This window comes from Salmonella sp. SA15303 (assembly GCF_029962125.1).
GTDB classification, from domain to species: Bacteria; Pseudomonadota; Gammaproteobacteria; order Enterobacterales; family Enterobacteriaceae; genus Salmonella; species Salmonella enterica.
Genome location: NZ_CP123924.1, coordinates 4,717,636 through 4,774,230, shown reverse-complemented (window position 1 = coordinate 4,774,230; position 56,595 = coordinate 4,717,636). Strand labels below are relative to the sequence as shown.

Below are 56,595 nucleotides of genomic sequence, written 5' to 3'. Positions count from 1 at the left end.
GCCAGTTTCTCTTCTTTTACAAGGATATGCAGTGCTGCTGCCATTTTTGCCATTATTGTGTTCTCACGTCGCAAAGATTGGCCGTCACTTTATCACTCCTTAGGCCGTCAGACATATACTCTTCGCCATTACAGGACAGATGTCCCGCCTGATTTAATGAACCGGGAGATAAGCGGCATTTTTAGCAGGCGTATTTCGGATGTGCGGGACGGCGGTCCTGTCCTTTCTGACAAGGGGCGAGATACCATGAACATAATGAAAAACGCAGAATTTCCAGACGACTGGCTTTTAGGGCTACGCCAGGTCGTACGCGACCCAGTGCTCTATGAATTACTCAAATACTGCCCGTTGGAAATCATGCAGTACAGGGCGTTTATGCGATGTCGCTTGAGTATGTTCTGCTGACGGCGATCGCGCTAATGGGTTCTTTCAGTTGGATCAAGAGCGCACAGCGTAATGGCTATACGCCGCTTGCCGCCAGAGCCTGCTGATTGACCTTTTCCTGGCTGCCTGAAAAGGCAGCCAGGTCTTCTCTGGGCCTCGCTTTCTGCTACAATCCCTCCCCCGTTCGAAGATTGAGCACTATTCCCATGCGTTTAAATCCCGGCCAACAACACGCTGTCGAATTCGTCACCGGACCCTGCCTGGTGCTGGCAGGAGCGGGTTCTGGTAAAACTCGCGTAATTACCAATAAAATCGCCCACCTGATCCGCGGATGCGGCTATCAGGCCCGGCATATTGCGGCGGTGACGTTTACCAACAAGGCAGCGCGCGAAATGAAAGAACGCGTCGGGCAGACGCTCGGCCGTAAGGAAGCGCGCGGTTTGATGATCTCCACCTTTCATACGCTAGGGCTGGATATTATTAAGCGCGAGTACGCTGCGCTGGGGATGAAATCGAACTTTTCATTGTTTGACGATACCGACCAGGTCGCCTTGCTCAAAGAGCTGACCGAAGGCCTGATCGAAGACGACAAGGTTCTGTTGCAACAGCTGATCTCCACGATCTCCAACTGGAAAAACGATCTCAAAACGCCTGCACAGGCAGCGGCGGGGGCGAAAGGTGAACGCGATCGTATTTTTGCCCACTGCTACGGGCTTTACGACGCCCATATGAAGGCATGCAACGTTCTCGATTTTGATGATTTGATTTTGCTGCCGACGCTGCTGCTGCAACGCAATGACGAGGTGCGCGAGCGCTGGCAGAATAAAATTCGTTATCTGCTGGTGGATGAATATCAGGATACTAACACCAGCCAGTATGAGTTGGTTAAGCTGCTGGTCGGGCAACGCGCGCGCTTTACGGTCGTGGGCGATGACGATCAGTCTATCTACTCCTGGCGCGGGGCGCGTCCGCAAAACCTGGTGTTACTGAGCCAGGATTTTCCGGCGCTGCAGGTGATTAAACTGGAGCAAAACTATCGTTCTTCGGGCCGCATCCTGAAAGCGGCGAATATTCTCATCGCCAACAATCCGCACGTCTTTGAAAAGCGCCTCTTTTCCGAGCTCGGTTACGGCGCGGAACTCAAAGTGTTAAGCGCAAACAATGAAGAGCATGAAGCTGAGCGCGTTACCGGCGAACTGATTGCCCATCACTTTGTGAACAAGACCCAGTACAAGGATTACGCCATTCTGTATCGCGGGAATCATCAGTCGCGGGTATTTGAAAAATTCCTCATGCAGAACCGCATTCCGTACAAAATTTCCGGCGGCACCTCATTCTTCTCCCGTCCGGAGATTAAAGACCTGCTGGCCTACCTGCGGGTGTTGACCAACCCGGATGATGACAGCGCTTTCCTGCGCATCGTGAATACGCCAAAACGCGAAATCGGTCCGGCCACGCTGCAAAAGCTGGGTGAATGGGCAATGACGCGTAATAAAAGCCTGTTTACCGCCAGCTTTGATATGGGACTTAGCCAAAAGCTGACCGGACGTGGTTACGATTCATTGACGCGTTTTACCCACTGGCTGGGGGAAATCCAGCGTCTGGCCGAACGCGAGCCTGTCGCCGCCGTGCGCGATCTCATCCACGGTATTGACTATGAATCCTGGTTGTACGAAACCTCGCCGAGCCCCAAAGCGGCGGAAATGCGTATGAAAAACGTTAACCAGCTCTTTAGCTGGATGACTGAGATGCTGGAAGGCAACGAACTCGATGAGCCGATGACGCTGACCCAGGTGGTTACACGCTTTACACTGCGCGATATGATGGAGCGTGGCGAGAGCGAAGAAGAGCTGGATCAGGTACAGTTGATGACGCTTCATGCATCGAAAGGACTGGAATTCCCGTATGTCTATATGGTGGGAATGGAAGAAGGATTTTTGCCGCATCAAAGCAGCATTGACGAAGATAATATTGAGGAAGAGCGTCGGCTGGCCTATGTTGGGATCACTCGCGCGCAGAAAGAGCTCACCTTTACATTATGTAAAGAGCGCCGTCAGTATGGGGAACTGGTGCGCCCGGAACCCAGCCGCTTCCTGTTAGAACTCCCGCAGGATGATTTAATCTGGGAGCAGGAGCGCAAAGTGGTAAGCGCTGAGGAGCGAATGCAAAAAGGGCAAAGTCACCTGGCTAATCTGAAAGCCATGATGGCGGCAAAGCGAGCGAAATCGTAGGCCGGATAAGCGAAGCGTCATCCGGCAATCAAACTACGGTTAGCGAACGTCCAGCGGCCAGTGTACATAGCTTTGCCACTGGCTTTCCTGATCAATCAACTCTTTACCCAGCGGGTGATGCGCCAGCCAGTCGCCAGGCAAGGTTAACGTCAGATTTTCATTTAGCGCCTGTAGCGTAATTTCTGGTACCAGATCGTCACGACGGCGACCAGCAAAAAGAATCGCCAGGCGCAGCAAACGGCATAGCTGTTCCGCAACACGGGGCGGTACCGCGTTTTGCTGATGAAGCGAAGAGAGATCGACCGGATTGGTCTGATTCAGTAAGAGGGTGGCGAGCAATTTTTTCTGCGCGGGCGTATAGCCAGGCAGATCCAAATGGCGTACTAAATAGGCGGCATGATAGGGCGCCTGTTTAAAATCAACGCTCAGACCGATCTCATGCAACTGGCAAGCGCTAAGCAACAGTTCACGACTGATAGGCTCAATATGCCAGGCATTTTCTACCTGTTTGAGGAAGTTATCTGCCAGCTTCGCTACGCGATTTGCCTGATCGGTATCGACGATAAACCGACGCTGAATGTTTCGCAGCGTGCGGCTGCGGATATCCTGATCTACCGCCAGATGCAACATCCCATACACCAGCCCTTCGCGTAACGCGCCGCCTGCCAGCGTCATGCTCTGGATGTTCAGCTCGGTAAATATTGCGATCAGAATAGCCAGCCCGCTTGGGAAAACCAGCGCGCGCTCCAGCGTCAGGCCTTCGATTTCCAGCTCTTCCAGACGCCCGCACTGTATCGCGCGTTGTTTTAGCTGCTGCAGTTTGGCGAGCGTAATGCGCTCGTCCATCCCCTGCGCCATCATGATTTCCTGCAATGCCTGTACGGTGCCGGAGGCACCCACGCAGACCTTCCAGCCATGAAAACGCAGTTCATCGGCGACCGGACGCAGTACATCGCGCGCGGCTTTCTCCGCGTCATCAAAATTTTCTTGCGCCAGATTACGATCGCTAAAATAGCGTTCAAGCCACGTTACGCAGCCCATCGACAGGCTAAACAGCGACGTGGTTTGCGCGCCAGTGCCGGTAACCAGTTCAGTGCTGGCGCCGCCGATATCCACCACCAGTCGCTGATCTGCGCCGCCGGTGGTATGAGCGACTCCCTGATAAATCAGCCGCGCCTCTTCTTCGCCGCTGATAACCTGCACCGGACAACCAAGGATAGTCTGCGCTTTCGCGATAAATTCCCCCGCATTAACGGCGAGACGCAATGTTGCGGTGGCAACCACGCGGATTTGCGGCTGCGGGATATCCTGCAAACGTTCAGCAAACAGACGCAGGCATTGCCAGCCGCGTTCCATCGCTTCGGCCGAAAGGTGGTTGTCGTTGTTCAGACCCGCGGCCAGACGCACCTTGCGTTTTATTCGGGTCAGCGTCTGGATGCTTCCCGCCGCCTCGCGCACGACCAGCATATGAAAACTATTGGAACCGAGATCAATGGCGGCATACAACGAGGTGGAATTCATACACTTCATCCTTCAACCTGTATCCGTGTTGGCTGCGTACTCTTCCTAAGCTCATCGGGATTTGTTTTCTTGCCGCCTTGATACAGGCTAAATGATTTTGTGTATGGCATAACTTTTCTTAACCTGAACGACGACGATTACGCGGAGCGCCAGCGCGGCGCGGACCATTGCCAGGACGCGAACGCGTCAGACGCAACGGCTTGGGCAGATCGTTCATGAGCGCTTCCGGATTGTATTTGCTGACCGGAATCGAGTGGCCGATATAGCTCTCAATGGCGGGCAGATTCAGCGCATACTCTTCGCAAGCCAGGCTGATGGAATGTCCGCTGGCGCCAGCGCGACCGGTACGACCGATACGGTGAACATAGTCTTCACAATCGTCTGGCAGATCGTAGTTAAAGACGTGCGTTACGGCGGGGATATGCAACCCGCGCGCCGCGACATCGGTCGCCACAAGAATATCCAGATCGCCGCGGGTGAACTCATCCAGAATCCGCAGGCGCTTTTTCTGCGCGACGTCGCCGGTCAGCAGACCAACACGATGGCCATCTGCCGCCAGATGTCCCCAGATATCTTCGCAACGATGCTTGGTGTTGGCGAAAATAATGGCGCGATCCGGCCACTCTTCTTCGATCAGCGTTTGCAGTAAACGCATTTTCTCTTCATTAGAGGGGTAGAAAAGCTCTTCTTTAATGCGGTGGCCGGTCTTTTGCTCCGGTTCCACTTCAACATATTCGGCGTTGTTCATCTGTTCAAACGCCAGCTCGCGAACCCGATAAGACAGGGTGGCGGAGAACAACATGTTCAGACGCTGCGCAGCCGGCGGCATACGACGGAACAGCCAGCGGATATCTTTAATAAAGCCCAAATCGTACATGCGATCGGCTTCATCGAGTACGACGACCTGAATGGCGCCGAGGTTAATGTGATTTTGTTTGGCGTAGTCGATCAGTCGGCCCGTCGTACCAATAAGAATATCAACGCCGCTTTCCAGCACTTTAAGCTGCTTGTCGTAACCATCGCCGCCGTAAGCCAGGCCTAATTTTAAGCCTGTCGCTTGCGCCAACGGCTCCGCGTCTGCGTGAATTTGTACGGCTAATTCACGCGTCGGCGCCATGATCAGCGCGCGCGGCTGGTTCACCTTGCGATCGTCGATCGCGGGATGAGAAAGTAAATAATGAAACGTTGACGTCAGAAACGCCATCGTTTTCCCGGTACCGGTTTGCGCCTGCCCTGCAACGTCACGACCCGCCAGCGTTAGCGGAAGGGCCAGTGCCTGAATGGGCGTACAATTATAAAACCCTTTTTTTTCAAGGGCTTCAACCACCTGTGGGTGCAGGGCGAAGTCGGAAAACTTCTGTTCTGTTAAATGTGTTTTGCTCATAGTGTGGTAGAATATCAGCTTACTATTGCTTTACGAAAGCGTATCCGGTGAAATAAAGCCAACCTTTGTTGGCGAAGTTAACATCAGCACCTCGTTGGTTAATGCTACACCAACACGCCAGGCTTATTCCTGTGGAGTTATATATGAGCGATAAAATTATTCACCTGACTGACGACAGTTTTGACACGGATGTACTCAAAGCGGACGGGGCTATCCTCGTTGATTTCTGGGCAGAGTGGTGCGGGCCGTGTAAAATGATCGCTCCGATTCTGGATGAAATCGCTGACGAATATCAGGGCAAATTGACCGTTGCCAAACTGAACATTGACCAGAACCCAGGTACTGCGCCTAAATATGGCATCCGCGGTATTCCGACTCTGCTGCTGTTTAAAAACGGCGAAGTGGCGGCAACCAAAGTAGGCGCACTGTCTAAAGGTCAGTTGAAAGAGTTTCTCGACGCCAATCTGGCGTAATACCTTTTATACGTCGAATGACAAAGGCGCTGTATGGTCAGGCGTCTGTCATTCGACGAATGATTAAGGTATCAGGCAGTTTCGTGGCGTCTGTTGTCCTTACGTTATTCTTAAATTGTCAGGATCTCTGGACGCCCGGTCTGAGTCGTGCTAAGTTAGTATTGACTTCGAATTAAACATACCTTATTAAGTTTGAATCTGGTTTTATCCGTCACTTCCCGTTTTTTCTCGCACGAGAAGTGGAAAGATTCCTGGCTCTTCGCTCATTCCGTCTTGTCGTTTCAGTTCTGCGTACTTTCCTGTGACCAGACAGCGAACAGACATGAGTTGATAGCCGTAAACAGGCATGGATGACCCTGCCATACCATTCACAACATTAAGTTCGAGATTTACCCCAAGTTTAAGAACTCACACCATTATGAATCTTACCGAATTAAAGAATACGCCGGTTTCTGAGCTGATCACTCTCGGCGAAAGTATGGGGCTGGAAAACCTGGCCCGTATGCGCAAGCAGGACATTATTTTTGCCATCCTGAAGCAGCACGCAAAGAGTGGCGAAGATATCTTTGGCGACGGTGTGCTGGAGATATTGCAGGATGGATTTGGTTTCCTCCGTTCTGCAGACAGCTCCTACCTCGCCGGTCCTGATGATATCTACGTTTCCCCCAGCCAAATCCGCCGTTTCAACCTCCGCACTGGTGATACCATTTCTGGTAAGATTCGCCCGCCGAAAGAAGGTGAACGCTATTTTGCGCTGTTGAAAGTTAACGAAGTTAACTACGACAAACCGGAAAACGCCCGTAACAAAATCCTCTTTGAGAACTTAACCCCGCTGCACGCAAACTCTCGTCTGCGTATGGAGCGTGGTAACGGTTCTACCGAAGACTTAACGGCGCGCGTTCTGGATCTGGCTTCGCCGATCGGTCGCGGCCAGCGCGGTCTGATTGTCGCGCCGCCGAAAGCGGGTAAAACCATGCTGCTGCAGAACATCGCGCAGAGCATCGCGTATAACCACCCGGACTGCGTGCTGATGGTGCTGCTGATTGACGAACGTCCGGAAGAAGTGACCGAGATGCAGCGTCTGGTGAAAGGCGAAGTGGTTGCTTCTACCTTTGACGAACCGGCATCCCGCCACGTTCAGGTTGCCGAAATGGTTATCGAGAAGGCGAAGCGTCTGGTTGAACACAAGAAAGACGTTATCATCCTGCTCGACTCCATCACCCGTCTGGCGCGCGCCTACAACACCGTGGTGCCGGCTTCCGGTAAAGTATTGACCGGTGGTGTGGACGCTAACGCCCTGCATCGTCCGAAGCGTTTCTTCGGCGCGGCGCGTAACGTGGAAGAGGGCGGTAGCCTGACTATCATCGCGACGGCGCTAATCGATACCGGTTCCAAGATGGACGAAGTTATCTACGAAGAGTTTAAAGGCACCGGTAACATGGAGCTGCATCTCTCGCGTAAGATCGCTGAAAAACGTGTCTTCCCGGCTATCGACTACAACCGTTCCGGTACCCGTAAAGAAGAGCTGCTCACCACTCAGGAAGAGCTGCAGAAAATGTGGATCCTGCGTAAAATCATCCATCCGATGGGTGAAATTGACGCGATGGAATTCCTCATTAACAAACTGGCGATGACCAAAACTAATGACGACTTTTTCGAGATGATGAAGCGCTCATAACCTGGTCTTTACCTGAAAACGCCACGTTTTTACGTGGCGTTTTTGTTTTGCGATTCATCCTGGCGTCATGTCATATAAACTGGTCATCGGGATATGCGCTACAGAGTAACACCATGCACAATACACATTGTTTGCGGTAAAAAGTGTAATGTTCTAACAGGTCTCTTCTAGGAGCTGGCGTAACGCATTATACTTTAAGGAAATGATATATGCTGAGAGCACATACACTGTGAAGTTACTCACCGCTTTATCTGAGCTAATCAGTATTTTTTTATTCACGACCATTTTTATTTTTCTTGCGCGAAAAGTAGCCATAAAAATTGGTTTAGTGGATAAACCAAACTTTCGTAAACGACATCAGGGCGTTATCCCATTAGTCGGCGGGATTTCTGTGTTTGCAGGAATCTGCTTTATGTTTGGCCTCTCGGATTACTACATACCGCACTTATCGCTATATCTTATTTGCGCTGGTGTATTGGTTTTTGTTGGTGCGATGGATGACCGTTTTGATATCAGTGTAAAAATTCGTGCTGTGGTTCAGGCTGTTATTGCGGTTGTAATGATGGTTATCGCAAAACTTCACTTAGGTAGCCTTGGTTACATCTTTGGGCCTTGGGAGTTAGTGCTTGGCCCCTTTGGCTATTTCCTTACTCTGTTTGCGGTATGGGCGGCGATCAACGCTTTCAATATGGTGGACGGTATTGACGGCCTGCTGGGTGGGTTATCCAGCGTCTCATTTGCGGCGATGGGGCTGATTTTATGGTTTGATGGTCAGACTAGTCTGGCAATGTGGTGCTTTGCCATGATCGCCGCGATTCTGCCTTACATTATGCTTAATCTCGGTATTTTGGGGCGGCGTTACAAAGTCTTTATGGGCGATGCCGGTAGTACACTGATTGGCTTTACCGTCATCTGGCTCTTACTGGAAACGACGCAGGGGAAAACTCACTCTATCAGCCCGGTTACCGCGCTATGGATTATCGCTATTCCATTGATGGATATGGTGGCGATTATGTATCGCCGTCTGCGTAAAGGGATGAGCCCCTTTTCCCCTGATCGCCAACATATTCATCATTTGGTTATGCGAGCAGGGTTTACTTCCCGCCAGGCATTTGTTCTTATTACGCTCGCAGCGGCGATTCTGGCGGGAGTAGGCGTAACGGCAGAATACTCTCATTTTGTTCCTGAATGGGTTATGTTGGTGCTCTTTTTGCTAGCATTCTTCCTCTATGGCTACTGCATTAAGCGGGCCTGGAAGGTGGCGAGATTTATTAAGCGTGTGAAGCGTCGCCTGCGCAGGCAACGTGAGAACCGGCCAAACTTAACCAAGTAAATGAGGATACGATGACACAACCATTACCGGGGGCACGCGCGGTGAGCGCTGAAAATGAACTGGATATTCGCGGGTTGTTTCGTACTTTATGGGCTGGCAAATTCTGGATTATCGGCATTGGCCTGCTATTTGCCCTTATCGCGTTAGCCTATACCTTTTTTGCTCGTCAGGAGTGGAGTGCGACGGCGATCACCGATCGCCCAACCGTAAATATGTTGGGCGGTTATTACTCCCAGCAGCAGTTTCTGCGCAACCTGGATATTAAGACCGATCCTGCTTCTTCTGATAAGCCCTCGGTGATGGATGAAGCGTATAAAGAGTTCATCATGCAACTTGCCTCCTGGGATACGCGTCGCGATTTCTGGTTACAGACGGACTATTACAAGCAGCGAATGGTCGGGAATAGCAAAGCTGATGCGGCGATGCTTGATGAACTGATCAATAACATACAGTTTACGCCCGGCGATTTTACACGCGCCATCAACGACAATGTGAAGCTGATTGCTGAAACTGCGCCGGACGCCAATAATCTGCTGCGTCAGTATGTCGCATTCGCCAGCCAGCGGGCGGCGAGCCATCTGAATGATGAATTAAAAGGTGCCTGGGCTGCGCGTACCGTGCAGATGAAAGCCCAGGTCAAACGGCAGGAGGAGGTTGCGAAAGCGATCTATTCGCGTCGTGTAAACAGTATTGAGCAGGCGCTCAAAATTGCGGAACAACATAATATTTCTCGTAGCGCGACGGATGTCCCGGCGGATGAATTACCGGACTCAGAGCTTTTTTTACTCGGTCGCCCTATGTTGCAGGCGCGTCTTGAAAATCTGCAAGCGGTTGGCCCTGCGTTCGATTTGGACTACTTTCAAAATCGGGCAATGTTGAATACGCTTAATGTGGGGCCGACCCTGGACCCTCGTTTTCAGACCTATCGTTATTTGCGTACGCCGGAAGAACCGGTAAAACGTGATAGCCCACGCCGAGCCTTCCTGATGATCATGTGGGGTATCGTTGGGGCGCTAATCGGTGCGGGCGTTGCCTTAACCCGTCGCCGCACGATTTAGCAACACCTCTGCAGTAGGGGGCTGGGCCCCTACTGTCTATTCGAAGAGAATCGATGTGAAAGTACTGACTGTATTTGGTACACGACCGGAGGCCATTAAGATGGCGCCTCTGGTCCATGCGCTGGAAAAAGATCCTCATTTCGAGGCCAAAGTATGCGTTACTGCGCAGCATCGGGAGATGCTTGATCAGGTATTAACTCTTTTTTCTATTGTGCCTGATTACGATCTCAACATTATGCAGCCGGGACAGGGGTTGACGGAAATTACCTGCCGAATTCTGGAGGGATTAAAGCCGATCCTGGCAGATTTTAAACCTGATGTGGTGCTGGTTCATGGCGATACCACCACTACGATTGCTACCAGCCTGGCGGCTTTCTATCAACGAATTCCGGTAGGGCACGTAGAAGCCGGGTTGCGAACCGGCGATCTCTATTCCCCCTGGCCGGAAGAGGCAAACCGCACGCTGACCGGACATCTGGCGATGTACCACTTTGCGCCGACGGAAAACTCGCGGCAGAATCTGTTGCGGGAGAACATTCCGGATGAGCGCATTTTTGTCACTGGCAATACCGTTATCGACGCGCTGATCTGGGTACGCGATCGCGTTCTGACGAGCGATACATTACAGGCTGAACTGGCCGAGCAGTATCCTTTCCTCAACGCGAATAAGAAGATGATTTTAGTGACCGGTCATCGGCGTGAAAGCTTTGGTCAGGGCTTTGAGCATATCTGCCAGGCGCTGGCGGAAATCGCCGCCGCGAACCAGAATGTGCAAATTGTCTATCCGGTGCATCTCAATCCCAACGTCAGCGAACCTGTCAACCGTATCCTCGGCCATGTTGAAAACGTGGTACTGATTGAGCCGCAGGACTACTTACCTTTTGTCTGGCTGATGAATCACGCCTGGCTCATTCTGACCGATTCCGGCGGTATTCAGGAAGAAGCGCCGTCATTAGGTAAGCCGGTATTGGTCATGCGTGAAACCACAGAGCGTCCGGAAGCCATTACCGCTGGTACGGTAAGACTGATCGGCACGGACTCCCGGCGCATTGTGGCGGAAGTTATGCGTCTGCTGCACGACGAAAATGAATATCAAACCATGAGCCGCGCCCATAATCCTTATGGTGACGGGCAATCATGCGCGCGCATTTTACAGGCGTTAAAAAGTTATCGGGTATCGTTATGAGTTTTACGACCATTTCTGTTATTGGGCTGGGGTATATCGGATTACCGACTGCGGCCGCTTTTGCTTCCCGCCAGAAGCAGGTTATCGGCGTGGATATCAACCAACATGCGGTAGACATTATAAATCGCGGTGAAATTCACATCGTGGAGCCGGCGTTGGGCAATGTGGTGAAGATGGCGGTGGAGGGCGGCTTTCTGCGTGCGACGACGACACCTGTCGAGGCCGATGCGTACCTGATTGCCGTGCCGACACCATTCAAAGGCGATCACGACCCTGACATGGCCTATGTCGAAGCCGCGGCGAAATCCATTGCGCCAGTATTAAAAAAAGGGGCACTGGTGATTCTGGAATCAACATCGCCGGTCGGCGCAACGGAGCAAATGGCTGGCTGGCTGGCCGGGATGCGCACGGATCTGACCTTTCCCCAGCAGGCGGGCGAGCAGGCCGATGTGAATATCGCCTATTGTCCGGAGCGTGTGCTGCCGGGTCAGGTGATGGTGGAACTCATTAAAAATGACCGCGTGATTGGCGGTATGACGCCAGTATGTTCGGCTCGCGCCAGCGCGCTGTACAAAATTTTCCTTGAGGGCGAATGCGTTGTCACCAACTCGCGCACCGCGGAGATGTGCAAACTGACGGAAAATAGCTTCCGTGATGTGAATATCGCCTTTGCGAATGAATTGTCGCTGATTTGCGCCGAACAGGGGATTAACGTTTGGGAATTGATCCGCCTGGCGAACCGCCATCCGCGCGTCAATATTTTGCAGCCGGGCCCAGGCGTTGGCGGGCACTGCATTGCGGTCGATCCGTGGTTTATTGTGGCGCAAAATCCGCAGCAGGCGAGACTGATTCGCACCGCGCGTGAAGTGAACGACGGCAAACCGCACTGGGTGGTCGATCAGGTAAAAGCCGCGGTCACAGATTGCCTGGCGGCCACCGATAAACGCGCCAGCGAAGTGAAAATCGCCTGTTTTGGGCTGGCCTTTAAGCCGAATATCGACGATCTGCGCGAAAGCCCGGCGATGGGGATCGCGCAAAGTATCGCCCGCTGGCACAGCGGCGAAACCCTGGTCGTCGAACCGAATATCCGTCAGTTGCCGAAAAAATTGGACGGACTTTGTACGCTGGCGAAACTGGACGCGGCGCTGGCCGCCGCCGATGTGCTGGTGATGCTGGTCGATCACGACGAATTTAAAGCGATTCCCGGCGATGCGGTTCATCAACGTTATGTGGTTGATACCAAAGGAGTCTGGCGCTGATGAAACGCATTCTGGTGACCGGCGGCGCAGGCTTTATCGGATCTGCGGTGGTGCGGCATATCATCCATGAAACGGCAGACGCGGTGGTGGTGGTGGATAAACTCACCTATGCGGGCAACCTGATGTCTCTGGCGTCGGTGGCGCAAAGCGACCGTTTCGCCTTTGAGAAGGTGGATATCTGCGATCGGGCATCACTGGAGCGAGTTTTCCAGCAGTATCAGCCCGATAGCGTGATGCACCTGGCGGCGGAAAGCCATGTAGACCGTTCCATCGACGGCCCGGCGGCGTTTATTGAAACGAATATCGTTGGTACTTACACCTTGCTGGAAGCCGCTCGCGCTTACTGGTCCGCGCTTGACGCGGACGCTAAAGCGGCGTTCCGCTTCCACCATATCTCCACCGATGAAGTGTATGGCGATCTGCATACTGCAGACGATTTCTTCACCGAAACCACGCCATATGCGCCAAGCAGCCCTTATTCCGCCTCCAAAGCCAGCAGCGACCATCTGGTACGCGCCTGGTTACGTACCTACGGTCTGCCTACGCTTGTCACCAACTGCTCTAATAACTACGGGCCCTACCATTTCCCGGAAAAACTGATCCCGCTGATGATTCTGAACGCGCTGGCGGGTAAACCATTGCCGGTCTATGGCAACGGTCAGCAAATTCGCGACTGGCTGTATGTGGAGGATCATGCCCGTGCGTTGTATCACGTGGTGACGAACGGCGCGGTGGGTGAAACGTATAATATCGGCGGTCATAACGAACGTAAAAATCTGGATGTGGTCAGGACGATCTGCGCTCTACTGGAGGAACTGGCCCCGCAAAAACCGCAGGGTGTGGTGAATTATCACGATCTGATTACCTTCGTCGACGATCGCCCCGGCCATGACTTACGTTATGCCATCGACGCGTCGAAAATCGCCCGCGAGCTGGGCTGGACGCCGCAGGAAACCTTCGAAAGCGGGATGCGAAAAACCGTTCAGTGGTATCTCGCCAATGAGGCCTGGTGGAAACCCGTGCAGGATGGCAGTTATCAGGGCGAACGCTTAGGACTGAAACGCTAAACGGCAGGTTCTTACTCCTGGAGGAGAAACGAATGAAAGGCATCATTCTGGCGGGAGGTTCCGGTACCCGGTTGCATCCCATTACGCGCGGCGTATCAAAGCGCCAGGGCTTCAAAATTGCCTGTCTGGAGGAGATTGCCTGGCGCAACGGCTGGCTGGATGATGATGGTTTGAAACGCGCCGCCAGTCAGCTTGAAAAAACCGGCTATGGCCAATATTTACTGGAGTTGCTCCGTGCCCGTCCGCGCCAGTATTGAACCGTTACTCTGGGAAAATACGTTCTTTGGCGTGAATAGCGGCATTGTGCGTATCGATGCCTCAGCGCCCGAATTAACGCCAGAAGCACTGCAGGCGTGGCAACGCGTGCAGGTAAAAGTGCCGGCTGAAAACATCGCCTGGCTGTCGGCGTTGCAATCGCTGGGATTCTCTTTGGTTGAAGGCGAGGTGGATTTTGCGTTGCCGGTAAAAGGGCATCGCGACCAGCATGGCGCGGAAATTGCACACCTTACGGACATTCCTGCTTTGCGTCAGTTGGCCGGAGAGGCGTTTACGCAGAGTCGTTTTCGCGCGCCGTGGTATGCGCCCGACGCCAGCGCCCGTTTTTACGCCCAGTGGATTGAGAATGCGGTACGCGGCACGTTTGATCACCAATGCCTGGTGCTTCGCACGGAGACAGGCGCTATCCGCGGTTACGTCTCGCTGCGGGAATTGAATGATACCGACGCGCGCATTGGCCTGTTGGCCGGACGCGGCGCGGGAGCGGAACTTATGCAGGCGGCGATCTGTTGGGCGCAGAGTCGCGGCAAAGCAACATTGCGGGTGGCGACCCAGTTGGGCAACACCGCCGCGCTTAAACGTTACATACAAAGCGGTGCCAACATCGAAAGCACTGCGTACTGGTTATACAGGTGACAACATGATTCCTTTTAATGCGCCGCCGGTGGTGGGAACCGAACTCGAATACATGCAGTCTGCAATGAGCAGCGGCAAACTGTGCGGCGACGGCGGCTTTACGCGTCGTTGCCAGCAGTGGCTGGAGCAACATTTCGGCAGCGCGAAGGTGTTGCTAACGCCTTCCTGTACCGCATCGCTGGAGATGGCGGCTCTGTTGTTGGATATTCAGCCCGGCGATGAAGTGATCATGCCGAGCTTTACGTTTGTCTCCACCGCTAACGCTTTTGTCCTGCGCGGCGCGAAAATTGTGTTTGTCGATATTCGTCCGGATACGATGAATATTGACGAAACGCTGATTGAGGCGGCGATTACTGATAAAACCCGCGCTATCGTGCCGGTACACTACGCTGGCGTCGCTTGTGAAATGGACGTCATCATGGCGCTGGCGGATAAGTATAATCTGTTCGTTGTCGAGGATGCCGCCCAGGGTGTGATGTCCACGTACAAAGGGCGCGCATTAGGGACGATCGGTCACATCGGCTGTTTTAGCTTCCATGAAACCAAAAATTACACCGCTGGCGGCGAAGGCGGCGCGACGCTGATCAACGATCGTACGCTAATTGAACGCGCGGAGATCATCCGCGAAAAAGGCACCAACCGTAGCCAGTTCTTCCGTGGTCAGGTGGATAAATACACCTGGCGGGATATCGGCTCCAGTTATTTGATGTCCGATCTGCAGGCTGCCTATCTGTGGGCGCAACTGGAGGCCGCCGATCGTATCAATCAACAGCGTCTGTCGCTGTGGCAGACTTACTACGATGCGTTAACGCCGCTGGCGCGCGCCGGGCGTTTCGAGCTGCCTTCTATTCCGGAAAACTGCGGGCATAATGCCCATATGTTTTACATCAAACTGCGGGATATCGCCGATCGCAGCGCGCTGATTAATTTCCTGAAAGAGGCGGAAATCATGGCGGTATTCCATTACATTCCGCTGCATGATTGTCCGGCGGGCGATAAATTCGGCGAGTTTATCGGGGACGATGTCTACACCACAAAAGAGAGCGAACGTTTGTTGCGTCTGCCGCTGTTTTATAACCTTGCGCCCGTCGATCAACGAACGGTGATTACTACCTTGCTAAATTATTTCTCCTGATATGTCGCTTGCTAAAGCCTCCCTGTGGACGGCGGTCAGTACGCTGGTAAAAATTGGCGCCGGACTGCTGGTGGTGAAACTACTGGCCGTCTCTTTTGGTCCGGCGGGCGTCGGACAAGCGGGTAACTTCCGCCAGATGATTACCGTGCTGGGCGTATTGGCTGGCGCCGGGATATTTAACGGCGTTACCAAACTTGTCGCACAACATCATGATAACCCGGCGCAGTTACGTACCGTGGTGGGAACCTCCTCCGCGATGGTATTGGGGTTCTCTACGCTGCTGGCGCTGGTCTTCTTGCTGGCGGCGGCGCCGATTAGCCAGGGATTGTTCGGTCATACGGACTATCAAGGGCTGGTGCGTCTGGTTGCGCTGGTACAAATGGGGATCGCCTGGGCGAACCTGCTGCTGGCGCTAATGAAGGGCTTTCGTGACGCGTCGGGTAATGCCTTATCGTTAATTGTCGGCAGCTTTTTGGGCGTCGCCGCCTGGTATCTCTGCTACCGTGTCGGCGGCTATGAAGGCGCTCTGCTTGGCCTGGCGCTGGTGCCGGCGCTGGTGGTAGTGCCAGCCGGTATAATACTGATTAAGCGCGGCACCGTCCCGCTACGCTATCTCAAGCCCTCCTGGGACAACGGTCTGGCAGGGCAGCTCAGTAAATTTACCCTGATGGCGCTGATTACCTCCGTTACGATGCCGGTTGCCTATGTGATGATGCGAAACCAACTGGCCGCGCACTATAGCTGGAGCGATGTCGGGATCTGGCAGGGCGTAAGCAGTATTTCTGACGCCTATCTGCAATTTATCACCGCCTCCTTCAGCGTTTACCTGTTACCCACGCTCTCACGCCTGACGGAAAAACAGGACATTACGCGTGAAGTGGTAAAAGCGCTGAAATTTGTTTTACCGGCGGTTGCGGCGGCGAGTTTTACCGTCTGGCTACTGCGCGATTTTGCTATCTGGCTGCTTTTTTCCGCTAAATTCACCGCGATGCGCGATCTGTTCGCCTGGCAGTTAGTGGGCGACGTGCTGAAAGTCGGCGCCTATGTTTTCGGTTATCTGGTGATTGCCAAAGCGTCGTTGCGATTTTACATTCTGGCTGAAATTAGCCAGTTCATTCTGTTAACGGCGTTCGCTCACTGGCTGATTCCCGCTCACGGCGCGCTGGGTGCGGCACAGGCTTATATGGCCACCTATATTGTCTATTTTTCACTTTGTTGCGGCGTATTTTTACTCTGGCGTAGGCGAGCATGACTGTACTGATTCACGTCCTGGGATCGGATATCCCTCACCATAACCACACCGTGCTGCGGTTTTTCAATGATACGCTGGCCGCCACAAGCGAGCACGCGCGCGAATTTATGGTTGCCGGCGAAGATAACGGCTTCACGGAAAGCTGCCCGGCGCTCTCGCTTCGTTTTTATGGCAGTAAGAAAGCGCTGGCGCAGGCGGTCATCGCCAAAGCGAAAGCAAATCGTCGACAGAGATTCTTCTTTCACGGTCAGTTCAACACCAGCCTGTGGCTGGCGCTGTTAAGCGGCGGTATTAAGCCAGCCCAGTTTTACTGGCATATCTGGGGCGCGGATCTCTACGAAGTGTCCCACGGGCTGAAATTCCGCCTTTTCTACCCGCTTCGTCGTATCGCGCAGGGGCGAGTAGGGGGCGTATTCGCGACGCGCGGCGATCTCAGCTATTTTGCGCGTCAGCATCCGGACGTACGCGGCGAGTTGCTCTATTTCCCGACGCGCATGGACCCTTCCCTGAATGCTATGGCAAAAGAGCGCCAACGTGCGGGGAAATTGACCATTTTGGTAGGGAACTCCGGCGATCGCAGTAACCAACACATTGCGGCGTTACGGGCGGTGTATCAGCAGTTTGGCGACACGGTAAACGTGGTGGTGCCGATGGGCTATCCGGCCAATAACCAGGACTATATTGATGAGGTTCGTCAGGCCGGTCTGGCGCTATTTAGCGCCGAAAATTTACAAATTCTTAGCGAAAAAATGGAATTTGATGCCTATCTTGCGCTGTTGCGCCAGTGCGACCTCGGTTATTTTATTTTTGCCCGCCAACAGGGGATCGGGACGTTGTGTCTGCTAATTCAGGCCGATATCCCGTGCGTACTGAATCGCGACAATCCTTTCTGGCAGGATATGGCGGAACAGCATCTGCCCGTCCTGTTTACCACGGACGATCTTAATGAGCAGGTCGTGCGCGAGGCGCAGCGTCAGCTCGCATCGGTAGATAAAAGCGGCATCACCTTCTTTAGCCCCAACTACCTGCAACCGTGGCATAATGCGTTGAGAATCGCCGCAGGAGAAGCCGAATGAGTTTAATGCAATTCAGCGGGCTGCTGGTGGTCTGGCTGCTCTCTACGCTGTTTATCGCCACGCTGACCTGGTTTGAATTCCGCCGCGTGCGTTTTAACTTCAACGTTTTCTTTTCGTTGCTGTTTTTGTTGACCTTCTTTTTTGGTTTTCCGCTAACCAGCGTGCTGGTATTTCGTTTCGACGTTGGCGTCGCGCCGCCGGAAATCTTATTGCAGGCTCTATTATCCGCCGCCTGTTTCTACGGCGTGTATTACGTGACCTATAAAACGCGTTTACGCAAACGCGTTGTGGATGTACCACGCAAGCCGCTATTTACCATGAACCGGGTGGAAACCCACCTTACCTGGGTGATCCTGATGGGCATCGCGCTGGTGAGCGTGGCGATTTTCTTTATGCATAACGGCTTTTTGCTGTTCCGGCTGCACTCCTACAGCCAGATCTTTTCCAGCGAAGTCTCCGGCGTGGCGTTAAAACGGTTCTTCTATTTCTTCATTCCGGCGATGCTGGTGGTCTATTTCCTGCGCCAGGACAGCAAAGCGTGGCTGTTCTTTCTGGTGAGCACCGTCGCGTTTGGTCTGTTGACCTACATGATTGTCGGCGGCACGCGCGCTAACATCATTATTGCGTTTGCTATCTTCCTGTTTATCGGCATTATTCGGGGCTGGATCAGCCTGTGGATGCTGGCGGCGGCGGGCGTGCTGGGGATTGTCGGTATGTTCTGGCTGGCGCTCAAACGCTACGGATTAAATGTGAGCGGCGATGAGGCGTTCTATACGTTTCTTTATCTAACGCGCGATACCTTTTCGCCGTGGGAGAATCTGGCGCTGCTGTTGCAAAATTACCACAATATCGAGTTTCAGGGGCTGGCCCCTATCGTGCGTGATTTCTACGTCTTTATTCCCACCTGGTTATGGCCGGGACGACCCAGTATTGTGCTGAACTCTGCGAATTACTTCACTTGGGAAGTCCTGAACAACCATTCTGGCCTGGCGATATCGCCAACGCTTATCGGATCGCTGGTGGTCATGGGCGGGGCGCTGTTTATTCCGCTCGGCGCGATCGTCGTCGGGCTGATTATCAAATGGTTCGACTGGCTGTATGAACTGGGTAACCGGGAGCCCAATCGCTATAAGGCGGCGATTCTGCACAGTTTCTGCTTTGGCGCCATCTTTAATATGATTGTGCTGGCGCGAGAAGGGCTGGATTCGTTTGTTTCGCGCGTGGTTTTCTTCCTGGTGGTTTTTGGCGCCAGCCTGCTGGTCGCTAAGCTTCTGTTCTGGTTATTTGATAGCGCCGGGCTGATTCATAAACGTACAACTTCGCTCCCTCAGGCACAGGTGGAAGGAAAACTATGACCAATAATGCCGCTGCGCCCCTTTACTCGCTGCGTGGATTACCTCTGATTGGCTGGCGCGACATGTCACACGCGCTGAATTATCTGTTTGCCGATGGTCAACTGAAGCAAGGCACGTTGGTGGCGATCAACGCCGAAAAGCTGCTGACGGCGGAAGATAATCCGGAAGTCCGCGCGTTGATAGCGGCGGCGGAATTTAAATATGCCGATGGCATCAGCGTGGTGCGTTCAATACGTAAAAAATTTCCGCAGGCGCAGGTTTCTCGTGTGGCTGGCGCCGACCTTTGGGAAGCGTTAATGGCGCGCGCGGGAAAAGAAGGCACACCGGTATTTCTTGTCGGCGGCAAGCCTGAGGTGCTGGCGCAGACGGAAGCAAAACTGCGGACGCAGTGGAACGTCAATATTGTGGGTAGCCAGGACGGTTACTTTACGCCGGAGCAGCGTCAGGCGCTATTTGCGCGTATCCATGCCAGCGGCGCGAAAATTGTCACCGTCGCGATGGGATCGCCAAAACAGGAATTGCTAATGCGCGATTGTCGGGAAGTGCATCCCCATGCGTTATATATGGGGGTGGGCGGGACCTATGATGTGTTTACTGGTCACGTCAAACGCGCTCCAAAAATATGGCAGAACCTGGGACTGGAGTGGTTGTATCGTCTGCTTTCTCAACCGAGGCGTATTACCCGCCAGATGCGCCTGCTGCGCTATCTTCGCTGGCACTATACTGGCGATCTCTAATTCTCCCTTCTGATGACTTGAGCAGCGGATTGTGCTTATGGTGCTGCTCATTTACAACATAATCGATGATTTCTTACACAATAAGTGCATTTTTTTAATGCTCCATTTGCCATTTGTCCAAATTTAAGAAAATATTCGCAACAATCGATGTACCCATAACAATAACCGGTACTACCGGAACCGTTGCAAACACGACATGAGGATTTATGGCAGAGAAAAAACCGGAGCTACAGCGTGGGCTGGAAGCTCGTCATATTGAATTGATTGCCCTCGGGGGCACCATCGGCGTCGGACTCTTTATGGGCGCCGCCAGTACGCTGAAATGGGCGGGCCCGTCAGTGCTGCTGGCGTATATCATCGCCGGATTGTTCGTCTTTTTCATCATGCGTTCGATGGGGGAGATGCTCTTTCTGGAACCTGTTACCGGCTCCTTTGCCGTGTACGCCCACCGGTATATGAGTCCTTTTTTTGGCTATCTTACCGCCTGGTCATACTGGTTTATGTGGATGGCGGTCGGGATCTCGGAAATTACCGCCATTGGGGTCTACGTCCAGTTCTGGTTTCCGGAGATGGCGCAGTGGATACCGGCGCTGATTGCCGTCGGACTGGTCGCGTTGGCGAATCTGGCTGCGGTGCGCCTGTATGGTGAAATCGAGTTCTGGTTTGCGATGATCAAAGTCACCACGATTATTGTGATGATCATCATCGGTCTGGGGGTGATTTTCTTCGGCTTTGGTAACGGCGGCCAGGCGATTGGCTTTGGTAATCTGACCGAGCATGGCGGCTTTTTTGCCGGCGGCTGGAAAGGCTTTCTGACCGCATTGTGTATCGTGGTGGCCTCTTATCAGGGGGTTGAGTTGATCGGTATTACCGCCGGTGAAGCGAAGAATCCGCAGGTGACGTTGCGTAGCGCGGTGGGTAAAGTGCTGTGGCGTATCCTGATTTTTTATGTTGGCGCGATTTTCGTGATCGTCACCATTTTCCCGTGGAATGAGATTGGCAGCAACGGCAGCCCCTTTGTGCTCACCTTCGCGAAAATCGGCATCACCGCCGCGGCAGGCATTATCAACTTTGTCGTGCTGACGGCGGCGCTCTCCGGCTGTAACAGCGGAATGTATAGCTGTGGGCGTATGCTTTACGCGCTGGCGAAAAACCGTCAACTGCCGGCGGCAGTCGCGAAAGTCTCTCGCCACGGCGTGCCGGTCGCGGGCGTGGCGCTCTCTATTTTGATTTTGCTGGTAGGTTCTTGCCTGAACTACATCATCCCCAATCCGCAGCGCGTCTTTGTTTACGTTTATAGCGCCAGCGTACTGCCGGGGATGGTGCCGTGGTTTGTCATTCTGATTAGCCAACTGCGCTTTCGTCGGGCGCATAAAGAAGCGATTGCGGATCATCCTTTTCGTTCCATTATGTTTCCGTGGGCGAACTATTTGACGATGGCGTTTCTGGTTTGCGTTTTAATCGGCATGTACTTTAATGAAGATACGCGCATGTCGCTGTTTGTCGGCGTCATCTTCCTGCTGGCCGTCACGCTGGTCTACAAAGTTTTCGGTCTGAATCGTCACGGAACCGCCCACAAGGTGGGGGAATAAGCGCCAAAATGCGCAAAGCATAACCAAACGCGCATTTTATTTAAAAAGGCACTGGACAGCGGGGTGTGAAGTCCGTATTATCCACCCCCGCAACGGCGCTAAGCGCCCGTAGCTCAGCTGGATAGAGCGCTGCCCTCCGGAGGCAGAGGTCTCAGGTTCGAATCCTGTCGGGCGTACCATTTATTTAGGTGCTTGAGCTGCGGTGGTTTAATACCGCGTAAAAAGTTTCAGTGGTGGCTATAGCTCAGTTGGTAGAGCCCTGGATTGTGATTCCAGTTGTCGTGGGTTCGAATCCCATTAGCCACCCCATTAATATAGAGTTGTGAAACGCGAAGGTGGCGGAATTGGTAGACGCGCTAGCTTCAGGTGTTAGTGTCCTTACGGACGTGGGGGTTCAAGTCCCCCCCCTCGCACCACGACTCAATGAATTGAACTAAAAATTCAAAAAAGCAGTATATCGGCGAGTAGCGCAGCTTGGTAGCGCAACTGGTTTGGGACCAGTGGGTCGGAGGTTCGAATCCTCTCTCGCCGACCAATTTTGAACCCCGCTTCGGCGGGGTTTTTTGTTGTCTATGGAAAACCCCCAGCTAGGCTGGGGGTTCCGGAAAGCTTTCAGCTTTAAGCCAGTTATTAAAACCCCTTTTGATTTGTTAAAACATCTTGCGGTCTGGCAACTGCAAAAGTTCAACAAGAAATCAAAAGGGGGTCCCAATGGGGGACGAAAAGAGCTTAGCGCACACCCGATGGAACTGTAAATATCACATAGTTTTCGCGCCCAAATACCGAAGACAAGCGTTCTATGGAGAGAAGCGTAGGGCAGTAGGCAGCATATTAAGAAAATTGTGTGAATGGAAAAACGTACGAATTCTGGAAGCAGAATGTTGTGCAGATCATATTCACATGCTTCTGGAGATCCCGCCGAAGATGAGTGTGTCGAGTTTCATGGGATATCTGAAGGGTAAAAGTAGTCTGATGCTTTACGAGCAGTTTGGGGATCTAAAATTCAAATACAGGAACAGGGAGTTCTGGTGCAGAGGGTACTATGTCGATACGGTGGGTAAGAACACGGCGAAGATACAGGACTACATAAAGCACCAGCTTGAAGAGGATAAAATGGGTGAGCAATTATCGATCCCGTATCCGGGCAGCCCGTTTACGGGCCGTAAGTAACGAAGTTTGATGCAAATGTCAGATCGTATGCGCCTGTTAGGGCGCGGCTGGTAAGAGAGCCTTATAGGCGCATCTGAAAAACCTCCGGCTATGCCGGAGGATATTTATTTTCTGTTCCTTTTCAACCCCTTATCCCGCACGTGTTGCCATTATGATTTGTTGGCGATATCCCAGGCTTCATTTGTCGCTATTCGGTGACGAGTAATCTATTGATTTATAATCACTTTGTAAAAAGCATCCTGTTCTGTCTCCACCGGGCGACACGCTAAAACCTCGCCAGCGGCGGGGGGATGACAATCGCGTGAATTCTCTACGTTTTTTTAATGCCTGCGCCTGTTTTTTAGCGGTGCAAAGATGGCACGTTATGTGCAATAATGTACGGGTAGATGCTCATTCCATCTCTTATGTTCGCCTTCTGGCCTCATAAACTCAGGAATGATGCAGAGCCGTTTACGGTGCTTATCGTCCACTGACAGATGTCGCTTACGCCTCATCAAACACCCTGGACACAACGTTGAGTGAAGCACCCCTTTATGTTGTCATACAGACCTGTTTTGACGCCTGCCCCTTAACCGGGCAGGCGTTTTTTTATGCATCTCGAATGATTTTGTGTAGGCGGTAGGCCCGGTAAGCGAAGCGCCACCGGGCAAGAGGGAATTACTGCGGGGGATTGTTCTGTAATGTCAGCATCAGGCCGTCGCGCCGCATGGCGGCGGCCTCTTCCGGTTGATGCAGTCGATCAAGCGCATCGGCAAGCCAGGCATAATCATACGCGTCCGGGCGTTGTTTCAGCGCGGCGCGGAAAGCCAGGGTCGCCTCCTGCCATTCACCGTGTTTCATTAGCGACTGGCCGAGCGTGCTCCATAACAGCGGGCGATCGCCTACCGTCTTGATTTGCTGGCGCAGCACTTTCTCCAGTTGTTCCGGATTATTGGTTCTGAGGCGAGGAATGGGCAGCACCAGCCGATCGTCATACTGGCGTTTCAGACCGTCGATGATAATCTGCTGCGCCATATCATGATCGTCACATTCGATCAGATGCTCGGCCATTGCGACCTGCAGCGCCACCTGATGGCGGGTTTTACGGCTTTGGTTTTTCCACCAGGTGCGTAATCCTTCGCTGCCCTGCTCGGCGCGCGCCTGATCCATGAGTCCTATCCACGCCTGTTGTTCGAGCATAGCGCGATGCGCTTCATCGCCAACGTGCGCTTTCGCCATGGATGGGATGATATCCAGTAAAGAACTCCATGCGCTGGTGCGAATATAGGCCTGCTCCGCCAGACGCAGAACTTCCGGGTGACGCGGCGTGACCTCCAGCAGTTTGTCCACGCCGTGACGCGCCGCGTGATTTTCATTGCGCGCCAGCTGTAAGCGCACGCGCGTGATCTCGACCGGGATGGTGTCGTTCCCCGCCAGCTCTGCCGCACGTTCAAGGTGCTGATTAGCGCGCGCTTCATCGCCGCGCTGCTGCGCTGCTTCTGCCGCCAGCAGATAATTTACCACCGGTTGTTCAGCATGATCGGCATTTTTTGACATCAGCTTTTCAACCTGCTGATAATCGCCCTCCGCCAGCTTCAGCAGCGCCTGTTCGGTCTGCTTGCGGGCGCGACGGCGTTTACGGCCGGCAAACCAACCGCGGGTGTGCGCGCCGGTACGAAACAGACGGCGTAGTAACCACTCAATGGCGAATAGCACCACCATAGCGACGATGAGAATGATCGCCAGGCCGGTGACGCTGGTTTCAATGTTGTAGTTATCGGTCTGGATTAACACATAGCCCTGGTGACCGGCTATCATCGGGCCGACCACGATACCCGCAAGCAACAACACAAAGAGCAATAATACTTTTAGCATCATTATTCTCCTTGCGGCGCGGCTGCCGGAGCGTCTGTCTGCGTGGCAGGCGCTGCCGTAGAGACTGTCGGTTGCGCCAGCAGATTACGCACGCGGGTTTGCATCAGTTTTTCAAGAATCGCCTGGCTTCCCAGGGTTTCTGGCAGATCCATCGTGATATTTTGCTGGCTTAATTTATCGACCTCCTCCAGGAAGGCTTTTGTCGCGGCGTCGTCAGTATCGTAATAAGCGCGAACCCAGGTCGAAACGTTATCCAGCGCCTGACGGTATGTTTCTTCCTGATGGCGTGGCACGGCCTGCGCGGCGACTAACAGGCGGGAGCGAATATTTTCGCGTAAATAGACGTCCTGGTTGGGTGCCAACAGCGGTACGGCGGTATCATCGCGGCGGCGAATGGTAATAAAGCTGTCCATAAAGTTCTGCCAGCTTTTTTGCAGGTTAACGCGCCATTCGCTTAACGAGCTGGACAGCTCGCTGCTGTCTGAATCCATCGGCGAACCATCGGTATCGTTATCCGCCAGACGCAGGTTATCGATTTGGTTAGAGAGCTGATTGAGCTTGAGAATAATGCCGTCGTAGTCGATCTGCGCAACGGATGACAGGCTGGCGATATCGTCAGTAATCGCGCGTCGTGCGGTAATCAGGCTGGGGTCATTCATGTCCGCCAGACTGGCGTCAGCGCTTTTGAGCAGCGCAGCGGCGGTAGTGACGTCCTGATCGCTCCACAGCTTGCGTCCGGCGAGTTTCACCAGGAAATCAGCCTGCGCCAGCAGCCAGGTTTTAGCATCGCTGCCGGAAATAGTGGCGACTTTTTGTTGTACTTCATCAAGCTGTTTCGCCAGCGCCGCCTGTTGGCGATTCGCGTCATCTAACTGCGCCGCTTGTTTTTTGATAATCCCTTCCAGCTCCGCTTTTTGGCTCTCCTGCGCCTTTTGCAAGGCGGTCAGTTGCGTCGCCAGCGCATCGCTGGTTTCCGTTTGCGCGGTTGCTTGCTGTTTCCCCCAGCCATAAAGCCCAATACCTGCCGCCAGGGCAATCGCAATCGCCACCGCGCTTAATACCAGCGCGGCGCCGTTCTTACTTTTTTTCTCGGTATTAACTGGCTGTGGCGTGGTTTCCACGCTCTCCCTGGTCTCATCAACCACGGCGGAGGATTTTTCTTGTTCCGTCATTATGGCATCCCATTATGAGAGTTATTGTAATGCGCGCAACAGCGCATCGTTGTCGGCGTTATCAGCGACCTTAATATCTTGCCAGCCCAGTTCCCGGGCGAGGTGCGCCAGACGCTCACTGACGACCAATAGCCGACAGCGTAGTAACCAGTGCTCACGATACCACTGGGGAGTCAGCGACCAGAGCCGTTGCAACATCTCGCCGCTGGTAACAACAAGCGTTGTTACGCCGCGAGTATGCCAGCGCATCGCTTCTTCCGCGCCATCGTAATGTTTCGCACATCGTTGATAACATTCACAAAAACTGACTTCGGCTCCGCGCGCTGTCAGGGTTTCGCCCAGCAGTTCGCGGCCGCCATTGCCACGCAAAATCAGCGCGCGTTTGCCCGCAATATTTTGTAATTCAGGTAATTGTAGCAAGGCTTCGCTGATTTCCCGATCCAATGGATAACGAATATCGAACCCGCTAACGGTATGAAGGGCGAGCGCCGTGGTGCGGCCAATCGCGAAATAGCGCGGCGCCACAGGCCAGTTTCGACCATCCCGCTGGAGCTGGGCGTGAGCAAAGGCGACAGCGTGCTGTGAAAGGGCAAAAACCAGATCGTTTTCCGTCAGCGTCGCCAGGCGGTCGGCCAGGGTGGGTAGCTCCCGACCGGCGACAAATTCAATCAGTGGAAAACTCCAGGCCACCTGCCCCAGTGCGCGCAGACGGCTCACTAACGCTTCCCCTGCGGGAGAGGGGCGGGTGATCAGAATACTCATGCGGGCGTCTCGCCGTTATAAACTTCCGTCAGAATCGCGCGTGCGCCGTTTTCCAGCAGTTCCTCTGCAAGCGAGATGCCCATTTGCTCCGCCTGCTCGGGAGAACCACGACGTTCGCCGCGCACCATCACCGAACCGTCCGGCGCGCCAACCAGCGCGCGTAGCCAAATTTCACCGTTGATGATTTCTGCATAGCTGCCAATCGGCACCTGACAACCGCCTTCCAGGCGGGTGTTCATAGCGCGTTCCGCCGTTACGCGCAGCGCGGTTTGCGAGTGATTCAACGGTGCGAGCAGCGCCTGTGTTCGCGCGTCGTCAAGACGACACTCAATCCCGACGGCGCCCTGGCCTACGGCAGGAAGCGAAACGTCGGGCGGCAAGGCTGTGCGAATGCGCGACTCCAGACCTAAGCGTTTCAGACCGGCCACGGCCAGGATAATGGCGTCATAGTCGCCGTTGTCCAGCTTGCCGAGACGTGTGCCGACGTTGCCGCGCAACGAACGGATAATGAGGTCCGGACGGCGTTCCGCCAGTTGACACTGACGACGCAAACTGGACGTCCCGACGATACTACCCGCGGGCAGATCGTCCAGACTGTGATATTTATTCGAGACAAACGCGTCGCGCGGATCTTCGCGCTCGCAAATGGTCACCAGACCGAGACCGTCCGGGAAGGCCACCGGAACGTCTTTCATAGAGTGCACGGCGATATCAGCACGTTTTTCCAGCAGCGCGATTTCAAGCTCTTTAACAAACAGTCCCTTACCGCCCACTTTCGCCAGGGGAGTATCGAGAATCACGTCGCCGCGTGTGACCATCGGCACCAGTTCTACCGTCAGTCCCGGATGGGTTGCCATCAATGCGTCTTTGACATAATGTGCCTGCCAAAGCGCAAGGGGACTTTGGCGTGTGGCAATTCTTAAAACATTGTCTAACATGCTTGTTACCGTCATTATCAATCATTGACCATCCTAACATCCTTATAGAGAGTATGTTAGTTTTCCGGTCACCGTGAGTGAGAGGATAAGGCGCAGTGTCGTCAATGACAGTGAATAATGACGAGAAACCGCCAGCCCGTATTTAAGAATTTACACGCAGCGAACGGTGCTACACTTGTATGTAGCGCATCTTTCTTTACGGTCAATGAGCAAGGTGTTAAATTGATCACGTTTTAGACCATTTTTTCGTCGGTATTAGATAAAAATATGCAGGCGAGAAAGGGTAACGGTTATTTTTGACATACGGTTTATCCCGAATGGCGACGGTCAAGTACTGACCTGCACCATGACGGGTAGCAACATCAGGCGATACGTCTTGTACCTCTATATTGAGACTCTGAAACAGAGACTGGATGCCATAAATCAACTGCGTGTGGATCGCGCGCTTGCTGCCATGGGACCCGCTTTTCAGCAGGTTTACAGTCTTCTGCCGACATTATTGCACTATCACCATCCACTGATGCCGGGTTACCTTGATGGTAACGTTCCCAGCGGTATTTGCTTCTACACGCCTGATGAAACCCAACGCCACTATCTGAACGAACTTGAGCTGTACCGCGGTATGACGCCGCAGGACCCGCCGAAGGGCGAGCTGCCGATTACCGGCGTTTACACCATGGGCAGCACCTCCTCGGTCGGGCAGAGCTGCTCGTCCGACCTGGATATCTGGGTGTGCCATCAGTCCTGGCTCGACGGCGAAGAGCGTCAGTTGCTGCAACGTAAGTGTAGCCTGCTGGAAAGCTGGGCCGCCTCGCTTGGCGTTGAGGTGAGCTTCTTCCTGATCGACGAGAACCGTTTCCGCCATAACGAAAGCGGCAGTCTGGGCGGGGAAGACTGTGGTTCTACGCAGCATATCCTGTTGCTTGATGAGTTTTATCGTACCGCTGTGCGCCTGGCCGGGAAGCGTATCCTGTGGAGTATGGTGCCGTGCGACGAAGAAGAGCATTACGACGACTATGTCATGACGCTCTATGCGCAGGGCGTATTAACGCCAAACGAATGGCTGGATCTGGGGGGCTTAAGCTCGCTCTCCGCCGAAGAGTACTTTGGCGCCAGCCTGTGGCAGCTATACAAGAGCATTGACTCGCCGTACAAAGCGGTGCTGAAAACGCTGCTGCTGGAAGCCTATTCATGGGAATATCCTAACCCACGTCTGCTGGCGAAAGATATTAAACAACGTCTGCATGACGGTGAAATCGTATCGTTTGGACTCGATCCCTACTGCATGATGCTGGAACGGGTCACTGAATACCTGACGGCGATTGAAGATCCGACGCGGCTGGATTTAGTCCGCCGCTGCTTTTACCTGAAAGTGTGCGAGAAATTAAGTCGCGAGCGTGCCTGCGTAGGCTGGCGTCGGGAAGTATTAAGCCAGTTAGTCAGCGAGTGGGGATGGGACGACGCGCGTCTGACCATGCTCGATAATCGCGCAAACTGGAAAATCGATCAGGTGCGCGAAGCCCACAACGAATTGCTCGACGCCATGATGCAAAGCTATCGTAATCTGATTCGCTTTGCGCGGCGCAACAACCTCAGCGTGAGTGCCAGCCCGCAGGATATCGGCGTACTGACGCGTAAGCTGTACGCGGCTTTTGAAGCGTTGCCGGGTAAAGTCACGCTGGTGAACCCGCAGATATCGCCGGATCTGTCCGAGCCGAATTTAACCTTTATCCATGTGCCGCCGGGACGCGCCAACCGTTCAGGCTGGTATCTCTACAACCGCGCGCCGAACATGGATTCCATCATCAGCCATCAGCCGCTGGAATATAACCGTTATCTTAATAAGCTGGTCGCGTGGGCGTGGTTCAACGGCCTGCTGACGTCGCGAACGCATCTGTTTATTAAGGGCAACGGTATTGTCGACCTGCCTAAGTTACAGGAGATGGTCGCCGATGTTTCGCACCATTTCCCGCTGCGCTTGCCTGCTCCGACGCCGAAAGCGCTCTACAGCCCCTGTGAAATTCGCCATCTGGCGATTATCGTTAACCTCGAATATGACCCGACGGCGGCGTTTCGCAATAAAGTGGTCCATTTTGACTTCCGTAAGCTGGACGTTTTCAGCTTTGGCGAAGAGCAAAACTGTCTGATAGGCAGTATCGACTTGTTATATCGCAACTCGTGGAACGAAGTGCGTACTCTGCACTTTAACGGCGAGCAGGCGATGATCGAAGCGCTGAAAACGATTCTGGGGAAAATGCACCAGGATGCCGCGCCGCCGGATAGCGTGGAGGTGTTCTGCTACAGTCAGCATCTTCGCGGCCTGATTCGCACCCGTGTGCAGCAACTGGTCTCCGAATGTATTGAGCTACGTCTTTCCAGCACCCGTCAGGAGACCGGTCGCTTCAAGGCGCTGCGGGTTTCCGGGCAGACGTGGGGGCTATTCTTCGAACGCTTGAATGTCTCGGTGCAGAAGCTGGAGAACGCTATCGAATTCTACGGCGCGATTTCGCATAACAAGCTGCACGGGCTGTCGGTACAGGTGGAAACCAACCAGGTGAAATTGCCGTCAGTGGTGGATGGCTTCGCCAGCGAAGGGATTATCCAGTTCTTCTTTGAAGAAACAGGCGATGAGAAAGGCTTTAACATTTATATTCTGGATGAAAGTAACCGGGCGGAAGTATATCACCACTGCGAAGGTAGCAAGGAAGAACTGGTGCGCGACGTCAGTCGCTTCTATTCGTCATCGCACGATCGCTTCACGTATGGCTCCAGTTTTATCAACTTTAACCTGCCGCAGTTCTACCAGATAGTGAAAACCGATGGCCGCGCGCAGGTGATCCCATTCCGTACGCAGCCTATCAACACCGTGCCGCCAGCAAACCAGGATCATGACGCGCCGCTATTGCAGCAGTATTTTTCGTAAGTGCTGCGCCGGGCAAAGCTGCCCGGCCGGCGTTCACCGCTTCACATTAACTTCACCCAACTTCGTTACCGTGACCTCCGCATTTGGTTTACAGGAGGAGGTTTGAGGTGGCAGATGCGTTCATTTTGTTAGGGATAGTCATGGCGATGGTCAGCCTCGGCTTCATTCTTATAAATAAGTTATTCTGTTTTATATCTGCTGGGTGCCTGCTCTCGTTATGCGCCAGCATGGCCAGTTTTCAACTCTGGGATGCATCTTACTGGGGGCGATGGGGAAAAGTATGTCCCGGCCTGGATGTGATCATCTCCTGCGACAATTACCATTTTCTCTATGACTTGGGATGGGAATTGTACGGTATCGCCTTTTTGTTCTTTACCGCGTTAATGCTCACATGTGCGGCCATTATTCTTATCAATATGATTATGGCTTTAGAGCGATACTGTGCCGGATGGCGGCGCTAACGCGCCTTATCCAGCCTACATTCGAAGAATGCTCATTGAGCGGAACAAGGTTTAGATAATATTTTTTCTTATACAATTTATGTAGTAATATTCAGACCGTTCAAAATGCTATCGCGTCCTTCATTGTTTTCGTAAATATGTTTTGAAAAACTATATTAGAAACAAAAGCTCTTTAATGGTTTCTTATGGATGTTTTTATAAAAGGATATTATATGTCAATAAACAACCCTATTCTTATTTGCGTGAATAAGAAACGACAAATAAAATTAGCTCTGTTTTATTCAGTGGTAGCTATAGCTCTTATGATGAGCCTCTTTCTAAATTATAGTATTATGCTAAAGATGGTGTGTGTTTTTTTAATACTCCTCATGATAGCAGGCGCAAGTGCTTACTGGTACTCCGCCTTTTCAGGAAAGCCACAGCTAACGTTGAACCAGGAGGGAGTAACATTACACACAACCAGGCTACCAATAGTTTACTGGCATGAAATCGACTATGTTGGTGAGCGTGTTAGCGATAATACGCCTGTGCTGGCCATTTTTGTCAAAGATGTTGAGCTTTATTGTCAGCGAATTACTAATGAGAAAATGCGTAATAATTTTCTGTCATTATTGAATAAGCATGAAAGTAATCGCGTGATGAATATCTCTCTAAACGATCTCGATTATGACTCAGATGAGTTACAGGATATTTTTAAAATGGCTGTTGCCAGAAACCTGGAACAATAGGGTAGAGATATATGTTTTTTGTTATTACTCACCATATTGATGTGCTGCCTCTGGCAACCCTACCCACACATGAAACATGCCCTTATTGTAATAATCAGGATGTATGGTTGATTATTCGCCAAAAAAGGACCCGTACATGTGGTCTGTCTCAAGCGAGAAAAAGAGATAAGTTTGGTTTAGCGATATGCAATCATTGCAGCAATGAAATCAAGGAAAAACGTTGGTCACCAGCGTTACGTCAACTTTTTACCGAGCAGAAGCCACTATTTAACCTAACCTTTTGGCAACGCTACGGTTTTTGGGTTGGTTGGTTGAGTGTATGGCCCGCGCTGTTTCTGGCAACCTGGCTGTATTTCACATTTCGGGGTTGGTAATACGACCGCATATCTCGTTAAATATACGCAGGAAAGCGCTATTCTTCTGGCTCTCCTGCGGAATTAAAACTTAGCGAAAACTCACCTTTTCACCCGCTTGTTGCGTTGCCGCCTGCTCCAGCAGATCCCAGAAGGTTTCGCCGCTGCGATCGCAAACCCACTCGTCGCCTTTCAGATCGAAATGATAGCCGCCCTGTTTGGTCGCCAGCCACACCTGGTGCAACGGCTCCTGACGGTTAATAATGATCTTACTGCCGTTCTCAAAGCTGAGGGTCAGCACGCCGCCGTTGATTTCGCAGTCGATATCGCTGTCGCCGTCCCAGCTATCGAGGCGTTCTTCAATGGTGAGCCACAGGGCGTCAGCCAGGCGATGAAATTCACTGTCGTTCATTGTTTTATCCCGCTATTGAGTGATAGCGCCAGTATAAGGGGAAGCGTCAGCTTCTGGAACCGATACGAATTACCGTTGTGAGCGGTAAAGGATAAAACTCAGCGGTAGGTAAATGACGATAAATAGCGCACCGGTGATAAGTATGACGGACGCGTTAACCGGGAAATGGTTCAGAGCCGACAGCATTGCCACCATCAGTGCGACGCAGCCGCCGCAGAGGAGAAAATGCAACAGGATTAAGGGGGCGCGCGGCTTTGCTTTGATATCCAAAAGAGCGCTAAGCAGACCGAGTACCGCGCTTATCGTCAGGACTCCGGCAGCTTCAACACCGTTTATCGTGCCGTGCATAATGCTTTCAATAATGACGTAAATGCATGAACCGATCCCCACGCCCCGAAGGGCGTTTTTCAAATGTTTAATCAAGTGCGCAAAACGGTTTAGCGGCGTCATTTTTGGCATTCCGGTGCCTGCGTTATGATGATGTCTTTATTGTTGGTGTACATGACGTTCCTATTCAGAGTATGCGTCTTATCCGGGCAGGGGGATGCTGTTCGGTAAAGCTGGCTGCCAATCCACGTATAAACTAGCGGTTGTCATACGCAAAACGCTCGGTGACTTTTAGCGGCCCATTGATGCTAAAGACATGAATACCCTGACCTTGCTGGCTATCACGCATAAAATAGCCATGCTCTTTTCCGGCGTTAATTTCCCGGTTCAGGAAGGGGGTTGCGCTATCCAGTTCCAGCCCTGAGTTGCCGGGTTAATCAATGAATTGGGTAACCGACGCAGGCGTTTGAAACTCACCTCCGGCAACGAAAGATTGTTCTCCTCTTCTGGCTGGAGATAAACCACGCCGCTGCCTTGCCGCTGATAAACATTGTGCGGAGATTCACTCAGCCGGCATCCCCAGGCGGGAGGCAGCAGAAGTGAAAGCGAAAAAAGGCAAAACAAATTACGATATTGCATAAGGTCATCCGGACGTGGTACGTAAACCTAAAGTGATGAGCAAAGCATGTTTCCTGATGTAAATGCGCAATAATCATGGCAACGCGCCGCTTTTCAGATTTTATAAAGAGCCCCTAAACGCTTGCTTTTACGCCTTCTCCTGCGATGATAGAAAATAGAAAGCATGAACTTACAGGCAATCCATAATGAAAAACGTGTTTAAGACACTCGCTGTACTTCTGACTCTGTTCAGCCTGACGGGCTGCGGTTTGAAAGGGCCGCTTTATTTCCCGCCAGCCGATAAAAATGCGCCGCCGCCGACGAAAAAAGTCGATTCGCAAACGCAGTCCACGATGCCCGATAAGAACGATCGCGCAACGGGAGATGGCCCGTCCCAGGTCAATTACTGAGGATAGTTTTCTGTCCCCGCGTGAACGGAGTGAATGATGCAATTCTCTAAAATGCATGGCCTTGGCAACGATTTTATGGTCGTCGACGCGGTAACGCAGAATGTCTTTTTTTCGCCGGAACTGATTCGTCGGCTATCCGACAGACACCTGGGCGTAGGGTTCGATCAGCTGCTGGTGGTTGAGCCGCCCTATGATCCTGAGTTGGACTTTCATTACCGCATCTTCAACGCCGACGGCAGTGAAGTCTCGCAGTGCGGCAATGGCGCGCGCTGTTTCGCGCGATTTGTTCGCCTGAAAGGGCTAACCAATAAACGCGACATTCGGGTCAGTACCGCGAATGGCCGGATGGTACTGAGCGTCACGGAAGATGAACTGGTGCGGGTGAATATGGGGGAACCAAACTTTGAACCCGCGCAGGTGCCTTTTCGCGCCAACAAAGCGGAAAAGACGTATATTATGCGAGCGGCGGAACAGACCATACTGTGCGGCGTGGTTTCAATGGGCAATCCGCACTGTGTCATTCAGGTTGATAACGTCGACACGGCGGCCGTTGAAACACTGGGGCCGGTTCTGGAAAGCCATGAGCGTTTTCCGGAACGCGCCAACATTGGTTTTATGCAGGTTGTAAGACGTGAGCATATCCGGCTGCGAGTCTATGAACGCGGCGCAGGGGAGACCCGCGCGTGCGGCAGCGGCGCGTGCGCTGCCGTTGCCGTGGGGATTCAGCAGGGGCTGCTGGCTGAAGAAGTACGCGTGGAATTACCGGGCGGTCGGCTGGATATCGCCTGGAAAGGTCCGGGTCATCCGTTATACATGACTGGTCCGGCGGCACATATCTACGACGGATTTATCCATTTATGAAGCAACCAGAGGAAGAACTACAGGAAACGCTCACGGAACTGGACGATCGAGCGGTCGTCGATTACCTGCGCCACCACCCTGAGTTTTTTATCCGTAACGCCCACGCCGTTGAAGCGATGCGTGTTCCACATCCCGTGCGGGGAACGGTTTCGCTCGTTGAGTGGCATATGGCCCGCGCGCGTAATCACATCAATGTGCTTGAAGAAAATATGACGCTGCTGATGGAACAGGCTCATGCCAATGAAAGCCTGTTTTATCGCTTGCTGCATCTGCAAAGCCGTCTGGTCGCCGCGGATAGTCTGGATGAGATGCTGGTGCGGTTTCACCGCTGGGCGCGCGATTTGGGGCTTGCCGGCGCGACGCTGCGTTTGTTCCCGGATCGGTGGCGTCTTGGCGCGCCATCGCGCTATACACATCTGGCTTTAAACCGTCAGGCCTTTGAGCCGCTGCGTATTCAACGGCTGGGACAGTCGCAGCATTATCTTGGCCCGCTAAACGGCCCGGAACTGCTGGTGGTCTTGCCGGAGGCGAAGGCTGTAGGCTCGGTAGCCATGTCGATGATGGGCAGCGATGGCGGCCTCGGGGTGATTCTCTTCAGCAGCCGTGACCCGCATCACTATCAGCCGGGACAGGGGACGCAGCTTTTACAGGAGATCGCGCTGATGCTGCCGGAACTGCTGGAACGCTGGATTAAACGCGTATGACGGATGTCGCGCTTTCTCAGGATGTCTCGCGGTTCCTGCGCTATTTAGGCGTGGAGCGCCAGCTTAGCCCCATTACCCTGCTGAACTACCAGCGTCAGCTTGATGCCATTATCGCTTTAGCCGGAGAAACCGGGCTGAAAAGCTGGCAACAATGTGACGCTGCGATTGTGCGCAGTTTTGCGGTGCGCAGTCGGCGCAAAGGGCTTGGCCCTGCCAGTCTGGCGCTACGTCTCTCGGCATTGCGAAGCTTTTTTGACTGGTTAGTCAGTCAGGGCGAATTGAAAGCTAACCCGGCAAAGGGTGTCTCCGCACCGAAAGCGCCGCGTCATCTGCCGAAAAATATTGATGTCGACGACGTTAACCGCCTGCTGGACATCGATCTTAACGATCCGCTCGCCGTACGTGATCGGGCGATGCTGGAGGTCATGTACGGCGCGGGGCTGCGTTTATCCGAACTGGTTGGCCTGGATATAAAGCACCTCGATCTCGATACCGGAGAAGTGTGGGTAATGGGTAAAGGCAGCAAAGAGCGACGCCTGCCGATTGGCCGTAACGCGGTGACGTGGATTGAGCACTGGTTGGATCTGCGCGGCCTGTTCGCCAGCGATGAAGAGGCGTTATTCCTGTCGAAGCTCGGCAAGCGTATCTCCGCGCGCAATGTCCAAAAACGGTTCGCCGAATGGGGCATAAAGCAGGGGCTAAACAGCCACGTGCATCCACATAAGCTGCGCCATTCGTTCGCGACCCATATGCTGGAATCGAGCGGCGATCTGCGCGGCGTGCAAGAGCTGCTGGGTCATGCCAACCTTTCCACCACCCAAATTTATACTCATCTTGATTTTCAACATCTTGCTTCAGTGTACGACGCGGCGCATCCGCGCGCTAAACGGGGGAAATAATGCGTTTTTACCGGCCTTTGGGGCGTATTGCCGCGCTCACCTTTGACCTGGATGATACCCTTTATGATAACCGTCCGGTGATTTTGCGTACTGAGCAGGAAGCGCTCGCTTTTATGCAGAATTATCACCCGTCGCTACGTTCGTTTCAAAACGTCGATTTACAGCGGATACGGCAGGCGGTGCGTGAAGCGGAGCCGGAAATCTATCATGACGTTACCCGCTGGCGCCATCGCGCGATAGAGCAGGCCATGCGGGATGCGGGATTATCGGCGCAGGAGGCCATTGCCGGCGCGAATGCGGCGATGATGCATTTTGCCAAATGGCGCAGCCAGATTGAGGTTCCGCAGGCTACCCATGAGACGTTACAGCAGCTTGCGAAAAAATGGCCGCTGGTGGCGATCACTAACGGCAATGCCCAGCCGGAACTGTTTGGCCTCGGCGATTACTTTAAGTTTGTACTGCGCGCCGGCCCGGATGGACGTTCCAAGCCCTTTAGCGACATGTATTTCCTGGCGGCGGAAAAACTGCATGTGCCGATCGGCGAGATCCTGCATGTCGGCGATGATCTGACTACCGATGTGGCTGGCGCTATTCGCTGTGGGATGCAGGCCTGCTGGATTAAACCTGAAAATGCCGACCTGATGCGGACGCAGGACAGCCGTTTACTGCCGCATATCGAAATTTCGCGATTGGCATCTCTCACCTCGCTGATATAATCACCAGTAGTTCTGTATAAATTCCCAGTTATTCTGGCGGATGGCGCTATGCTTATCCGCCCTACGATAAGTAGCCCCGGTAAGCGAAGCGCCACCGGGCGTTTTTAGTTTTCATGTTTTTACGCGGCGGTGCCAATGGACGTTTCTTACCTGCTCGACAGCCTTAATGATAAACAGCGCGAAGCGGTGGCCGCGCCACGTAGCAACATGCTGGTGCTGGCGGGCGCGGGAAGCGGGAAAACCCGCGTGCTGGTGCACCGTATCGCCTGGTTACTGAGCGTAGAAAACAACTCGCCATATTCCATCATGGCGGTGACCTTTACCAATAAAGCGGCGGCGGAAATGCGCCATCGTATTGGCCAGTTGATGGGGACCAGCCAGGGCGGAATGTGGGTAGGGACGTTCCACGGTCTGGCGCACCGCCTGCTGCGCGCGCATCATATGGACGCTAATTTGCCGCAGGATTTCCAGATTCTCGACAGCGAAGATCAGATGCGTTTGCTTAAACGCCTGATTAAGGCGATGAATCTTGATGAGAAGCAGTGGCCGCCGCGTCAGGCGATGTGGTACATCAATAGCCAGAAAGACGAAGGGCTACGCCCGCACCATATCCAAAGCTATGGCAACCCGGTGGAGCAGACCTGGCAGAAGGTGTATCAGGCCTATCAGGAAGCGTGCGATCGCGCTGGTCTGGTGGATTTTGCCGAGCTACTGCTGCGCGCTCATGAACTATGGCTGAACAAGCCGCACATCCTGCAACACTATCGCGAGCGGTTTACTAACATCCTGGTGGACGAATTCCAGGATACCAACAACATTCAGTACGCCTGGGTTCGTCTGCTGGCGGGCGATACCGGTAAGGTGATGATTGTCGGCGACGATGACCAGTCGATCTACGGCTGGCGCGGGGCCCAGGTAGAGAACATCCAGCGCTTCCTCAATGATTTCCCCGGCGCGCAGACCATTCGTCTGGAGCAGAATTACCGCTCGACCAGCAACATCCTTAGCGCGGCGAACGCTCTGATTGAGAATAACAATGGGCGTTTGGGTAAAAAGCTGTGGACTGACGGCGTTGACGGCGAACCGATATCGCTGTACTGCGCTTTCAACGAACTGGATGAAGCGCGCTTTGTGGTTAACCGTATCAAAACCTGGCAGGACAACGGCGGCGCGCTTGCGCAATGCGCCATTCTTTATCGCAGCAACGCCCAGTCGCGCGTGCTGGAAGAAGCGTTATTACAGGCCAGTATGCCGTACCGCATTTACGGCGGTATGCGCTTCTTCGAACGCCAGGAGATCAAAGATGCGCTCTCTTATCTGCGTTTGATTGCCAATCGCAACGATGATGCCGCCTTTGAACGCGTGGTGAATACCCCAACGCGCGGTATCGGCGACCGCACGCTGGACGTGGTGCGCCAGACCTCGCGCGATCGCCAGCTAACATTGTGGCAGGTGTGCCGTGAATTGTTACAGGAAAAAGCCCTGGCCGGGCGTGCGGCCAGCGCGCTGCAACGCTTTATGGAACTGATCGACGCCCTGGCGCAGGAAACCGCCGACATGCCGCTGCATGTGCAGACTGACCGGGTGATCAAAGATTCCGGCCTGCGCACCATGTATGAGCAAGAAAAAGGCGAGAAAGGCCAGACGCGCATCGAAAACTTAGAGGAACTGGTGACGGCAACGCGGCAGTTCAGCTACAACGACGAAGATGAAGATTTGATGCCGTTGCAGGCCTTCCTCTCTCACGCGGCGCTGGAAGCGGGCGAGGGGCAGGCGGATACCTGGCAGGATGCGGTACAGCTGATGACGCTGCACTCGGCCAAAGGCCTGGAGTTTCCGCAGGTGTTTATCGTCGGGATGGAAGAGGGGATGTTCCCCAGCCAGATGTCGCTGGATGAGGGCGGGCGTTTGGAAGAGGAGCGTCGTCTGGCCTACGTCGGCGTTACCCGTGCCATGCAGAAACTGACGCTAACCTATGCCGAAACTCGCCGTCTGTATGGTAAAGAGGTTTATCATCGCCCGTCGCGTTTCATCGGCGAGTTGCCGGAGGAGTGCGTGGAAGAGGTCCGTCTGCGCGCCACCGTCAGTCGTCCGGTGAGCCATCAACGAATGGGAACGCCGCTGGCGGAAAACGACACAGGCTACAAACTCGGCCAACGCGTGCGCCATGCGAAGTTCGGCGAGGGAACTATTGTCAACCTGGAGGGCAGCGGCGAGCATAGCCGGTTGCAGGTGGCTTTTCAGGGGCAAGGGATCAAATGGCTGGTTGCCGCGTATGCGAAGCTGGAAACGGTTTGACCGACTCTCATAGTGCCGGATGGCGCGTCTTATCCGGCCTACGCGCTGGCTAACATTTTGATTTGTAGGCCGGATAAGGCGAAGCCGCCATCCGGCGATATATTGATGTTAATATTCTGAAATCATAGATAAATACTCTCACTCTGCTAACCTTTCTGCATAAGGGGAAATTATTGCTTTTTCGCGTTTCGTTGCGTGTTGACGGCAAATTTTTGCTGGCGTAACATGCGCCCACGATTACGCTAAGAGGACATTCGCCTTGGACACACCCAGTAGATACTGGCTCATTATCCTGTCATCCAGGATCAACTCCTAAGGCTATCCCTTTTTGCTGATAGCCTTAGCGGTTGTCAGCGACCTTTCATTTTTTCCCGTCGCGTTGAGTCAGGCTGTTTAATGGTCTGAAACCCAATTTGTTTCTGTGTGCCCATCTGAACTGTCCGATATTTTTACGCATTGGGAGTCCCGGTCATGCTGAGCGCATTTCAACTGGAAAAAAACCGACTGACCCGGCTGGAAGTCGAGGAGTCACAAAGCCTGATTGATGCCGTATGGGTCGATTTGGTCGAACCGGACGACGACGAGCGATTGCGCGTACAATCTGAGCTGGGCCAGAGTCTGGCGACGCGTCCTGAACTGGAAGATATCGAAGCATCCGCGCGCTTCTTTGAAGACGAAGACGGACTGCATATCCACTCCTTCTTCTTCTTCGAAGATGCGGAAGATCATGCCGGTAACTCTACGGTGGCATTCACTATTCGCGATGGCCGTCTGTTTACGCTGCGTGAACGCGAACTGCCCGCCTTCCGTTTGTATCGTATGCGCGCCCGCAGCCAGGCGATGGTCGACGGTAATGCTTATGAATTACTGCTCGATCTGTTCGAAACTAAAATTGAACAGTTGGCGGATGAAATCGAAAACATCTACAGCGATCTGGAAAAACTGAGCCGCGTCATTATGGAAGGGCATCAGGGCGATGAATACGACGAAGCGCTCTCCACGCTGGCGGAACTGGAAGATATCGGCTGGAAGGTACGCCTGTGTCTGATGGATACCCAACGCGCGCTGAACTTCCTGGTGCGCAAGGCGCGCTTACCGGGCGGACAGCTGGAGCAGGCGCGTGAGATCCTGCGCGATATCGAATCTCTGCTGCCGCACAATGAATCGCTGTTCCAGAAGGTGAACTTCCTGATGCAGGCGGCGATGGGTTTCATCAACATCGAGCAGAACCGTATTATCAAAATCTTCTCGGTGGTTTCCGTGGTGTTCCTGCCGCCGACGCTGGTCGCTTCCAGCTATGGGATGAACTTCGAGTTTATGCCGGAACTGAAGTGGAGCTTTGGTTATCCAGGCGCGATTATCTTTATGATTCTGGCGGGGCTTGCGCCGTATTTGTACTTTAAGCGCAAGAACTGGCTGTAAGACATTAAGGCCAGGGTGATTCAGCTGCGGCTGAACCACCCTGAAAAGTTACAGGCTCCAGGTATTGATACCTTTAACCTCTTTTTCATAGAACCACTTATTTGTATTGACGCCGACATAAGCTGCGACAACAAGTCCAAGTATGTTAACGCCGATTAATGCTCCAATAAATATTGCAACGATCCCTAATAAAATAACTATAATTGCTTTTTTCCACAGACCCAGTACAAACAAATAAATCCATGAGAAGAAAAAGGCAATAAAGTTTATTTGAATAGTCAACCGTTGTCGGGGCTTTAATGCTTTAAATGCCTGTTTATATTCTGGGCTTACTTTCCAAAATCCAGGGAAACCATGTTGATCGTAAAATGAAAAACGGTATTTCCATTTTTCAGATAGCGAACCATCATTAATATAATCCTTGTCCATGTAAACTCCATTAAATTACTTGTTGAGTGAATTCGAATCCGGGGGGGCCAGAAGTAGCAGAGAAAAGGTTGCAAAATACCAGATTAGAAAAAGAGGCATACCAAAGCCATCGCAAGCGAAATCTTCAGCAACCATTATCACGAAGGAGGCAATATAGATTACAAGCGTACCCCATACATAGAATTTTATATATTCAAAGCCACTGTCTCTGAATCGCTGACAGTTTAAATTAATGACGAGATAATGTAGTAAAATTGTGAATAAAATTGCCAGTATCACAAAGCTTAAATATAATAAAACCCCAACCAAAATGGAAAATATTATATTTATTAGCGCGAATGATAATAAATAACGACATCTGGAAACACATCTCTCAGATGAAGGAATAAAAACACTTAACATTAATTTCACATCCATATGTTGGGTTACGTCGTTAGCATGACAATATGCTACCCCCCTTACAAGGGGAGGCATATTTTTTCAGATTATATTTAGAATAATAGTCGCGTTATTTTTTACGCTGCGTATAAATCGCATCCATCACGAAAATCGCCAGCGCGACCCAGATAAACGCAAATGTCACCATCTTATCCGCGCCCGGCACTTCGCCATAAAACGTCACCGCCAGTAAAAACATCAGCGTTGGGCCGATATACTGGAAAAAGCCCAGTGTAGAAAGACGCAGACGCGTAGCCGCTCCGGTGAAGCACAGCAGCGGAATCGTAGTGACCACACCCGCCGCCATTAACAGCAAGTTCAACGATAGTGCGTTTTGCCCCATATGGCTGGTAGGGCTATCGGCGATGCCAAACAGATAAATCGCGGCGACCGGCAACAGCCATAGCGTTTCAACCAGCATACCCGTCTGCGCTTCAACGGCGATCTTCTTACGCACCAGGCCGTAAAACGCAAAACTAAACGCCAGCCCCAGCGCGATAATCGGCAGCGAGCCAAAGGTCCAGAGTTGCACCAGCACGCCGCACACCGCCAGAATCACCGCCAGCCACTGCATTCGACGGAAGCGTTCGCCAAGAAAAATCATCCCCAGCAAGATGTTAACCAGCGGATTAATGAAATAACCCAGGCTGGCCTCCAGCATATGGTGATTATTTACCGCCCAAATGAACAATAGCCAGTTACCGCCGACCAGTACGGCGGACAGGGCCAGCAGGAAAATCTTCTTTGGCGTTTTCAGTAAGCGCTTAACCTGTCGCCACTGCCGGCTGACGCTAAGCAGCGCCACCATAAAGAAAAATGACCAAATCACGCGGTGCGTCAGGATCTCATCTGCGGGAACGTAATAGATCAGCTTGAAATACGCGGGGGCGATCCCCCAAATAAAATAGGCGGCAAGAGCGAGTAATACGCCCTGCCGTGTTTGTTTTGCGTCCATCCGGAAAACTCGTATCTGAAGTGTAACAACAGTTTACCTGCTTTTATCCCACCATATAAGTAGCGGTGGCGCTGGCGATGTACAGCTGATCTTCATTGTGTAATTCCACGCGGGCGACGGCCACTTTATTCCCTGCGCGCAGCAGGCTACTGGTGGCCGTAAAGCGGTTGCCTCTGCCCGGACGCAGGTAATCGACGCGCAGGTCAATCGTTCCCATCCGCGACAGGCGCTGGCGTAGTTCATCTTCGCTGATGGTTTCGTGGCGAGTTAGCGTGCTGCCGACGCATACCAGTCCGGCGGCGACATCCAGCGCAGAGGCGATCACGCCGCCGTGTAAAATGCTTTGCACCCAGTTGCCGACCATCATCGGCTGGTTGTTGAAGGCCAGTTGGGCGAACGCTTTTTCATAGCGTTCCAGCTCCAGCCCTAACGCCCGATTAAACGGCATGTGGTAGACAAACATTTCACCCACTAATTTCAGAGCTTGTTCAGCGGTAAGTACAGCGGACATAGATTCCTGACACCTCATTAGTTAATGAAATGTTGATATTATGCTTCTTAATTGTTGTTTTCTACTTTAAGAAGGGATAACTAACGGCTATGTGTGTAAATATGTAAAAATGGTTGGCAGAGAATGATTCAAGCTGAAAATACTTCGTCAGGAGAACGTCAAGAATGCGGGCGATTTTGAGAGGGTTGTTGCCAGCCACGCTACTGCCATTAGCGGCATATGCACAAGAAGCTACGATAAAAGAGGTTCATGATGCGCCTGCAGTACGGGGAAGTATCATCGCTAACATGCTACAGGAGCATGATAACCCTTTTACGCTTTACCCTTATGACACGAACTACTTGATCTACACGAACACCAGCGATCTGAACAAAGAGGCCATAAGTACCTACAACTGGTCTGAAAACGCACGTAAAGATGAAGTGAAATTTCAGTTGAGCCTGGCGTTTCCGCTGTGGCGCGGAATACTGGGGCCGAACTCGGTACTGGGCGCTTCCTATACGCAGAAATCCTGGTGGCAGCTTTCCAACAGTAAAGAGTCTTCGCCGTTTCGCGAAACCAACTACGAACCGCAGCTTTTTCTTGGTTTTGCTACCGATTATCGCTTTGCCGGCTGGACGCTGCGCGACGTAGAGATGGGCTACAACCATGACTCTAACGGACGTTCGGACCCCACCTCGCGTAGCTGGAACCGTCTGTATACCCGTCTGATGGCCGAAAACGGTAACTGGCTGGTAGAGGTCAAACCGTGGTACGTGATTGGCAGTACCGATGATAATCCGGACATCACCAAATATATGGGTTATTACCAGCTTAAAATCGGTTATCACCTGGGCGAGGCGGTATTAAGCGCCAAAGGCCAGTACAACTGGAATACAGGCTACGGCGGCGCGGAAGTTGGATTAAGCTATCCGGTCACTAAACATGTCCGGCTTTATACCCAGGTGTACAGCGGCTATGGCGAATCGCTGATCGACTATAATTTTAATCAGACACGTGTCGGCGTCGGCGTGATGCTTAACGATATCTTCTGATTGGATTGTGTTTTAAACATTGCAGTTTCTCTCGCAGGCGCTGAAAATAGCGCCTGTTTTGATTTATGGTGAACGGGGTTAATGTGGCGCAGGCGGAAGTGTTGAATCTGGAATCAGGGGCCAAACAGGTTTTGCAGGAAACCTTTGGCTACCAACAGTTTCGCCCGGGTCAGGAAGCGATTATTGATACTGCGCTCTCCGGTCGCGACTGTCTGGTCGTCATGCCCACCGGCGGCGGCAAATCTCTGTGCTATCAAATCCCCGCGTTGTTGCTGGACGGGTTGACTGTCGTCGTTTCGCCATTAATCTCGTTGATGAAAGACCAGGTCGATCAGCTACTGGCGAACGGTGTGGCGGCGGCGTGCCTGAACTCCACTCAAAGCCGCGAGCAGCAGCTTGAGGTGATGGCGGGGTGCCGTACCGGACAGATTCGTCTGCTGTATATTGCGCCGGAACGCCTGATGCTGGACAACTTTCTTGATCATCTGGCGCACTGGAATCCGGTATTGCTGGCGGTGGATGAAGCGCACTGTATCTCGCAATGGGGACATGATTTCCGTCCGGAATATGCGGCGCTCGGTCAGCTTCGCCAGCGTTTTCCCGCTTTGCCGTTTATGGCATTGACCGCCACCGCCGACGACACCACGCGCCAGGATATTATTCGTCTGCTTGGGCTTAACGATCCGTTAATCCAGATTAGTAGCTTTGACCGACCGAATATCCGCTACATGCTGATGGAGAAGTTTAAGCCGCTCGACCAGTTAATGCGCTATGTTCAGGAGCAACGCGGCAAATCGGGTATCATCTACTGTAACAGCCGGGCGAAAGTGGAAGATACCGCTGCGCGCTTGCAAAGTCGCGGCATTAGCGCGGCGGCCTATCATGCGGGGCTGGAAAACGCTATTCGCGTCGATGTGCAGGAAAAATTTCAGCGCGACGATCTGCAAATCGTGGTGGCGACCGTCGCTTTTGGAATGGGCATAAACAAACCTAACGTACGTTTCGTCGTGCATTTCGATATCCCGCGCAATATTGAATCCTACTATCAGGAAACGGGCCGCGCCGGGCGCGACGGACTGCCTGCGGAAGCCATGCTATTTTACGATCCGGCTGATATGGCCTGGCTACGTCGTTGTCTGGAAGAGAAACCAGCCGGACAGCTTCAGGATATTGAACGGCATAAACTGAATGCGATGGGCGCTTTTGCTGAAGCGCAAACCTGCCGCCGCCTGGTATTGCTTAATTACTTTGGCGAAGGCCGACAAGAACCGTGCGGCAACTGCGATATCTGTCTCGATCCGCCCAAACAATATGATGGCTTAAACGATGCCCAGATTGCGCTTTCTACCATTGGTCGGGTTAACCAGCGTTTTGGCATGGGCTACGTTGTCGAGGTGATCCGCGGCGCGAATAACCAACGCATCCGCGATTTCGGTCATGACAAACTCAAGGTTTATGGCATGGGACGCGAAAAGAGCCATGAGCACTGGGTGAGCGTGATTCGCCAGCTCATTCATCTGGGGCTGGTAATGCAAAATATTGCGCAGCACTCCGCATTACAGTTGACGGATGCCGCGCGTCCGGTACTCCGTGGAGACGTTCCGCTAAAGCTTGCGGTGCCGCGCATCGTCGCCCTCAAACCCCGCGTGATGCAGAAATCGTTCGGCGGTAATTACGATCGCAAATTGTTCGCTAAGTTGCGCAAGCTGCGTAAAGCTATCGCTGATGAAGAGAATATCCCGCCGTATGTGGTCTTTAACGACGCCACGTTGATAGAAATGGCGGAACAGATGCCGGTTTCCGCCAGCGAGATGTTAAGCGTTAACGGGGTTGGGATGCGCAAACTGGAGCGCTTCGGGAAAGAATTTATGGCGCTCATCCGCGCGCATGTCGATGGTGATGACGAAGAGTAGTCAGCCCGGCAAAAAAGTGCCAGGATGGTGACTCACTGAACTATTTCCCCGCGAGCCATTTTTATGATGATGCTATTTTTCACCGTGGCAATGGTGCACATCGTTGCGCTAATGAGCCCCGGCCCCGACTTTTTCTTCGTGTCTCAAACTGCTGTCAGCCGTTCGCGTAAAGAAGCGATGATGGGCGTACTGGGCATCACCTGCGGCGTGATGGTATGGGCGGGCGTGGCGCTGCTTGGCCTGCATCTCATCATCGAAAAAATGGCCTGGCTGCATACGATCATTATGGTAGGCGGCGGCCTGTACCTGTGCTGGATGGGCTATCAGATGCTGCGCGGCGCGCTGAAAAAACAGGATGCGGCGGCGTCTTCTCCGCACATTGAACTGGCGCAGAGCGGGCGCAGCTTTCTCAAAGGGCTGCTGACCAATCTGTCGAATCCTAAAGCGATTATCTATTTTGGTTCCGTTTTTTCACTTTTTGTCGGCGATAACGTCGGCGCTGCGGCGCGCTGGGGTATTTTCGCGTTAATCACCCTGGAAACGCTGGCCTGGTTTACCGTAGTCGCCAGCCTGTTCGCGCTGCCGAAAATGCGCCGTGGCTATCAGCGTCTGGCGAAATGGATTGATGGCTTTGCCGGCGCTCTGTTTGCGGGCTTTGGTATTCACCTGATTATTTCGCGCTAATTTACCTCCGGGCCGGATAAACATCATCCGGCACGACTATCACGCGTGTCTTGCCGACGCCAGGAGCGCGCCTACCAGCATAAACAACGAACCAAACGCTTTATTCAGCGCCTTCATCTGCTTTGGTCCTTTAATCCAGGCGGCAATGCGCTGCGCCAGTGTGGCGTAACCGGTCATCACAACCATATCCACCACAATCGTGGTGACGCCGAGAATGAGGTACTGCGCCAGTTGCGGTTGCTGCGGCATGATGAATTGCGGAAACAGGGCGGCAAGAAAGACAATACTTTTGGGATTGGTTAGATTGACAAATATCGCCCGTTTGAACAGCCGACCCCGCGATTGCGTCTGGGCGAGGGTATGCAGATCGATAGCGCCTGCGGCGCGCCATTGCTGGATACCCAGCCAGATAAGATAAGCCGCGCCAGCCCATTTCAGAATTTCAAAAGCGAGGAGCGAGCGCGAAAAGAGCGTACCCAGTCCGACGCCCACCAGTACGATATGTATCCCCAGCCCGGTCTGGAGTCCGGCGATAGAAGCCACTGCGCCACGATATCCATGGTTGATAGACGTCGTCATGGTATTGATGGCGCCTGAACCCGGAGAAAGACTCAGCAGAGTTGAGGTCAGTAGATAGGCGAACCACCATTCAAAGGTCATGCGAAACTCCCTGGTTGTCTGTTTTTGTGCCACAATACGCTACTGCCGCTGTGTTGTGTCAGGCACGACGCAAAAAACGATTTTACCTGGTAAACGAGGCCGAAAACCCGATGTTTCAGCAGCAAAATGACTGGGAAACAAGAGAAAATGCGTTTGCCGCTTTTGCTATGGGGCCGCTGACCGATTTCTGGCGTCAGCGGGAAGAGGCGGAGTTTATCGGCGTGGGTAACATTCCGGTGCGCTTTGTCCGTTTTCGAAATGATTCCAACGATCGGACGATCGTCATTTGTCCTGGCCGCATTGAGAGTTATGTAAAATACGCTGAACTGGCGTATGACCTTTTTCATCTCGGTTTTGATATCTTCATCATCGACCACCGTGGTCAAGGGCGCTCCGGGCGGATGTTATCGGACCCGCATCGGGGTCATGTCGATCATTTTAACGATTATGTTGAGGACTTAGCGGCGTTCTGGCAGCAGGAAATTGAGCCGGGGCCGTGGCGTAAGCGTTATATCCTGGCGCACTCAATGGGGGGCGCGATAGCCACCCTGTTCCTGCAACGCCATCGTGTGCGGTGCGACGCTATTGCGCTCACCGCGCCGATGTTTGGTATTGTGATACGCTTGCCTTCCTTTATGGTGCGCCATATTCTCGACTGGGCCGAAGGGCACCAGCGTATCCGTGAAGATTACGCTATTGGTACCGGTCAGTGGCGGGCGTTGCCGTTTGGGATGAATGCGCTGACCCACAGCCGCCAGCGTTATCAGCGCAACTTACGATTTTATGCCGACGAGCCGCAGCTGCGCGTTGGCGGCCCCACCTGGCATTGGGTACGCGAAGGCATTCTGGCGGGTGAGCAGGTACTGGCTGGGGCGAGCGATGACACGACGCCTACGCTACTGATTCAGGCGGAAGAAGAGCGGGTAGTGGATAACCGCACCCACGATCGTTTTTGTGAAATTCGCGCCGCGGCGGGATACCCTTGTGAAGGGGGAAAACCGCTGGTTATCAAAGGCGCGTACCATGAGATCCTTTTTGAAAAGGACGCCATGCGCTCAGTCGCGCTTAACGCCATTGTTGAATTTTTCAACAAGCCTAATTTATCCAGCGGAAATCGCTTTGCTTAGAGGTTAAATTTTATTATGTATCAGGTTGTTGCGTCTGATTTAGATGGCACGCTGCTCTCCCCCGACCATACGTTGTCCCCTTATGCCAAAGAGACTCTGAAGCTGTTGACCGCACGCGGCATCCATTTTGTCTTTGCCACTGGTCGTCATCATGTCGATGTAGGGCAAATCCGCGATAATCTTGAAATCAAGTCTTACATGATCACCTCCAACGGCGCGCGAGTGCACGATACCGACGGGAATTTGGTTTTTACGCATAATCTGGACAGCGACATTGCCAGCGACCTGTTCGGGGTGGTGAATGCGAACCCGGACATCGTGACTAACGTTTATCGCGACGACGAATGGTTTATGAATCGTCATCGCCCCGATGAAATGCGTTTTTTCAAAGAGGCGGTATTTAACTACTCGCTGTTTGAGCCTGCGCTGCTGGAGCCGGAGGGCGTCAGCAAAGTGTTTTTCACCAGCGACACTCATGAAAAGTTGTTGCCGCTGGAGCAGGCGATTAACGCGCGCTGGGGCGATCGGGTAAACGTGAGCTTCTCTACGCTAACCTGTCTGGAAGTGATGGCGGGCGGAGTGTCGAAAGGTCATGCGCTGGAAGCGGTCGCTCAGGCGATGGGGTACAGTCTGAAAGAGTGTATCGCCTTTGGCGACGGAATGAACGACGCTGAAATGCTCACGATGGCGGGCAAAGGCTGCATCATGGGCAATGCGCACCAGCGTCTGAAAGACCTGTATCCCGAACTTGAGGTGATCGGCATCAACGCGGATAACGCCGTGCCGCATTACCTGCGCGATCTTTTCTTACGCTGATGTGATTGTTTGTTAGTTGACCAGTTGTCAACTTCACTCTCCGCTACAATGGGTGTTCCCTGTTTTAAGAGACATCCATTGTGGCGCTACTCATCATTACCACTATCCTGTGGGCTTTCTCCTTTAGTTTATTTGGCGAGTATCTTGCCGGGCATGTCGATAGCTATTTCGCGGTGCTGATACGCGTTGGGCTGGCGGCGCTCGTTTTTCTGCCGTTTTTGCGTACTCGCGGGCACAACCTAAAAACCATCAGCCTGTATATGCTGGTGGGGGCGATGCAGCTTGGCATCATGTATATGTTGAGCTTCCATGCTTACCTCTACCTGACCGTATCCGAACTGCTGTTGTTTACCGTTCTGACGCCGCTCTATATCACGCTGATTTACGATGTGATGAGTCAGCGTCGTTTGCGCTGGGGCTATGCATTTAGCGCGTTGCTGGCGGTGATTGGCGCCGGGATTATTCGCTACGATCGCGTGACCGACCATTTTTGGGTCGGTTTGCTCCTGGTGCAGCTTTCTAATATCAGTTTCGCTATCGGAATGGTGGGGTATAAACGTCTGATGGAGACCCGTCCCATGCCGCAGCACAACGCCTTTGCGTGGTTCTATCTGGGGGCGTTTTTGGTGGCGGCGGTGGCGTGGTCGCTGTTGGGGAACGCGCAAAAGCTGCCGGAAACCACGCTGCAATGGAGCATTCTGGTGTTTCTCGGCGTGGTGGCGTCAGGCATTGGCTACTTTATGTGGAACTATGGCGCTACCCAGGTAGACGCCGGGACGCTGGGTATCATGAATAACATGCATGTTCCCGCAGGACTGCTGGTTAATCTTGCCATCTGGCATCAGCAGCCCCACTGGCCAAGCTTTATTACAGGCGCGGCTGTGATCCTGGCTTCGCTGTGGGTGCATCGAAAATGGGTCGCTCCGCGCTCCGCACAAACGGCAGATGATCGCAGGCGTGATCCCGCGTCGAGCGAATAAACGCCTCGGTCACCGCCTGACGCTGGTCGCCGTCGCGCACGGCGGCATACAGGCGGCTCCACAGACCATCGCCAAGGGTTTTGGTCACCACCAGACCCTGGCGCTCAACGCTTTCCACCACCCAGTGCGGCAGGGCGGCAATACCCATTCTGGCCGCCACCATCTGAATCAGCAGTAGCGTATTATCCACGCTTTTCAGCAGCGGACTGATACCCGCCGGTTGCAGGAAATGTCGCCAGACATCCAGTCGGCTGCGCTGCACCGGGTAAATCAACAGCGTTTCGCTGGCTAAATCTTCCGGCGTAATCTGCGTTTTGCTGGCCAGCGGATGGTCGGGCGCCAGCACCAGTCGGACTTCAAAATCAAACATCGGCGAATAATGCAGTCCGCTACGCGGCAAAATATCCGACGTCATCACCAAATCCAGCTCGCCTTGTTGCAAGGCCGGTTGCGGATCAAAAGTGACGCCGGAGGTGAAATCCATTTCTACCTGCGGCCAGCTTGCACGGAAGTTTTCCAGCGCCGGGGTCAGCCACTGAATACAGCTATGACATTCAATAGCGATGCGCAGACGAGTTTGCTGCGGTTCGTTGCACGCCTGCAGCGCACGGCTGATTTGCGGCAGCACTTGGTTTGCCAGTTGCAGCAGAACTTCCCCCTGCGGCGTAAAGCGCAGCGGCTGGCTTTTACGCACGAACAGGCGGAAGCCAAGGCGTTGTTCCAGATCGCTGAACTGATGAGACAGAGCGGATTGGGTCTGGTGCAGCACCGCCGCCGCGGCAGCCAGCGATCCACTATTCCGCAATGCCTGGAGTGTTTTCAGATGTTTAATTTCGATCATGAAAGTCCTTCACTTCGCCATGAACAAATTGCGCTTGAGGAATATACAGTACCTTTACATTATGGATGTGTAAACATCCAGACGTCTAAAACTCGTCATATTTCGACTTGCAGATGCGTTGGCTTCCTTGCTTACCCCAGTCACTTACTTCAGTAAGCTCCTGGGGATGCGCTGTGTCGCCGCCTTCCTGCAAGCCGAACTATTTAGAGTTTTACTTTCAGATTCAATAAAATAAGAGAGGAAGTAAAATGACAATATTGACTCATACCCTCGGTTTTCCTCGCGTTGGCCTGCGTCGCGAGTTGAAAAAAGCGCAAGAGAGCTACTGGGCGGGGAACACAACGCGTGAAGCGTTACTGGCGGTGGGGCGCGAACTGCGCGCGCGTCACTGGGAGCAGCAGAAACAAGCGGGTATTGACCTGTTACCGGTAGGCGACTTTGCCTGGTACGACCATGTTCTGACCACCAGCCTGCTGTTAGGCAATGTGCCGGCTCGTCATCAGAACAACGACGGTTCCGTGGACATCGACACTCTGTTCCGCATTGGCCGCGGTCGCGCGCCAACCGGCGAACCGGCGGCGGCAGCGGAAATGACCAAATGGTTTAATACTAACTATCACTACATAGTACCGGAGTTCAGCAAAGGCCAGCAGTTCAGACTCACCTGGACACAGTTGCTGGAGGAAGTGGACGAAGCGCTGGCGCTGGGGCATAAGATCAAACCCGTACTGCTGGGGCCTGTCACGTATCTGTGGCTGGGTAAAGTGAAAGGCGAGCCGTTTGACCGCCTGACGTTGCTGAAAGACATTTTGCCGGTGTATCAGCACGTACTGGCTGAACTGGCAAAACGTGGTATTGAGTGGGTCCAAATTGATGAGCCAGCGCTGGTGCTGGAACTGCCGCAGGCGTGGCTGGATGCCTTCAAACCGGCTTACGACGCGCTCGCCGGCCAGGTGAAGCTGTTGCTGACGACCTATTTTGAAGGCGTGACGCCAAACCTGGACACTATTATCGCGCTACCGGTACAGGGGCTACATGTTGACCTCATTCATGGCAAAGATGATGTAGCGGAACTGCATCAACGTCTGCCGGTCGACTGGCTGCTCTCCGCAGGCTTGATTAACGGGCGTAATGTCTGGCGCGCCGATTTGACCGAAAAATACGCGCAGATTAACGCCATTGTGGGCAAACGCGCGCTGTGGGTAGCATCCTCCTGCTCTTTGCTGCACAGCCCGATCGATCTCAGCGTCGAAACGCGTCTGGATACGGAAGTTAAAAGCTGGTTTGCCTTTGCGCTGCAAAAATGCGGTGAACTGGCGTTGCTGCGCGATGCGCTGAACAGCGGCGAAACGGCGGCGCTTGAGGAATGGAGCGCACCGATTCAGGCTCGTCGTCACTCCCGCCGCGTACATAATGCCGCGGTAGAAAAACGCCTGGCGGCGATCACCGCGCAGGACAGCCAGCGTGAGAATCCGTATGAGGTGCGCGCTGAAGCGCAACGCGCCCGCTTTAAACTTCCCGCCTGGCCGACGACGACTATCGGTTCGTTTCCGCAAACCACGGAGATTCGCGGTCTGCGTCTGGACTTCAAAAAGGGCAACCTCGACGCGAACCACTACCGCACCGGCATCGCCGAACATATCAAACAGGCTATCATCGAGCAGGAGCGTTTAGGGCTGGATGTGCTGGTACACGGCGAAGCCGAGCGAAACGACATGGTGGAATACTTCGGCGAGCATCTGGACGGCTTCGTCTTTACCCAGAATGGTTGGGTGCAAAGCTATGGCTCCCGCTGTGTGAAACCGCCGGTAGTGATTGGCGATATCAGCCGTCCGGCACCGATTACCGTGGAGTGGGCGAAATATGCCCAGTCGCTGACCGACAAGCCGGTAAAAGGGATGTTGACCGGCCCGGTGACTATTCTTTGCTGGTCATTCCCCCGCGAAGACGTGACCCGCGAAACGATTGCGAAACAGATTGCGCTGGCGCTGCGTGATGAAGTCGCGGATCTGGAGGCGGCGGGGATCGGGATTATTCAGATTGACGAACCGGCGCTGCGTGAAGGTTTACCGCTGCGTCGCAGCGACTGGGACGCCTATCTGGAATGGGGTGTGGAAGCCTTCCGCATCAACGCGGCGGTGGCGAAGGATGAAACCCAGATCCACACCCACATGTGTTACTGCGAGTTCAACGACATTATGGATTCGATCGCCGCGCTGGACGCGGATGTGATCACCATTGAGACCTCCCGCTCGGATATGGAGTTGCTGGAGTCGTTCGAAGCGTTCGACTACCCGAACGAAATCGGGCCGGGCGTGTACGATATTCACTCGCCGAACGTGCCGAGCGTCGAGTGGATTGAAGCCCTGCTGAAGAAGGCGGCACAACGTATTCCGGCACAACGCCTGTGGGTGAATCCGGACTGCGGTCTGAAAACTCGCGGTTGGCCGGAAACCCGCGCGGCGTTAGCGAACATGGTCAAAGCGGCGCACAATCTGCGTCAGGCGAAATAACCCATCCTGGCCGCTGCGTTTATCCGGCAGCAATGCGGCGCTACCCTTTGACGGGTAGCGCCCGTGCCTGACCTGATTAACAGCGCCTCTATCTCCTCTTTTTTCTCATTTCCCTTTTTCTTATTTTCCGCGCTGTCTTTTTCAGGATCTGGCTATTTGGCGATCTTGATAATAAAAAGGTTCTCCGTATGAATGACAACCAGGCGGATAGCGTCCCCGGAAGCAGAGCGGCGGCTTTTATTGCCTCGCAGATCGTTTTTCCTGTCATGATCGCCCAGCGCTCTCATAGCACAAAACGAGGTTTTCCATTCTGTTATGTTCCCTGGCGACGATAAACGTCGCATTGTCTCATGGCGCTGGTGAACCTTATTTTTTAACGGAGATGTCTGACATGGCGGTAGCAGGTTGTCACGTAATGGCCAAACCCGGCGGCGCGATCTGCAATATTGATTGCACATATTGCTTCTATCTTGAAAAAGAGGCGCTGTACCCGGAACGCAATAAAAACTGGCGGATGTCGGACGAGACGCTGGAACAATTTATACGCCAGCATATTGCCGCGCAGAGTGGCGACCGCATTGACTTTGCCTGGCAGGGCGGCGAACCGACCATGATGGGGCTACCGTTTTTCCGTCGGGTTGTCGCATTATGTGAAAAGTACGGCGATGGGCGAAAAATCACTCATGCGTTGCAGACGAACGGCATCCTGGTGAATGACGAGTGGGCGCGCTTTTTCGCTGAACAGCATTTTCTCATCGGTCTCTCTATCGACGGCCCGGCGTCGTTACACAACCACTATCGGTTTAATCGCGCTGGAAAAGGAACTCATGAACAGGTCGTCGCAGCCATGGCGCGGCTTAAAGCGCACCATGTCGACTTTAATACCTTAACCGTCGTGGGAAAACATAACGTCGGTCATGCAGCAGACGTCTACGAATTTCTTCTGGCGGCGGGATCGCGTTTTATTCAGTTTATCCCGCTGGTAGAGCGAATGAGCACCGATAACTCATCGGTACTTAATCTGGTGATGCCCGGCGAAAGCGCGGCGACGCTGGCGCCATGGACGGTACCGTCGTGGCAATATGGCGAATTTCTCAACCAGATCTTTGATATCTGGGTTCGTCGCGACGTAGACCGCGTCTATGTGCAGATGTTTGACGTGGCGTTAGCCGCCTGGACGGCGCAGCAGCCGGTACTGTGTGTACATTCCGAGACTTGTGGACATGCCTTCGCGTTGGAGTCGAACGGCGATCTCTACAACTGCGACCACTTTGTCTACCCGGAGCATCTGCTGGGAAATATCCACCAGCACAGCATCAAAGCCTTAAATAATAGCGAGCGGGCTATTGCCTTTGGCGAGGCCAAGCGGGAGACCCTGACCGCCGATTGTCGTCGCTGTGACTACCGCTTTGTATGTCATGGCGGCTGTCCTAAGCATCGCTTTGCCGTCTCGCCGTCTGGTCATCCTGCGCATAATTACTTGTGTGCGGGCTATAAGCATTTTTTCCAGCACGTTACGCCGTATATGAATGTCTGGCGGGAGCTGCTGGCGCAAGGCTATCCGATGGCATCGATCATGCGCTGGCTGGCGCAGGACGCGCGTAAAGACACAGGAGCCGTCAGTCGTAACCATCCCTGTCCCTGCGGCAGCGGCAAAAAATATAAAAAATGCTGTGGTAAAGCATAGCTAACGTGGCGATGACGCTTTGTTGAGCCTACACCGACTCCGGTCTCGTAGGCCCAACAAACATCGTAATGCGCTGTGGTTAGCCTTTTTTCCCACCGTACTGCGCGAACCATTCCAGCATTCTTTGCCAGCCGTCTTTCGCTGAGGCTTCGTGGTAGCCCGGACGATAATCGGCATTAAACGCGTGCCCTGCATCGGGATAGACCACGATTTCCGCCTTCGCATTAGCGGCGCGTAGCGCCTGACGCATGGTTTCCACGCTCTCCTGTGGAATACTGGTATCCTGCCCGCCGTATAAACCCAGTACCGGCGCGTTAAGATCGGTGGCGATATCAACGGGATGCTTCGGCGAATTGAGTGACGTGTCGCCCACCAGCTTGCCGTACCATGCTACCGCCGCTTTTAACTGTGGGTTGTGCGCGGCGTACAGCCAGGTAATCCGGCCTCCCCAACAAAAACCGGTGATCATCAGCCGATGCGCATCCCCGCCGTTGCGCGAAGCCCAACTGGCGACGTGATCCAGGTCGGCAAGGACTTGCGAATCGGGTACTTTAGCCACCAGCCCGCTCAATAATGTGGGTATATCGGCGAAATCATTGGGGTCGCCTTCGCGGAAATAGAGCTCCGGCGCGATAGCGAGATAGCCTTCCAGCGCCAGTCGTCGGCAAATATCGCGAATGTGTTCATGTACGCCAAAAATTTCCTGTACCACAATGACCACCGGCAGCGCGCCGTCGCTCGCTTTTGGTCTGGCGTAATAGGCGGGCATATCGTCGCCCTGAGAGGGAATCGACGTTATCCCCGCGCTAATGGCCCCATCAGGCGTATGAATCATCGTAGGGGCAAGTGGGGAGGCTGCAGGTGCAAAGCCGGATGGATGTGTCGTTGTCATGGTATTCTCCGTACCCTTAAAAAATAGCGCAATCTTAACTATAGACAGTGTGTAACAAACCACATTGCCTTAAAGCGGCTATCTTTTGTGCAATGCCTGGCGATATTGATTATTTATTGTGATGAACATCACTTTTTAATGGTAAGCGAGTGCAATTGTTTTACGTCATAGTGATGGCTGTCACGAAAATATCTTTATGCCTTAGGTAAAGTGTCTCTTTGCTTCTTCTGACAAACCCGATTCACAGAGGAGTTTTATATGTCCAAGTCTGATGTTTTTCATCTCGGCCTCACCAAAAACGATTTACAAGGGGCCCAGCTCGCCATCGTCCCTGGCGATCCTGAGCGTGTGGAAAAGATCGCCGCGCTGATGGATAAGCCGGTTAAGCTGGCATCTCACCGCGAATTCACCTCCTGGCGCGCTGAGCTGGATGGCAAAGCAGTTATCGTTTGCT

At 53.2% G+C, this 56,595-nt stretch carries 55 protein-coding genes, 4 tRNA genes and 4 pseudogenes (2 of these 63 cut by a window edge); 45 read left to right on the top strand and 18 right to left on the bottom strand.

The window, feature by feature from the left end; translation table 11 throughout:
- On the bottom strand, positions 1 to 53 hold the beginning of the coding sequence (gene ppiC / locus QEN31_RS23315) for a peptidylprolyl isomerase PpiC (RefSeq protein ID WP_001096806.1). 229 nt of this gene lie to the left of the window's left edge; 53 of the gene's 282 nt are visible here — the first part of the coding sequence; it begins with the start codon at positions 51 to 53; its stop codon lies off the left edge, out of view.
- A gap of 193 nt (positions 54 to 246) precedes the next feature.
- Between ppiC and QEN31_RS23310 the strand changes: the two are divergent.
- The 3 genes and pseudogenes from QEN31_RS23310 to rep form a co-directional block, all read left to right on the top strand.
- Positions 247 to 402: pseudogene (locus QEN31_RS23310) on the top strand (Crp/Fnr family transcriptional regulator); the annotation flags it as partial.
- Positions 354 to 491: pseudogene (locus tag QEN31_RS23305) on the top strand (nicotinamide riboside transporter PnuC); the annotation flags it as partial. The pseudogenes QEN31_RS23310 and QEN31_RS23305, both read left to right, overlap by 49 nt.
- Positions 492 to 590: 99 nt before the next feature.
- The gene (rep, locus tag QEN31_RS23300; protein WP_001238842.1) at positions 591 to 2,615 is read left to right on the top strand and encodes a DNA helicase Rep; all 2,025 of its coding nucleotides are present in this window, start codon (positions 591 to 593) and stop codon (positions 2,613 to 2,615) included.
- Between the two features lie 39 nt (positions 2,616 to 2,654).
- On the opposite strand, the gene gppA is transcribed toward rep, so the two are convergent.
- Positions 2,655 to 4,136 carry a guanosine-5'-triphosphate,3'-diphosphate diphosphatase gene (gene gppA / locus QEN31_RS23295; RefSeq protein WP_001089447.1) on the bottom strand — a complete coding sequence of 494 codons (1,482 nt, stop codon included), beginning with the start codon at positions 4,134 to 4,136 and terminating at the stop codon, positions 2,655 to 2,657.
- 118 nt (positions 4,137 to 4,254) lie between these two features.
- On the bottom strand, positions 4,255 to 5,520 hold the full coding sequence (rhlB, locus tag QEN31_RS23290; RefSeq protein ID WP_000047525.1) for an ATP-dependent RNA helicase RhlB: 1,266 nt from the start codon (positions 5,518 to 5,520) through the stop codon (positions 4,255 to 4,257).
- 143 nt (positions 5,521 to 5,663) lie between these two features.
- Here rhlB and trxA point away from each other — a divergent pair, with 143 nt between their 5' ends.
- The 21 genes and pseudogenes from trxA (at position 5,664) to tnpA (ending at position 22,803) form a co-directional block, all read left to right on the top strand.
- Positions 5,664 to 5,993 carry a thioredoxin TrxA gene (trxA, locus tag QEN31_RS23285; RefSeq protein ID WP_001280776.1) on the top strand — a complete coding sequence of 110 codons (330 nt, stop codon included), beginning with the start codon at positions 5,664 to 5,666 and terminating at the stop codon, positions 5,991 to 5,993.
- Positions 5,994 to 6,240: 247 nt separating this feature from the next.
- Entirely contained in the window at positions 6,241 to 6,324 is an 84-nt protein-coding gene (locus tag QEN31_RS23280; RefSeq protein ID WP_134820045.1) for a rho operon leader peptide, read from the top strand.
- Between the two features lie 87 nt (positions 6,325 to 6,411).
- Positions 6,412 to 7,671 (top strand): transcription termination factor Rho, encoded by a 1,260-nt coding sequence (gene rho / locus QEN31_RS23275; protein WP_001054532.1) that lies wholly within the window; start codon positions 6,412 to 6,414, stop codon positions 7,669 to 7,671.
- A 229-nt stretch (positions 7,672 to 7,900) separates the two neighbouring features.
- Positions 7,901 to 9,004, top strand: coding sequence for a UDP-N-acetylglucosamine--undecaprenyl-phosphate N-acetylglucosaminephosphotransferase (gene wecA / locus QEN31_RS23270; RefSeq protein ID WP_000771937.1), 1,104 nt, complete (start codon positions 7,901 to 7,903; stop codon positions 9,002 to 9,004).
- An 11-nt stretch (positions 9,005 to 9,015) separates the two neighbouring features.
- Positions 9,016 to 10,062 carry an ECA polysaccharide chain length modulation protein gene (gene wzzE / locus QEN31_RS23265; RefSeq protein ID WP_000193413.1) on the top strand — a complete coding sequence of 349 codons (1,047 nt, stop codon included), beginning with the start codon at positions 9,016 to 9,018 and terminating at the stop codon, positions 10,060 to 10,062.
- Between the two features lie 55 nt (positions 10,063 to 10,117).
- On the top strand, positions 10,118 to 11,248 hold the full coding sequence (wecB, locus tag QEN31_RS23260) for a non-hydrolyzing UDP-N-acetylglucosamine 2-epimerase (protein WP_000866685.1): 1,131 nt from the start codon (positions 10,118 to 10,120) through the stop codon (positions 11,246 to 11,248).
- Positions 11,245 to 12,507, top strand: coding sequence for a UDP-N-acetyl-D-mannosamine dehydrogenase (gene wecC, locus QEN31_RS23255; RefSeq protein WP_000011227.1), 1,263 nt, complete (start codon positions 11,245 to 11,247; stop codon positions 12,505 to 12,507). Before wecB ends, wecC begins: the two co-directional genes overlap by 4 nt.
- Positions 12,507 to 13,574 carry a dTDP-glucose 4,6-dehydratase gene (rffG, locus tag QEN31_RS23250; RefSeq protein ID WP_000822145.1) on the top strand — a complete coding sequence of 356 codons (1,068 nt, stop codon included), beginning with the start codon at positions 12,507 to 12,509 and terminating at the stop codon, positions 13,572 to 13,574. The genes wecC and rffG overlap by 1 nt, the downstream gene beginning before the upstream one ends.
- A gap of 92 nt (positions 13,575 to 13,666) precedes the next feature.
- Positions 13,667 to 13,831: pseudogene (locus QEN31_RS23245) on the top strand (glucose-1-phosphate thymidylyltransferase); the annotation flags it as partial.
- Entirely contained in the window at positions 13,809 to 14,486 is a 678-nt protein-coding gene (gene rffC / locus QEN31_RS23240) for a dTDP-4-amino-4,6-dideoxy-D-galactose acyltransferase (protein ID WP_001145156.1), read from the top strand. The pseudogene QEN31_RS23245 and the gene rffC, both read left to right, overlap by 23 nt.
- Before the next feature lie 4 nt (positions 14,487 to 14,490).
- Positions 14,491 to 15,621: a dTDP-4-amino-4,6-dideoxygalactose transaminase gene (gene rffA, locus QEN31_RS23235; protein ID WP_000612078.1), complete on the top strand. Its 1,131-nt coding sequence runs from the start codon at positions 14,491 to 14,493 to the stop codon at positions 15,619 to 15,621.
- A 1-nt stretch (position 15,622) separates the two neighbouring features.
- Positions 15,623 to 16,873 carry a lipid III flippase WzxE gene (gene wzxE / locus QEN31_RS23230; protein ID WP_000050295.1) on the top strand — a complete coding sequence of 417 codons (1,251 nt, stop codon included), beginning with the start codon at positions 15,623 to 15,625 and terminating at the stop codon, positions 16,871 to 16,873.
- On the top strand, positions 16,870 to 17,949 hold the full coding sequence (locus QEN31_RS23225; RefSeq protein WP_000217186.1) for a TDP-N-acetylfucosamine:lipid II N-acetylfucosaminyltransferase: 1,080 nt from the start codon (positions 16,870 to 16,872) through the stop codon (positions 17,947 to 17,949). Before wzxE ends, QEN31_RS23225 begins: the two co-directional genes overlap by 4 nt.
- Complete coding sequence (gene wzyE / locus QEN31_RS23220; protein ID WP_000055609.1) at positions 17,946 to 19,304, top strand: ECA oligosaccharide polymerase; 1,359 nt, start codon at positions 17,946 to 17,948, stop codon at positions 19,302 to 19,304. The genes QEN31_RS23225 and wzyE overlap by 4 nt, the downstream gene beginning before the upstream one ends.
- Positions 19,301 to 20,041, top strand: coding sequence for a lipopolysaccharide N-acetylmannosaminouronosyltransferase (wecG, locus tag QEN31_RS23215; RefSeq protein WP_000183621.1), 741 nt, complete (start codon positions 19,301 to 19,303; stop codon positions 20,039 to 20,041). Before wzyE ends, wecG begins: the two co-directional genes overlap by 4 nt.
- Before the next feature lie 206 nt (positions 20,042 to 20,247).
- A complete protein-coding gene (thrP, locus tag QEN31_RS23210) occupies positions 20,248 to 21,633 on the top strand; it encodes a bifunctional threonine/serine APC transporter ThrP (RefSeq protein WP_000818378.1) in 1,386 nt (461 codons plus the stop codon).
- 102 nt (positions 21,634 to 21,735) lie between these two features.
- A tRNA-Arg gene (locus QEN31_RS23205) sits at positions 21,736 to 21,812 on the top strand.
- 54 nt (positions 21,813 to 21,866) lie between these two features.
- Positions 21,867 to 21,942: transfer RNA gene (locus QEN31_RS23200), tRNA-His, on the top strand.
- Positions 21,943 to 21,962: 20 nt separating this feature from the next.
- Positions 21,963 to 22,049: transfer RNA gene (locus QEN31_RS23195), tRNA-Leu, on the top strand.
- Positions 22,050 to 22,091: 42 nt separating this feature from the next.
- Positions 22,092 to 22,168, top strand: a tRNA-Pro gene (locus QEN31_RS23190).
- A gap of 176 nt (positions 22,169 to 22,344) precedes the next feature.
- Positions 22,345 to 22,803, top strand: coding sequence for an IS200/IS605-like element IS200F family transposase (tnpA, locus tag QEN31_RS23185; protein ID WP_000502119.1), 459 nt, complete (start codon positions 22,345 to 22,347; stop codon positions 22,801 to 22,803).
- 657 nt (positions 22,804 to 23,460) lie between these two features.
- Here the strand turns inward: tnpA and hemY are convergent.
- From hemY to hemC, 4 genes are read right to left on the bottom strand one after another with little or no spacing between them, the layout of a single operon-like run.
- Positions 23,461 to 24,657 carry a protoheme IX biogenesis protein HemY gene (gene hemY / locus QEN31_RS23180; protein ID WP_001546072.1) on the bottom strand — a complete coding sequence of 399 codons (1,197 nt, stop codon included), beginning with the start codon at positions 24,655 to 24,657 and terminating at the stop codon, positions 23,461 to 23,463.
- A gap of 2 nt (positions 24,658 to 24,659) precedes the next feature.
- Positions 24,660 to 25,829 (bottom strand): uroporphyrinogen-III C-methyltransferase, encoded by a 1,170-nt coding sequence (gene hemX, locus QEN31_RS23175; RefSeq protein ID WP_000138962.1) that lies wholly within the window; start codon positions 25,827 to 25,829, stop codon positions 24,660 to 24,662.
- A gap of 21 nt (positions 25,830 to 25,850) precedes the next feature.
- On the bottom strand, positions 25,851 to 26,591 hold the full coding sequence (hemD, locus tag QEN31_RS23170; protein WP_000025498.1) for a uroporphyrinogen-III synthase: 741 nt from the start codon (positions 26,589 to 26,591) through the stop codon (positions 25,851 to 25,853).
- Positions 26,588 to 27,529 carry a hydroxymethylbilane synthase gene (gene hemC, locus QEN31_RS23165; RefSeq protein ID WP_001521319.1) on the bottom strand — a complete coding sequence of 314 codons (942 nt, stop codon included), beginning with the start codon at positions 27,527 to 27,529 and terminating at the stop codon, positions 26,588 to 26,590. The genes hemD and hemC overlap by 4 nt, the downstream gene beginning before the upstream one ends.
- A gap of 376 nt (positions 27,530 to 27,905) precedes the next feature.
- On the opposite strand from hemC, the gene cyaA reads away from it, so the two are divergent.
- The 4 genes from cyaA (at position 27,906) to QEN31_RS23145 (ending at position 32,015) form a co-directional block, all read left to right on the top strand.
- A complete protein-coding gene (gene cyaA / locus QEN31_RS23160) occupies positions 27,906 to 30,452 on the top strand; it encodes a class I adenylate cyclase (protein ID WP_000281718.1) in 2,547 nt (848 codons plus the stop codon).
- 107 nt (positions 30,453 to 30,559) lie between these two features.
- Complete coding sequence (locus QEN31_RS23155; RefSeq protein WP_000752579.1) at positions 30,560 to 30,913, top strand: membrane protein; 354 nt, start codon at positions 30,560 to 30,562, stop codon at positions 30,911 to 30,913.
- Between the two features lie 185 nt (positions 30,914 to 31,098).
- The gene (locus tag QEN31_RS23150; RefSeq protein ID WP_001738610.1) at positions 31,099 to 31,641 is read left to right on the top strand and encodes an STM3941 family protein; all 543 of its coding nucleotides are present in this window, start codon (positions 31,099 to 31,101) and stop codon (positions 31,639 to 31,641) included.
- A gap of 11 nt (positions 31,642 to 31,652) precedes the next feature.
- On the top strand, positions 31,653 to 32,015 hold the full coding sequence (locus tag QEN31_RS23145) for a hypothetical protein (protein ID WP_010989084.1): 363 nt from the start codon (positions 31,653 to 31,655) through the stop codon (positions 32,013 to 32,015).
- A gap of 70 nt (positions 32,016 to 32,085) precedes the next feature.
- On the opposite strand, the gene cyaY is transcribed toward QEN31_RS23145, so the two are convergent.
- The 4 genes and pseudogenes from cyaY to QEN31_RS23125 form a co-directional block, all read right to left on the bottom strand.
- Positions 32,086 to 32,406, bottom strand: a complete 321-nt coding sequence (gene cyaY, locus QEN31_RS23140; RefSeq protein ID WP_000999930.1) for an iron donor protein CyaY — start codon at positions 32,404 to 32,406, stop codon at positions 32,086 to 32,088.
- 69 nt (positions 32,407 to 32,475) lie between these two features.
- Positions 32,476 to 32,865: a DUF3021 family protein gene (locus QEN31_RS23135; protein ID WP_001125556.1), complete on the bottom strand. Its 390-nt coding sequence runs from the start codon at positions 32,863 to 32,865 to the stop codon at positions 32,476 to 32,478.
- Positions 32,853 to 33,151: pseudogene (locus QEN31_RS23130) on the bottom strand (hypothetical protein); the annotation flags it as partial. The gene QEN31_RS23135 and the pseudogene QEN31_RS23130, both read right to left, overlap by 13 nt.
- A complete protein-coding gene (locus QEN31_RS23125) occupies positions 33,121 to 33,372 on the bottom strand; it encodes a hypothetical protein (protein WP_001541792.1) in 252 nt (83 codons plus the stop codon). The gene QEN31_RS23125 and the pseudogene QEN31_RS23130, both read right to left, overlap by 31 nt.
- 185 nt (positions 33,373 to 33,557) lie before the next feature.
- Here QEN31_RS23125 and lptM point away from each other — a divergent pair, with 185 nt between their 5' ends.
- The 8 genes from lptM (at position 33,558) to corA (ending at position 40,661) form a co-directional block, all read left to right on the top strand.
- On the top strand, positions 33,558 to 33,761 hold the full coding sequence (lptM, locus tag QEN31_RS23120; RefSeq protein WP_000799903.1) for an LPS translocon maturation chaperone LptM: 204 nt from the start codon (positions 33,558 to 33,560) through the stop codon (positions 33,759 to 33,761).
- Between the two features lie 36 nt (positions 33,762 to 33,797).
- Positions 33,798 to 34,622, top strand: coding sequence for a diaminopimelate epimerase (dapF, locus tag QEN31_RS23115; protein ID WP_001160671.1), 825 nt, complete (start codon positions 33,798 to 33,800; stop codon positions 34,620 to 34,622).
- Positions 34,619 to 35,326: a DUF484 domain-containing protein gene (locus QEN31_RS23110; protein WP_000812765.1), complete on the top strand. Its 708-nt coding sequence runs from the start codon at positions 34,619 to 34,621 to the stop codon at positions 35,324 to 35,326. Before dapF ends, QEN31_RS23110 begins: the two co-directional genes overlap by 4 nt.
- Positions 35,323 to 36,225: a tyrosine recombinase XerC gene (xerC, locus tag QEN31_RS23105; RefSeq protein WP_000132874.1), complete on the top strand. Its 903-nt coding sequence runs from the start codon at positions 35,323 to 35,325 to the stop codon at positions 36,223 to 36,225. Before QEN31_RS23110 ends, xerC begins: the two co-directional genes overlap by 4 nt.
- Complete coding sequence (gene yigB / locus QEN31_RS23100) at positions 36,225 to 36,941, top strand: 5-amino-6-(5-phospho-D-ribitylamino)uracil phosphatase YigB (RefSeq protein ID WP_001213560.1); 717 nt, start codon at positions 36,225 to 36,227, stop codon at positions 36,939 to 36,941. Before xerC ends, yigB begins: the two co-directional genes overlap by 1 nt.
- A gap of 135 nt (positions 36,942 to 37,076) precedes the next feature.
- Positions 37,077 to 39,239, top strand: coding sequence for a DNA helicase II (uvrD, locus tag QEN31_RS23095; protein ID WP_000383441.1), 2,163 nt, complete (start codon positions 37,077 to 37,079; stop codon positions 39,237 to 39,239).
- Between the two features lie 259 nt (positions 39,240 to 39,498).
- Positions 39,499 to 39,555 (top strand): YsgD/CorL family protein, encoded by a 57-nt coding sequence (gene ysgD, locus QEN31_RS23090; RefSeq protein WP_212723238.1) that lies wholly within the window; start codon positions 39,499 to 39,501, stop codon positions 39,553 to 39,555.
- 155 nt (positions 39,556 to 39,710) lie between these two features.
- Positions 39,711 to 40,661: a magnesium/cobalt transporter CorA gene (gene corA / locus QEN31_RS23085; protein WP_000947139.1), complete on the top strand. Its 951-nt coding sequence runs from the start codon at positions 39,711 to 39,713 to the stop codon at positions 40,659 to 40,661.
- Positions 40,662 to 40,709: 48 nt separating this feature from the next.
- Here the strand turns inward: corA and yigF are convergent, their stop codons facing one another.
- The 4 genes from yigF to yigI are packed head-to-tail and all read right to left on the bottom strand — an operon-like array spanning position 40,710 to position 42,994.
- A complete protein-coding gene (gene yigF, locus QEN31_RS23080; RefSeq protein WP_000356594.1) occupies positions 40,710 to 41,090 on the bottom strand; it encodes an inner membrane protein YigF in 381 nt (126 codons plus the stop codon).
- Between the two features lie 15 nt (positions 41,091 to 41,105).
- The gene (locus QEN31_RS23075) at positions 41,106 to 41,564 is read right to left on the bottom strand and encodes a membrane protein (RefSeq protein ID WP_001738611.1); all 459 of its coding nucleotides are present in this window, start codon (positions 41,562 to 41,564) and stop codon (positions 41,106 to 41,108) included.
- A 34-nt stretch (positions 41,565 to 41,598) separates the two neighbouring features.
- Positions 41,599 to 42,483 carry an EamA family transporter RarD gene (gene rarD / locus QEN31_RS23070; protein ID WP_000339080.1) on the bottom strand — a complete coding sequence of 295 codons (885 nt, stop codon included), beginning with the start codon at positions 42,481 to 42,483 and terminating at the stop codon, positions 41,599 to 41,601.
- Between the two features lie 43 nt (positions 42,484 to 42,526).
- A complete protein-coding gene (yigI, locus tag QEN31_RS23065; RefSeq protein WP_327258365.1) occupies positions 42,527 to 42,994 on the bottom strand; it encodes an acyl-CoA thioesterase YigI in 468 nt (155 codons plus the stop codon).
- Between the two features lie 164 nt (positions 42,995 to 43,158).
- Here yigI and pldA point away from each other — a divergent pair, with 164 nt between their 5' ends.
- The 3 genes from pldA (at position 43,159) to rhtC (ending at position 46,625) form a co-directional block, all read left to right on the top strand.
- On the top strand, positions 43,159 to 44,028 hold the full coding sequence (pldA, locus tag QEN31_RS23060; protein ID WP_001201692.1) for a phospholipase A: 870 nt from the start codon (positions 43,159 to 43,161) through the stop codon (positions 44,026 to 44,028).
- Positions 44,029 to 44,111: 83 nt separating this feature from the next.
- On the top strand, positions 44,112 to 45,941 hold the full coding sequence (recQ, locus tag QEN31_RS23055; protein ID WP_001526553.1) for an ATP-dependent DNA helicase RecQ: 1,830 nt from the start codon (positions 44,112 to 44,114) through the stop codon (positions 45,939 to 45,941).
- Between the two features lie 63 nt (positions 45,942 to 46,004).
- Complete coding sequence (rhtC, locus tag QEN31_RS23050; protein WP_000980080.1) at positions 46,005 to 46,625, top strand: threonine export protein RhtC; 621 nt, start codon at positions 46,005 to 46,007, stop codon at positions 46,623 to 46,625.
- A gap of 39 nt (positions 46,626 to 46,664) precedes the next feature.
- Here rhtC and rhtB read toward each other — a convergent pair whose 3' ends face one another.
- Entirely contained in the window at positions 46,665 to 47,285 is a 621-nt protein-coding gene (rhtB, locus tag QEN31_RS23045) for a homoserine/homoserine lactone efflux protein (RefSeq protein ID WP_000142528.1), read from the bottom strand.
- Between the two features lie 110 nt (positions 47,286 to 47,395).
- Here rhtB and pldB point away from each other — a divergent pair, with 110 nt between their 5' ends.
- From pldB to QEN31_RS23030, 3 genes are all read left to right on the top strand, one after another.
- Complete coding sequence (gene pldB, locus QEN31_RS23040; protein ID WP_000487685.1) at positions 47,396 to 48,412, top strand: lysophospholipase L2; 1,017 nt, start codon at positions 47,396 to 47,398, stop codon at positions 48,410 to 48,412.
- A gap of 15 nt (positions 48,413 to 48,427) precedes the next feature.
- A complete protein-coding gene (gene yigL, locus QEN31_RS23035) occupies positions 48,428 to 49,228 on the top strand; it encodes a sugar/pyridoxal phosphate phosphatase YigL (protein ID WP_000285338.1) in 801 nt (266 codons plus the stop codon).
- Between the two features lie 80 nt (positions 49,229 to 49,308).
- Positions 49,309 to 50,208 carry a carboxylate/amino acid/amine transporter gene (locus QEN31_RS23030; RefSeq protein WP_001196257.1) on the top strand — a complete coding sequence of 300 codons (900 nt, stop codon included), beginning with the start codon at positions 49,309 to 49,311 and terminating at the stop codon, positions 50,206 to 50,208.
- Here QEN31_RS23030 and metR read toward each other — a convergent pair.
- Complete coding sequence (metR, locus tag QEN31_RS23025; RefSeq protein WP_000569786.1) at positions 50,096 to 51,049, bottom strand: HTH-type transcriptional regulator MetR; 954 nt, start codon at positions 51,047 to 51,049, stop codon at positions 50,096 to 50,098. The genes QEN31_RS23030 and metR overlap by 113 nt on opposite strands.
- A 248-nt stretch (positions 51,050 to 51,297) precedes the next feature.
- Between metR and metE the strand changes: the two genes are divergently transcribed.
- Together metE and QEN31_RS23015 are read left to right on the top strand one after the other, a co-directional pair.
- Complete coding sequence (gene metE / locus QEN31_RS23020; RefSeq protein WP_000154192.1) at positions 51,298 to 53,562, top strand: 5-methyltetrahydropteroyltriglutamate--homocysteine S-methyltransferase; 2,265 nt, start codon at positions 51,298 to 51,300, stop codon at positions 53,560 to 53,562.
- 343 nt (positions 53,563 to 53,905) lie between these two features.
- Positions 53,906 to 55,249, top strand: a complete 1,344-nt coding sequence (locus QEN31_RS23015; protein ID WP_000017936.1) for an anaerobic sulfatase maturase — start codon at positions 53,906 to 53,908, stop codon at positions 55,247 to 55,249.
- A 79-nt stretch (positions 55,250 to 55,328) separates the two neighbouring features.
- Here the strand turns inward: QEN31_RS23015 and QEN31_RS23010 are convergent, their stop codons facing one another.
- Positions 55,329 to 56,141 carry a dienelactone hydrolase family protein gene (locus QEN31_RS23010; protein WP_000213959.1) on the bottom strand — a complete coding sequence of 271 codons (813 nt, stop codon included), beginning with the start codon at positions 56,139 to 56,141 and terminating at the stop codon, positions 55,329 to 55,331.
- 258 nt (positions 56,142 to 56,399) lie between these two features.
- Here QEN31_RS23010 and udp point away from each other — a divergent pair, with 258 nt between their 5' ends.
- Positions 56,400 to 56,595, top strand: the beginning of a protein-coding gene (gene udp / locus QEN31_RS23005; RefSeq protein ID WP_000045169.1) for a uridine phosphorylase. It continues 566 nt past the right edge of the window; only the first 196 of its 762 coding nucleotides appear in the window; its start codon is at positions 56,400 to 56,402; its stop codon lies beyond the right edge, outside the window.

Bases quoted from the DNA above. Each gene is read 5' to 3' on its own strand.
- rep (WP_001238842.1), top strand. From the start codon at position 591: ATGCGTTTAAATCCCGGCCAACAACACGCTGTCGAATTCGTCACCGGA.
- gppA (WP_001089447.1), bottom strand. From the start codon at position 4,136: ATGAATTCCACCTCGTTGTATGCCGCCATTGATCTCGGTTCCAATAGT.
- rhlB (WP_000047525.1), bottom strand. From the start codon at position 5,520: ATGAGCAAAACACATTTAACAGAACAGAAGTTTTCCGACTTCGCCCTG.
- trxA (WP_001280776.1), top strand. From the start codon at position 5,664: ATGAGCGATAAAATTATTCACCTGACTGACGACAGTTTTGACACGGAT.
- rho (WP_001054532.1), top strand. From the start codon at position 6,412: ATGAATCTTACCGAATTAAAGAATACGCCGGTTTCTGAGCTGATCACT.
- wzzE (WP_000193413.1), top strand. From the start codon at position 9,016: ATGACACAACCATTACCGGGGGCACGCGCGGTGAGCGCTGAAAATGAA.
- wecC (WP_000011227.1), top strand. From the start codon at position 11,245: ATGAGTTTTACGACCATTTCTGTTATTGGGCTGGGGTATATCGGATTA.
- rffG (WP_000822145.1), top strand. From the start codon at position 12,507: ATGAAACGCATTCTGGTGACCGGCGGCGCAGGCTTTATCGGATCTGCG.
- rffA (WP_000612078.1), top strand. From the start codon at position 14,491: ATGATTCCTTTTAATGCGCCGCCGGTGGTGGGAACCGAACTCGAATAC.
- wzxE (WP_000050295.1), top strand. From the start codon at position 15,623: ATGTCGCTTGCTAAAGCCTCCCTGTGGACGGCGGTCAGTACGCTGGTA.
- QEN31_RS23225 (WP_000217186.1), top strand. From the start codon at position 16,870: ATGACTGTACTGATTCACGTCCTGGGATCGGATATCCCTCACCATAAC.
- wzyE (WP_000055609.1), top strand. From the start codon at position 17,946: ATGAGTTTAATGCAATTCAGCGGGCTGCTGGTGGTCTGGCTGCTCTCT.
- wecG (WP_000183621.1), top strand. From the start codon at position 19,301: ATGACCAATAATGCCGCTGCGCCCCTTTACTCGCTGCGTGGATTACCT.
- thrP (WP_000818378.1), top strand. From the start codon at position 20,248: ATGGCAGAGAAAAAACCGGAGCTACAGCGTGGGCTGGAAGCTCGTCAT.
- tnpA (WP_000502119.1), top strand. From the start codon at position 22,345: ATGGGGGACGAAAAGAGCTTAGCGCACACCCGATGGAACTGTAAATAT.
- hemY (WP_001546072.1), bottom strand. From the start codon at position 24,657: ATGCTAAAAGTATTATTGCTCTTTGTGTTGTTGCTTGCGGGTATCGTG.
- hemX (WP_000138962.1), bottom strand. From the start codon at position 25,829: ATGACGGAACAAGAAAAATCCTCCGCCGTGGTTGATGAGACCAGGGAG.
- hemD (WP_000025498.1), bottom strand. From the start codon at position 26,591: ATGAGTATTCTGATCACCCGCCCCTCTCCCGCAGGGGAAGCGTTAGTG.
- hemC (WP_001521319.1), bottom strand. From the start codon at position 27,529: ATGTTAGACAATGTTTTAAGAATTGCCACACGCCAAAGTCCCCTTGCG.
- QEN31_RS23150 (WP_001738610.1), top strand. From the start codon at position 31,099: ATGGATGTTTTTATAAAAGGATATTATATGTCAATAAACAACCCTATT.
- QEN31_RS23145 (WP_010989084.1), top strand. From the start codon at position 31,653: ATGTTTTTTGTTATTACTCACCATATTGATGTGCTGCCTCTGGCAACC.
- cyaY (WP_000999930.1), bottom strand. From the start codon at position 32,406: ATGAACGACAGTGAATTTCATCGCCTGGCTGACGCCCTGTGGCTCACC.
- QEN31_RS23135 (WP_001125556.1), bottom strand. From the start codon at position 32,865: ATGCCAAAAATGACGCCGCTAAACCGTTTTGCGCACTTGATTAAACAT.
- QEN31_RS23125 (WP_001541792.1), bottom strand. From the start codon at position 33,372: ATGCAATATCGTAATTTGTTTTGCCTTTTTTCGCTTTCACTTCTGCTG.
- lptM (WP_000799903.1), top strand. From the start codon at position 33,558: ATGAAAAACGTGTTTAAGACACTCGCTGTACTTCTGACTCTGTTCAGC.
- dapF (WP_001160671.1), top strand. From the start codon at position 33,798: ATGCAATTCTCTAAAATGCATGGCCTTGGCAACGATTTTATGGTCGTC.
- QEN31_RS23110 (WP_000812765.1), top strand. From the start codon at position 34,619: ATGAAGCAACCAGAGGAAGAACTACAGGAAACGCTCACGGAACTGGAC.
- xerC (WP_000132874.1), top strand. From the start codon at position 35,323: ATGACGGATGTCGCGCTTTCTCAGGATGTCTCGCGGTTCCTGCGCTAT.
- yigB (WP_001213560.1), top strand. From the start codon at position 36,225: ATGCGTTTTTACCGGCCTTTGGGGCGTATTGCCGCGCTCACCTTTGAC.
- uvrD (WP_000383441.1), top strand. From the start codon at position 37,077: ATGGACGTTTCTTACCTGCTCGACAGCCTTAATGATAAACAGCGCGAA.
- corA (WP_000947139.1), top strand. From the start codon at position 39,711: ATGCTGAGCGCATTTCAACTGGAAAAAAACCGACTGACCCGGCTGGAA.
- yigF (WP_000356594.1), bottom strand. From the start codon at position 41,090: ATGGACAAGGATTATATTAATGATGGTTCGCTATCTGAAAAATGGAAA.
- QEN31_RS23075 (WP_001738611.1), bottom strand. From the start codon at position 41,564: ATGCCTCCCCTTGTAAGGGGGGTAGCATATTGTCATGCTAACGACGTA.
- rarD (WP_000339080.1), bottom strand. From the start codon at position 42,483: ATGGACGCAAAACAAACACGGCAGGGCGTATTACTCGCTCTTGCCGCC.
- yigI (WP_327258365.1), bottom strand. From the start codon at position 42,994: ATGTCCGCTGTACTTACCGCTGAACAAGCTCTGAAATTAGTGGGTGAA.
- pldA (WP_001201692.1), top strand. From the start codon at position 43,159: ATGCGGGCGATTTTGAGAGGGTTGTTGCCAGCCACGCTACTGCCATTA.
- rhtC (WP_000980080.1), top strand. From the start codon at position 46,005: ATGATGATGCTATTTTTCACCGTGGCAATGGTGCACATCGTTGCGCTA.
- rhtB (WP_000142528.1), bottom strand. From the start codon at position 47,285: ATGACCTTTGAATGGTGGTTCGCCTATCTACTGACCTCAACTCTGCTG.
- pldB (WP_000487685.1), top strand. From the start codon at position 47,396: ATGTTTCAGCAGCAAAATGACTGGGAAACAAGAGAAAATGCGTTTGCC.
- yigL (WP_000285338.1), top strand. From the start codon at position 48,428: ATGTATCAGGTTGTTGCGTCTGATTTAGATGGCACGCTGCTCTCCCCC.
- metR (WP_000569786.1), bottom strand. From the start codon at position 51,049: ATGATCGAAATTAAACATCTGAAAACACTCCAGGCATTGCGGAATAGT.
- metE (WP_000154192.1), top strand. From the start codon at position 51,298: ATGACAATATTGACTCATACCCTCGGTTTTCCTCGCGTTGGCCTGCGT.
- QEN31_RS23010 (WP_000213959.1), bottom strand. From the start codon at position 56,141: ATGACAACGACACATCCATCCGGCTTTGCACCTGCAGCCTCCCCACTT.